We start from the raw sequence: 56,683 nt of genomic DNA, 5'->3' as shown, positions 1-56,683 counted from the left end.
ATCGCGCTCGGCATCGGGGGCCTGCCGCGCGGGCGCGTCATCGAGGTGTACGGCCCGGAGTCCTCCGGAAAGACGACCGTGGCGCTGCACGCCGTGGCCAGCGCCCAGCGCGCCGGCGGCATCGCGGCGTTCATCGACGCCGAGCACGCCCTCGACCCGGAGTACGCCAAGAAGCTCGGCGTCGACACCGACGCCCTGCTCGTCTCCCAGCCGGACACGGGGGAGCAGGCGCTCGAGATCACGGACATGCTGATCCGCTCGGGCGCGCTCGACATCATCGTCATCGACTCCGTCGCGGCCCTCGTGCCCAAGGCGGAGATCGAGGGCGAGATGGGCGACAGCCACGTCGGTCTCCAGGCCCGCCTCATGTCGCAGGCGCTGCGCAAGATCACCGGCGCGCTCAGCGCGTCCGGCACGACCGCGATCTTCATCAACCAGCTCCGCGAGAAGATCGGCGTGTTCTTCGGCTCTCCCGAGACGACGACCGGTGGCAAGGCGCTGAAGTTCTACGCCTCGGTCCGTCTCGACATCCGCCGCATCGAGACCCTCAAGGAGGGCACCGACGCGGTCGGCAACCGGACCCGCGTGAAGGTCGTCAAGAACAAGATGGCGCCGCCGTTCAAGCAGGCCGAGTTCGACATCCTCTACGGGGTCGGCATCTCCCGCGAGGGTGGCCTCATCGACATGGGCGTGGAGCACGGGTTCGTGCGCAAGTCCGGGTCGTGGTTCACCTACGGCGGCGACCAGCTCGGGCAGGGCAAGGAGAACGCGCGCTCGTTCCTGCGCGACAACCCCGACCTCGCGAACGAGCTCGAGAAGAAGATCAAGGAGAAGCTCGGCGTCGGGGCCAAGGTCGACGCACCGGCCGACCCGGCCGCCGGCGTGACCGTCGCGGCCGACGCCGCCGTGGCCGCTCCGGCCAAGGCGACCGCCGCGGCCGGCAAGGGGAAGAAGTCGCCGTTCTGATCGGCGAGCAGGACGGGGTCGAGGGCGCCGAGCCCGTCGACCCGTCCGCGGAGGACGACGGGCGCCGCTCCGGCCGCAAGGCCGGGCGGCGCCCGCGCCCGTCGCTGCACGAGCTCGTGGAGCGCGGCGAGATCAGCGACGCCGACCTCGCCGAGCGTGCCCGCGAGACCGTCCTGCGCATCCTCACCGCGGCCCCGAAGAGCCGCGCGGAGCTCACGCAGTCGCTCGCGCGCAAGGGCTACCCGGAGCACGTCGTGCTGCCCATCCTCGACCGCTTCGAGGAGGTCGGGCTCGTCGACGACGCGCAGTACGCGGAGATGATCGTCCGCACGCGGCACGCCGAGCGGGGGCTGTCCCGCCGCGCGATCTCGACCGAGCTGCGCCGGCGGGGGATCGACGGCGAGGTCGGCGCGGCCGCGCTCGAGCAGGTCGACGACGACTCCGAGGCGGACGCCGCCCTCGCCCTCGCGCGGGCACGTCTCGCCAGGACCCGCGGCCTCGACCGCGACGTGCGCGTGCGACGGACGGTCGGCGCGCTCGCCCGCAAGGGGTACAGCCCCGGGCTGGCCTTCGAGATCGTGCAGCGCGAGCTCGACGCGGAGGAGTGACCGCCCCGCGGACCCGGTCGCGGACCGGCGGGCCGCTCGGCGGCAGCGGCCCGCCGCCCGCCACTGACCGGGCGGGCGACGGGTGCGTCAGCGCGCGGTGGACACGGCCGGCGCCTCGTCCGCGGGACCGCCCGCGACGGCTGTCGGGTTGCCGATCCCCGGGCCGGCAGCCGTGGCGCCCGCGGTGCGCCCGCTGAGGAAGCGTGAGAGCCACTGGGCCAGGGTGGTCAGGGCGTAGTTGATGACGATGAAGATGACCGCGGCCACCGTGAGGGTCTGCAGGGTGTTGCCGAAGGCCGTGCCGAGGATCTGCGCGGCCCGCAGCAGCTCGGGGTACGTGATGATCTGCCCGAGCGCGGTGTCCTTGAGCACGACGACGAGCTGGGACACGAGCGCGGGCAGCATCGCGATGAGCGCCTGCGGGAGCTGGATCGACCGCAGGGTCTGCCCGCGCGTCAGGCCGATCGCCACGCCGGCCTCTCCCTGGCCCTTCGGCAGGTTGCCGACGCCGGACCGGACGAGCTCGGCGATCACCGAGCCGTTGTAGAGCACGAGGGAGATCACGACCGCGAGGAACGGGGCGTCCGGGACCTTCTGCAGCCCCAGCAGGAGCCAGAAGAAGATCATCATGAGGAGCACCGGCACGGCGCGGAAGAACTCGACGACGACACCGCACGCCCAGCGCAGCGCGCGCACGTGCGAGAGCCGGCCGGAGCCGAAGACCAGCCCGAAGATCACGGCACCGACGATCGCGAACCCGGCGGCGCGCAGCGTGTTCTGGAGGCCCGGCAGGAAGAAGTTCTCCCACGCGTTGGCGGTGAAGACGGGACCCCACTGCTCCCACGAGAGCTGGCCCTTGCGTCCGAGCTCCAGCAGCACGAGCACGGCGATCCCGATCACGATCACGGCGCCGATCACGTTGCCGACGGCGATCGCGCGCCGGGCCCGGGGCCCGGGGGCGTCGAAGAGGACGGACTGACGTGGGGCGCTCATCGGCGGACCGCCAATCGGGTCGAGAGCGAGGTGGTGAGCAGGCCGATCGGGATGACGAGGATCACGTAGCCGATCGCGAAGGTGAGGAAGATCGCGTAGATGTAGTTCGAGTTGAACTCGATCATCGTGCGCATGAGGCTCGACGTCTCCGTCGTGACGCTCGCGGCGGCCGCGACCGTGGAGTTCTTCAGCAGCGCGATGAGGGTGTTGCCGAGGGGGGCGATGGCGCCGCGGAACGCCTGCGGGAGGATGACGAGGCGCGCGGCGGGAGCGAAGGACAGGCCGATCGCCCGCGCCGCCTCGGCCTGGCCGATCGGCACCGTGTTGACGCCCGAGCGGATCGCCTCGCACACGAAGGCGGCGTGGTAGACGGTCAGGCCGATGACCGCGAACCGGAAGAAGTTCGTCGGGAAGTCGGGGGACAGGCTGATCTGCAGCTGGGTCCACACCGCGAGGACCATGAACGTCATGATGATCGTCAGCGGCGTGTTGCGCAGGAGGTTCACGTAGGTCGAGCCGGCCCACCGCAGGCTCGAGACGGGGGAGATCCGCATGAGCGCGAGCGCCGTGCCGAGGATCAGGGAGAAGATCGCAGCCCAGAACGTCAGCTGGATGTTCACCCAGAACGCGCCGAGCACGTCGTAGGTGCTGAGGAGCTCGGTGAACTGGGAGAGGTAGTCACCCACGGTTGGTCATCCTCCGGGAGGGCGTGGTCGTGGACCGACCGGACGAGGCCGGGGAGCGGAGCGCGGCACGCCGCGCTCCGCTCCCCGGCAGAGAGGTCAGGCGCAGGGGTCGACCGTCGGCGGGTTCTCGCTCGCGTTCGGCGTGTACCCGGTGCCCTCGGTGTTCTTGCTGACGAACTCCTCCCAGGAACCGTCCTCGATCATCTTCTCGATCGCGGCGTTGACGTCCTCGCAGACGTCGTTGTCCTGGGGCAGGCCGACGCCATAGCGCTCGGTCGAGAACGGCGCCCCGACCACCTTCACCTTGCCCTGGTTCTGCGGCTGCGCCGCGAGGCCCGCGAGGATGATGTCGTCAGTCGTGACGGCGTCGACCTGGCCGGCCGTGAGCGCGGTGACGCACTCGGCGTACCCGGGGCGCTCGAGGAGCTGCACGCCCGCGGCGTACTCGTCCTTGATGCGCTGCGCCGACGTCGAGCCCGTGACGGAGCAGAGGTTCTTGCCCTCGAGCGACTCCGGGCCGGTGATGTCGGTGTTGTCCTCGGCGACGAGCAGGTCCTGCCCGGCGACGAAGTACGGCCCCGCGAACGCGACGGTCTCCTTGCGCGTGTCCGTGATGGAGTACGTCGCGAAGATCATGTCGACCTGCCCGGTCTGCAGCATCGTCTCGCGCTGCGCGGACGGGGCCTCGACCCACTCGATCTGGTCCTCGGAGAAGCCGAGCTCGCCCGCCACGTAGGTGGCGACGTCGACGTCGAACCCCGTGTACGACGACCCGTCCTGGAACCCCAGGCCGGGCTGGTCGAACTTGATGCCGATCTTGACCGTCTCGCCGCCGCCGTCGCCGCTGCCCCCGGCGGACTGCTCGGGGTCCGTGGTCGTGCTGTCGTCGCCGACGTCGCCGCTGCTGCACGCTGCGAGCGTGAGCGCGGTGAGAGCGGCCAGCACGGCAGCACCTGCGTGTCGTGTGCGCATCGTTCCTACCCTTCGTGAGTGGTGGTCGTCCGACGACGGTGTGCCTCGTCGGTCGGCCGGGTGTGGGGGGCCGGGCGGCCCGGTCCGTGGTGGTCGGTGCGTGGTGAGGGCCCGGGACCTCAGTGCGTGAGGATCTTGGAGAGGAAGTCCTTGGCCCGCTCGCTCTTCGGCGCGGTGAAGAACTCCTCGGGGTGCGCCTCCTCGACGATCTGGCCGTCCGCCATGAAGACCACGCGGTTCGCGGCCTTCCGGGCGAAGCCCATCTCGTGGGTGACGACGATCATGGTCATGCCCTCCCTGGCGAGGGAGACCATGACGTCCAGGACCTCGTTGATCATCTCGGGGTCGAGCGCCGACGTGGGCTCGTCGAAGAGCATGACCTTGGGCTTCATCGCGAGGGCCCGGGCGATGGCGACGCGCTGCTGCTGGCCGCCCGAGAGCTGCGCCGGCATCTTCTGCGCCTGGTTCTTCACGCCGACCCGGTCGAGGAGGGCCAGGGCGCGCTCCTTCGCGTCCTTGCTCCGCTCGCGCCGCACCTTGACGGGCCCGAGCGTCACGTTGTCGAGGATCGTCTTGTGCGCGAAGAGGTTGAAGGACTGGAAGACCATGCCGACGTCGGAGCGCAGCCGCGCGAGCGCCTTGCCCTCCTGGGGGAGCGGTTCGCCGTCGACGAGGATCTCGCCCGAGTCGATCGTCTCGAGCCGGTTGATCGCCCGGCACAGGGTCGACTTGCCCGAGCCGGAGGGCCCGATGACGACGAGCACCTCGCCGCGCCGGATCGTGAGGTTGATGTCGCGCAGCACGTGCAGCTCGCCGAAGTGCTTGTTCACGTCGCGCAGCTCGACGAGCGGCTCACCGAGGACCTGCTCGGCGGGGAGGGGCTGAGCGTCCTGAGCGCTGCGCTGCGCGTCGGACGGCGAAGGGGTTTCGTCGGCCATTCCTGGACACTATGTCCCTTCTGTTGCACGGTGCCACCTCACCCGGCAACAACCGGGCAACAGTTCAGTAACACGGCACCCGGAGCCGTACCCTGGACGGTGATGTCCACGATCGCCCCCGCCCCCGTCCCGGCCGCCCCCGCACCGCACGCCACCGCCGCTGCGCCGGCCGACGACGCGCACCCCCGCACCTACGTCGTGCGCACCCTCGGGTGCCAGATGAACGTCCACGACTCCGAGCACATGGCGGGGATGCTCGAGCAGGCGGGCTACACGCGGGCGAGCGCGCAGGACGAGGCCGCGAACCGCGCCGACGTCGTCGTCATCAACACGTGCGCCGTGCGCGAGAACGCCGCGACGCGCCTCTACGGCAACCTCGGCCAGCTCGCCTCGGTGAAGGCCGCGCGACCCGGCATGCAGATCGCGGTCGGCGGCTGCCTCGCGCAGAAGGACCGCGGCACCATCGTCGAGAAGGCCCCCTGGGTCGACGTCGTGTTCGGCACCCACAACCTCGACGCCCTGCCCGTCCTGCTCGAGCGCGCGCGCCACAACGAGGCGGCGCAGGTCGAGATCGCCGAGTCGCTGCAGGTGTTCCCCTCGACGCTGCCGACGAAGCGCGAGTCGGTCTACGCGGGGTGGGTGTCCATCAGCGTCGGCTGCAACAACACGTGCACGTTCTGCATCGTGCCGCACCTGCGCGGCAAGGAGCGCGACCGCCGTCCGGGCGAGGTCCTCGCCGAGGTGGGCGCGCTCGTCGAGGCCGGTGCCATCGAGGTGACGCTGCTCGGCCAGAACGTCAACAGCTACGGCGTCGAGTTCGGCGACCGCGGCGCCTTCGCCAAGCTCCTGCGCGCGTGCGGGACGATCGACGGGCTCGAGCGCGTGCGGTTCACGTCGCCGCACCCGGCCGCGTTCACCGACGACGTCATCGCGGCCATGGCCGAGACGCCGAACGTCATGCCCCAGCTCCACATGCCGCTCCAGTCGGGCTCCGACCGCGTGCTGCGTGCGATGCGCCGCTCCTACCGATCCGAGCGGTTCCTCGGGATCCTCGACCGCGTCCGGGCCGTCATGCCCGACGCCGCGATCACCACCGACATCATCGTGGGCTTCCCGGGCGAGACCGAGGAGGACTTTGCGGAGACGATGCGGGTCGTCGAGGCGTCGCGCTTCTCCTCCGCGTTCATCTTCCAGTACTCCCCGCGCCCCGGGACGCCCGCCGCGACGATGGACGGCCAGCTCCCCAAGGAGGTCGTCCAGGAGCGCTTCGAGCGGCTCCAGGCGCTTCAGGAGCGGATCGCCGGCGAGGAGTCCGCACGCCAGGTGGGCCGGACGATCGACGTCCTCGTCGGCGAGGGCGCAGGGCGCAAGGACGGCGCGACGCACCGCGTCACCGGTCGCGCCCCCGACAACCGCCTCGTCCACCTCGCGCTCCCCGCGGCCGTCGTGGCCGGGGCGCCCGACGACGCCCCGACCGACGGGACCGGTACGCCCGGGTCCGTCGACCCGCGCCTGGCGGACGACCTCGACGTCCGCCTGCCGCGTCCCGGCGACGTCGTCACGGTCGAGGTCACCCGCTCCGCGCCGCACCACCTCATCGCGGACTCGGCGCTCGCGGGCGGCACGTTCGCCGTGCGCCGCACCCGCTCCGGCGACGCGTGGGCGCGGCGCGAGCGCGCCCGCCTGGGCGGGGGCGACGACGACCACGGCCACGGGCACGGCGGGGGCGCGCCGTCCGGCCCCGTCGTCCTGGGGCTCCCCACGCTCCGCGCCTGAACGTCGGGGTCCAGGACCCGACGGCGGGCGCGCACGACGGCGCCAGGACGTCAGTCGTCCAGGGTCCCCGGTGGGAGCTGGGCGCCGATGGCGTGGAAGAGCTGCACGGCCGTACCCAGCCCGCACGAGACGGTCTGGGCGAGCTGGTCGTCGGTCGCGCCGTGCTCGAGGTCGACGGAGACCTCGGCGTAGAGCGCGAGCCGTCCGCCCTCCTCGCGCACGTAGACCTTGGGCCAGATGCGCTCGCGGTTCCAGTCGTTGACGGTCTGGAGCGTGACGAGGCGCGACTCGACGGGGAGCGTCGTCGACCAGCGACCGCGGACCTGGAGGATCTCCGACCGGTCGCCGAGCAGCAGGAACCAGAAGCGGTGCCCGTCCCACGTACCCGTGATGTCGCCGTCGTCGTCCACGCGGAAGTGGTAGCCGCGGCGCGTCAGATGGTCGCCGATGCGCGCCATCGACAGCGCGCGGGGCAGCTCCTCCTCGCGGGGCAGCGAGTCCGGCGCCTTGGGCCGACGGTTGCCGAACAGACGCGTGAACCAGTTGGTGCGGGCCTGCGTCATGGCGCCTGCCTCGCGGGGTCGGGGTAGAACTCGTCGAGCGCGTCGAAGAACATCGACCCCGTGCTCAGACCGCACTGGAGGAGCTGGTCGAGCTGGTCGTCCGTCACGCCGTGCTCGAGGTCGACCGTGACCTCGGTGAAGACCTGGATCATCCCGTTGTCGCGGACGCGCGTGTACGTCTTGGGCCAGATCCGGTCGGCGTTCCACTCGTTGCAGAACTCGAGGATCTCCTCGAGGCGCTCGAGCGCGAGGTCGCGGTTCCACTGGCCGCGCACCTGGAGGATCTCGTCGTCGTTGCCGAAGAGCAGGAAGTAGAACAGGCGGCCGTGCCACAGCCCGCCGACGTCGCCGTCGGAGTCGACGAAGTAGCTGTACCCGCTGTCGGTGATCCACTCGACGACCCGCGAGAGCGTGAGCGGTGTGGGAGGCCGCAGGACGTCGGTCGCGACCTGACCCAGCTCGCGTGCCAGCAGGTCCTCGACCTGCGACTGCAGGTCGTCCGCCGGCCGGGCCGCGCCGGACCGGCCCCCGTCCTGCGCCCCGCCGGGATTCCCGTCCCGCCGGTCGTCGTCGTCCCGCGCCCCGAAGAACCTCACCTCCCTACCGTACTCGCGCGCGCCCGCGGACGCCGCATCGCGGGCCGGTCGGGAGGCCGCGGCGACGGCGGGGGAGCGGGCACCACTACGGTGGGACGGTGACCGTCCGCGCCGTCGTGCTCCCCGGAACCGTCCTGCTCGTCCCGGGAGCGGCCGGTGCCGCCTCGGTCCTCGGACCGGTGCGCGACGCCGCACTGGCGGCGCTCGCCGACCTCGTGGCGGACCGGCTCGGTGTGGCGGCGGCGCCGGCCGTGGTCGTGGTCGCCCCGGGCGTGGAGGGAACGCGCGGCCCTGCCCGGGCCTCGCTCGCCGCGGCGGGCGTCGCCGACCGGTGGATCGATCCCGCGTGGGCGGCCGCCACGCGACCGCTCGACCGACCCGTCGCCGGGACGGCCGCCTCCGTGGCGCTCCTCGCGCTCGCCGGTGCGGGCTGGACGGGTCCCGTCGACGTCGTCGAGCTCGGTGGCGCGGCGACGCGGTCCGCGGCAGGCACGAGCACGGAGACGAGCTTGGAGACCAGTACGGAGACGAGCTCGGAGACGAGCACGGAGGTAGGTGCGGCCACGGAGACCGCCCTCGACGCCGCACGGGAGCTCGGTGCGGAGCTCGCCCGCGAGGGGGCGCGGCTCGTCGTCGTGCACGACCCGCGTGCGCCCCTGCCGCAGGCCGTGCTCGACGGGTTCGTCGCCGCGGCGGGCGCCGAGGCCGCGCCGGTCGCGACGGCCGACGAGCCGGACCCCGCCGTGGCGGTCCGGCGGTACGAGGTCCGCGCCCCCGCAGCCGCCGCCCGCCCGGCGGGGCCCGTCGTCAGCCGCTGAGGCCCGTCCCGACGGCGGCCGCCTCGTCGTCGCGCCCGAGGCGGCGCAGCGCCGCGACCATCTCGTTGCCGACCATCGCGCGCGACTCCGCGTCGTGGACGATCGCGAAGCCCTCCATGGCCGACTCGAGCAGCTCCACCGCGTCCGTGTCCTTCCCCGACGCGCAGCGCGAGCGCCCCGCGAGCCAGAAGGCGTGCGCCGCGTCGCGGACGTCCCCCGCACGGGCGAACTCCTCGGCGACCGACTCCGCGAGCGTCGCCGCCGCGTCGAGGTCGCCCGCGGTCGCGAGGAGGCGGGCACGCGTGTCGTCGAGGTCGCGACGCTCGCGCGCGTCGGCCGCCGCGTCGCGCTCGACGAGCTCGGCGGCCCGCGGCGCGGGTGCGACGTCGCTGCCCTCGCCCGCTGCGGACAGGTCGTCGAGCGTGCGCTCGACCTGGGCCAGGGCGGCGGTCACGTCGCCCCGCCCGGCCTCGAGCCGCGCGTAGGCGCGCACGACCTGCCCGACGAACCGGGGCGCGACACCACCGGCCCGCAGGAGCGCGAGCGCGTGCAGGAACGCGGGCGCGGCGCCCTCGTCGTCGCCCTCGAGCGCGGCGAGCTGCGCCGCCTCGGCGAGCGCGAAGCCGGCGCGGTCGAGGTGGCCGGAGCTCTCCAGGTGCGACGACGCGCGACGCAGGAGGCGTGCCGCCCGGACCGGGTCGTCACCCGCGACGTCGTCGGCGAGCGCGAGCAGGCCGTCGACGTCGGTGGGCTCGTCGGTGCCCTCCGCCGGGGCTCCGCCGGTGACCGCGGACTCCTCCGGTGCGATCCCGGCGGGGAGGTCCGACGGACTGCTCGTCGCGCCCTCGGCCACCGCGACGGGCCGCGGCGACGCCGACTGGGCGTCCAGGGAGAGCACCGCCAGGTCGACGGGGAGCGTGCGCGCGCCCCGCTCCCACGCCGCGCGCAACCGTTCGGACGCCGCCGTCGTGCCGTTGCGCGCGTCGAACGACTGCGCGAGCGCGGACGCCTCGCCACGCACCCACGCGTCGAGCTCCGCGAGCGTCGTCGCGGGAACGTCCCGCAGGGCGAGCGCGGTGTCGCCGTGGTCGGCCCGCAGGACGCCCGTCGCGACGCTCACGCTCGTGAGGAAGCCGAGCCGGTCGCCCGGCGAGTCCGCCTCCGTGAGGAACGCCTGGTGCTCCACGAGCAGGCGCAGCGCGCGCGACGCGTTGCCCGTCCGGGCGAGGAACTCCACGTGACGACCCTTCGGGCCCGTCATCGTCACCCCGGTGTCGAGGTGGCGCAGCCCGCGGCGGTGAGTGCGCGCAGCGGCCTCCGCGTCGCCGACCTCGACGTACGCGAGCTGGAGGTGGGACAGCATGTCGCCGGGCTCGGTGGCGCACGACGGCGATCCCTGGAGCACGCCCTCGAGCAGCCGGATGCCCTCGTCGTGGCGGCCCGTCTCGAAGAGGTACGCCGCGCGGTCGCCCGGCTCGCACGCCTCGCACTGCGAGTAGTCGTCGCGCGGGGTCGCGACCCACGCGCGGTACGCGTCCTCGACGTCCGCGCCGCCACGCTCGCGCGCCCACTCGAAGCGCTCCAGGGCGACCGCGTTGGTGCCGTTGCCCGCGAGCGCGTACCGGTGCGCCATGTCGTCGAGCGTGCGCTCGATCTGCGAGGCGGGGACGTCGGGGAACTCCATGAGGTGCCCGACCATCCACTTGAACGACCAGAACAGCGAGTGCGTGTCCTCGGCGTCGAAGTGCTCGGGGTGCTCGTCCCACCAGCGCAGCATCTTGGTGAACGGCAGGTACGCCTTGGTCACCTCGCCGCCCCACACGTACGACTCGACGAGGACGAACAGCGCGTAGGCGCGCGCCGCGTCGGGGCCCTCGGCCTCGACGCGCTCGAGCTCGGCCGCGGCGGCCGTGGAGCGCGCGAGGCCGTAGGGCATGCGGCGGACGTCGTACAGGGCGGCGTTCACCTGGTCCACGGACCGGGTCATCGGTTCTCCTCGTCGGCAGGGGGATCGGGTTCCGTGGCGGGGTCCTGCCCGGCCGCGAGGGCGCGGGCGAGCAGGAGCGACAGGGAGTCGTTCATGAGGGTCGCCTCGACGGGCTGGAGCGCCTTGCCGGACGCGAGCACCGCCGTGACGTAGAGGGAGCGGGCACCCGCGGCGCGCACCTGCGCGTCGGGGCTCGCGAGCAGGTCGCGCACCGTGGCGTTGGCGTCGTTGAGGACCAGGCGGCGGGGGCGGGCCGGGGCGCTGAGGCCCGCGAGGATCTCGCCCCAGAGGTCGTCCGTCTCCGCGACGCGGGCAGCCTCGCGCGCGTGGTCGCCCTCGCGGTCGTGCAGGAGCATGGCCGGGAGGGCGTCGGGCTCGTACCGGCGCAGCACGACGTCGCAGTCCTGCTCGGCGAGCGCGGCGTCGAGCGACGCGAGCGCGTCGGCGACCTCGAGCTCGCGCAGCGGCTCGACCTCCGTGAGGACGTGCGCGACGTCCGCGGCCGAGACGGGCGACAGCCGCCACTGCGGGAACCGCGCCGCGACGCGCTCGAGCAGGTCGGCGTCGTAGACGTAGCCGCCGTTGACGACCGCGAGCCCCTGCGCCGCCGCGACGGGCGCGATGCGCCGGAACTCCTCGACGCTCGCCGTGTACAGCAGGCGCCCGTCGGGGTGGTCCGTCGCGAGGTCCGCCAGGGTCGTGGACCCGGCCGTGGTCTCGAAGGGCAGCACGCGCGCGGCGACGTCGAGCATCTCGTCGTCGGTGAGCGCGAGCGCGCGCACGGCGAGGTGGTGGGTCTCGAGGAAGCGCCGCGCGAGGACCGAGTCCGTCGCGAGCGTCTCCAGCAGCCACCGGCGCACCTGCGCCCCGAGCGCGTCGCGGGTCGCGAGCAGGACCTCGTCCTCGTACAGCCCCTCGCGCGACGCCGTCGGGCGCAGCACGGACGCGTCGAGGACGCACCGCACGAAGAACGCCCACGGGGGCAGCAGGTCGTCGACCGCGCTGCCCAGGAGCATGCGCTTGAGGTAGACCCGGTGCCGCGACGTCGTGGTCGGCGCGACCGCGGCCGGGAGCACGTACGCGACGCCCGTCAGGCCGGCGAGCGGCAGGTCGAGGTCGATCCGTGCGAGCGGGGTGAAGCCGAGCGTGCGCTCGGCGTAGCCGGCGAGCGCGGCGTCGCGGGCCGCGGGCGTCGGGTGCGCAGCGCGCCACGGCAGGTCCTCCCCGCTGAGTCGGCGCACCGCGACCGGGGCGTCGCCGCCGGCGCCGCCGTCACGGTCCTCGCCGGGGCCGCCGTCGAGACGCGTCTCGACGAGCAGCTCGACCGGCAGGAGCGAGCCGAAGTCCTGGGCGAGCGCGACCACCGACTCCGGGGCGAGCCAGTGCTCGGTGTCCCGCCGCGGGTGCAGCCGGACGACGCTCCCGGGCTCGGCGGGTGCCGCCGGGTCGTCCGGCGCGAGCTCGACGAGCTCGTACCGGCCGTCGGCACGGCCGCGCCAGCGCACGGGGACGGGCGCTCCGCCCGCCGCCGTGCGGCGAGCGGAGCGCGAGACGAGCTCGATCTCGTCGGCGACCATGAACGCGGACAGGAGCCCGATGCCGAACTGGCCGAGGAACTCCTCGCGACCGGTCCCGAGCTCGACGTCGCGCTTGGAGCTGCGCCCGATGGTCGCGAGCAGCTCCTGCGCCTCGTCCCGCGTGAGGCCGACACCCGAGTCGTGCACCTCCAGGCCACCGTCGGGCAGCGGACGGAGCAGGATCCGCGCCGGCGCCTGCGGTCCCTCGAGCCCGGCGCGCGCGGTGATCGCGTCGACGCCGTTCTGCAGCAGCTCGCGCAGGTAGACGCGCGGGCTCGAGTACAGGTGCCGGGCCAAGAGGTCGACGACGCCCCGCAGGTCGACCTGGAAGGCCGTCGTCGCCTCGCCCGGGGTGCCGCCGCCCGGGGCGGTGCGGCCCGCGGTGGTCTCGTGCGTGCCGGTCACCGCGCGTCGACGTCGGCGCCGCCCTCGGCCACGGTCTGCGCGGCCGTGTCGGGGAAGCGGGCGTCGAGCGCGTCGAAGAACTGCAGGCCCGTGAACAGGCCGCACTCGATGAGCTGGCCGAGCTGGTCGTCCGCGACGCCGAACTCCAGGTCCGTCGCCACCTCGGTGTAGACCGCGAGCTGGTCGTCCTCGACGCGCGCGTAGACCTTCGGCCAGATCTTGTCACGGTTGAACTCGTTGGCGACGAGCGCGACCTGCGCCTCGGCCGACGCCGGGAGGGTCCGGTTCCACCGGCCGCGGACCTGCAGGATCTCCTGCTTCTCACCCATGAGGAAGAAGAAGAACACCTTCCCGTCCCAGTTGCCGCCCAGGTCCCCGTCCGAGTCGACGAAGTACCGCCACTCGCGGCTCGTGAGGAACGCCTCGACGCGCTCGCGCGTCAGCGGCGCGTTCTGGCTCGTCGGTGCGGCGTCCGGCTTGGTGAAGAAACCCATGTTCTCGAGTCCTTGTCGTCTGAGAGGTCGTCGTGCTGAGGTCGTACGCGGCGGTACGCGCGAGGGCGGACCGACCACGGACACACTACGCATCCCCGCCCACACCCCTCGGGCCGTCGGCCGCCCGGACGGTACCGTTGCGCGGGTGAAAACCCAGCACGACCCCGCCGGCCCGCCCCGGCCCGGCCCGGGCGTCGTCGTCGCCGTCGTCGGCCCGACGGCCACGGGGAAGTCCGACCTCGCCCTCGACCTCGCCGAGCGCCTGTCCGTCCCCGGGGCGCCCGCGGAGATCGTCAACGCCGACGCCTACCAGCTCTACCGCGGCATGGACGTCGGGACCGCGAAGGTCCCCGTCGCCGAGCGCCGCGGCGTGCGCCACCACCTCCTCGACGTGCTCGACCCCGCCGAGGACGCGTCCGTGGCCCGCTACCAGACCGAGGCCCGCCGCGTGCTCGACGAGATCGCCGCGCGGGGCGCGCGTGCCGTCGTCGTGGGCGGCAGCGGGCTGTACGTCCGCGCCCTCCTCGACGACATGCGGTTCCCGGGCACGGACCCCGCCGTGCGGGCGGCGCTCGAGGCGCGCGCGGAGGAGCAGGGCCCGCGCGCGCTGCACGACGAGCTCCTCCGGCGCGACCCCGCGGCGGCCGCGAGCATCGGCCCGGCCAACACCCGCCGGCTCGTCCGGGCGCTCGAGGTCATGGAGCTCACCGGCGAGCCGTTCACGGCGAACCTCCCGCGCCAGGTCTACGTCCGCCCGACCGTGCAGATCGGCCTCGACTGCGACCGGGCCGTGCTCGACGCGCGGGTCGCCGGCCGCGTCGGGCGGATGTGGGAGCAGGGCCTCGTGGCCGAGGCGCGCCGCGTCGAGGCGCACGGCATGGGCCGCACGGCCCGTCGCGCCGTCGGCTACGCGGAGGTGCTCGCCGCGCTCCACGGCGAGACCACGGAGGACGCCGCGCGCGAGGCCGTCACCGCGAACACGCGGCGCCTCGCGCGCAAGCAGATGGGCTGGTTCGGCCGGGACCCGCGCGTCGGGTGGCTCGACGCGCAGTCGTCGACGCGCGTCGAGGACGCTCTCGCGCTCGTCGCCGCGGCGGACGAGCGCGCTGCCCCGCAGGGCACGGACGGGCACGACCCCGCGACCGTGCCGGGCACCGCCGTCGGGCCGGACGAGGCGGACGGCGGCGCGCCCGTGCGCCGTAGTCTGGGCTCATGACGCGCACCCGCTTCACCAAGGGCCACGGGACCCGCAACGACTTCGTGCTCCTCGCCGACACGAAGGGCGAGCTCGACCTCACGCCCGAGCTCGTGCGCGCGCTCGCCGACCGCCGCGGCGGCGTCGGGGGGGACGGCGTCATCCGCCTCGTGCCGACCGCTCTCGTCCCGGAGTCGCGCGACGTGCTCGCGGAGGACCCGCACGCCATCTGGTTCATGGACTACCGCAACGCCGACGGCTCGGTCGCCGAGATGTGCGGCAACGGGGTCCGCGTCTTCGCGGCCTTCGCCGAGCGCCTCGGGCTCGTGAGCTTCGCGGGGGGCACCGAGGTCCCGATCGGCACGCGCGCGGGCGTCAAGCGCGTGCGCAAGGAGGACGACGGCTGGTTCGCCGTCGACATGGGCCCGTGGTTCCTCCCCGGCGGGCGCCCCGCGCTCCAGGACGGCTACGACGCGACAGTCGTCGTGCGGGGCTGGGAGGTCCCGCGCCCGGCGCTCAGCGTCGACCTCGGCAACCCCCACACCGTCCTCGCCGTCGCGCGCGAGGACGTGCTCGAGCGCGCCGACCTCACCGAGGCGCCCGTCGTCGAGCCGCACCCGTCCCACGGGACGAACGTCGAGCTCGTGGTGCCCCTCGGCGAGACGACCGCGGACGACGGCACCGTCGTCGGGCACGTGCGCATGCGCGTGCACGAGCGCGGCGTCGGGGAGACGCCGTCGTGCGGCACGGGCGCGTGCGCGGCGGCGCTCGCGGTCCGCGTGTGGGGTGGCCCCGACGCGCCGGACACCTACCTCGTCGACGTCCCGGGCGGCACGGTGCGCGTGCGGGCGCTCCCGGGCGGCCGCGTCGAGCTCGCCGGTCCCGCGGTGCTCGTCCACGCGGGGGAGATCGACCTCGCCGCGCTCGTCCCGGGGACGCCGGCCCGGCCGGACGACGACGCGCACCACGGCGCGGACGGGCCTGTGACCGACCAGCCCGCGGAGCCGGTCGCGGCGGCGTCCGAGGGCGGCGACCGCGCGCCGGTCTGACCGCCGGCTCAGCGGGGCGCGACGACCTCGAGGACGCGGAACCCCTTCGCGCTCGCGGCGCGCTCGACGACCGCGCCCGGCAGGAGCGGGGGCAGCGCCTCGGCGAGCCAGCGCTGGAGAGAGTCCGAGCCCAGGTTGCGCTGCACCACGAGGTGCGCGCTCGCTCCGGGCGCGAGCCGGGGCAGCCAGTGCAGGAGCATCCCGTGCAGGACGTCCTTGCCGACCCGGATCGGCGGGTTCGACCACAGCGCGGCGAGCGCGACGTCGTCGGGCACGTCGTCCGGGAGGACGGCCCGGACGTTGTCCAGCCCGAGCCGCTGCGCGTTGCGGCGCACGAGGTCGAGCGCGCGCTCGTTGACGTCGACGGCCCACACGGTCGCCTCCGGCGCCTCCACGGCCATCGTCAGGGCGACCGGGCCCCAGCCGCAGCCGAGGTCGAGGACGTGGGCGGGTCCGTCGTCGGGCCGGGCCGCGAGGACGTCGTCGAGCGGCGGGGTGGTGCGCAGGAGCACCTGCGTGCCGAGGTCCAGCCGGCCGGGGGAGAAGACGCCCGACGCGACCTCGACCTCGACGTCGCGGCCCGCGAGCCGCACGGAGATCGTGCGGCGCTCGGCGGCGGACGCGGGCCGGGCGGTGAAGTAGTGGTCCGCCGCGCCGTCGGGCGCGGCGTCGACGGCGGGGTCCTGGTCCTCGGTCACGTCGGCCGATCCTACGCGGGCGCGCCCAGTCGGGAGGCGGCGCGGCGCGCCCGGGCCGCTCGTCGTGCGCTTAACCGCTGGCCCCGGGACGATTTCGCGTGCCACGCTTGTTGTCACACCGGGACGCACGAGCGCCCACCACCGACGGAAGGCGGCACATGAGCCCAACCCCTGCGAACACTCCGAACCCCACCTCGGCTCAGGACGAGCCGACCGGCGCGACGCGGGACATCGCGAGCGACGTCGTGGCGCGAGTGCTCGCTCGGGCCGGGACGGCACGCGCCGAGGGCGGCACGGTCCACACGGAGCACGACGGCGAGCAGCTCGAGCTCGAGGAGCGCAGCGCGCTGCGCCGCGTCGTCGGCCTGTCGACCGAGCTCGAGGACGTCACCGAGGTCGAGTACCGGCAGCTGCGCCTCGAGAAGGTCGTGCTCGTCGGGCTCTGGAGCCCCGGCTCCGACCCGCGCGAGGACGGCGCGCCCACGTCCGCCGAGGAGGCCGAGATCTCGCTGCGCGAGCTCGCCGCCCTCGCGGAGACCGCGGGCTCGCAGGTGCTCGACGGCGTGATCCAGCGCCGCGCGAAGCCCGACCCGGGCACGTACCTGGGCTCCGGCAAGGCCGCGCAGCTCGCCGACGTCGTCGCCGCCAGCGGCGCGGACACGGTCGTGATCGACGGCGAGCTCGCTCCCTCCCAGCGGCGCGCGCTCGAGGACATCGTCAAGGTCAAGGTGATCGACCGGACCGCCCTGATCCTCGACATCTTCGCCCAGCACGCCAAGTCGCGGGAGGGCAAGGCCCAGGTCGAGCTCGCCCAGCTCGAGTACCTCCTCCCGCGCCTGCGCGGCTGGGGCGAGTCGATGTCCCGCCAGGCGGGCGGTCAGGTCGGCGGCGCCGGCGCGGGCATGGGGTCGCGCGGTCCCGGTGAGACGAAGATCGAGCTGGACCGCCGGCGCATCCGCAACCGCATGGCCAAGCTGCGCCGCGAGATCCAGGCGATGGCCCCGGGGCGCGAGACGAAGCGCGCGTCGCGCAAGCGGCACGCCGTGCCGTCCGTCGCGATCGCGGGCTACACGAACGCGGGCAAGTCGAGCCTGCTCAACGCCATCACCGGCGCCGGCGTGCTCGTCGAGAACGCGCTGTTCGCGACGCTCGACCCCACGGTGCGCCGCACGCGCACCGAGGACGGCCGGGTCTACACGCTCGCCGACACCGTCGGGTTCGTGCGCGCGCTGCCGCACCAGCTCGTCGAGGCGTTCCGCTCGACGCTCGAGGAGGTCGGCGACGCCGACCTGCTGCTGCACGTGGTGGACGCCTCGCACCCGGACCCGGAGGGCCAGATCGCGGCGGTGCGCCACGTGCTGGCCGACATCCCGGGCGTGGAGGACGTGCCCGAGGTGATCGTGCTCAACAAGGCGGACCTCGCCGACCCGGAGACGATCGCGCGCATCCGGCTGCGCGAACGCCGCACGGTCGTCGTGTCGGCGCACACGGGCGAGGGGATCGAGCACCTGCGCGAGCTCATCGCGCACGAGCTCCCGCGTCCGGACGTGGAGATCGACGTCGTCGTGCCGTACCACCGGGGCGACCTCGTGCACCGCGTGCACACCGAGGGCGAGATCGACCACGAGGAGCACACGCCCGAGGGCACGCTCCTGCGCGGCCGCGTCGCCCAGGCGCTCGCGACGGAGCTCGTCGGAGCCTCCGCGGCGAGCTGAGCTCCTCCCGCCGGGACCGCCGGCGGACCGGGCGGCCCGACCTCGCGCGGACCCGCCGTCCGACCTCGTGGACGACCCCGTGCGGCCTGCGCCGCGCGGGGTCGTCCCGTCTTCGCCGCGTCCACAGCTCTCGCCCGCGGCGTGGGCGCCCGACCGTAGACTCGTCGCGTGCCCCCCTCCACCCGAACCGCACCCGTGCCCGACCGTCCGGACACGGAGGCGACGGGCCGGGCCGGGGCGGACGCGGCTGCGTCGGCGTCCGGCGACGTGCCCGCCGTCGAGGAGCTCCTCGACCTCGCGGTCACGCGCCTGGGCGGCGCACGGCGCGACGGCCAGCGGACCATGGCGCGCGCCGTCACGGACGCCATCGAGGGCTCCGAGCACCTCGTGGTCCAGGCCGGGACCGGGACGGGGAAGTCGCTCGGCTACCTCGTGCCGGCCGTGCGTCACGCGGTCGCGACCGACGAGCGCGTCGTCGTCTCGACGGCGACCCTCGCCCTCCAGCGCCAGGTCATCACGCGGGACCTCCCGCTCGTGGCCGACGCCGTCGCGGACCGCCTCCCGCGGGCCGCGTCGATCGCGCTCCTCAAGGGCTGGCACAACTACCTGTGCGTGCACAAGATCGCGGGCGGCTACCCCGCGGACGAGCCCACGCTCTTCGACCTCCCCGGCGAGGCGGCGGGCGCCGCCGACCACCCCGCCGCGCGCGCCGGGACGAGCATGGCGGCCCTCGGCGAGCAGGTCGTGCGCCTGCGGGAGTGGGCCGACGAGACGGCCACGGGCGACCGGGACGACCTCGTCCCCGGCGTGAGCGACAAGGCGTGGCGGCAGGTCTCCGTCACGGCGCTCGAGTGCCTGGGTCAGCGCTGCCCGCTGCTCGCCGAGTGCTTCCCCGAGCGGGCGCGCGCCGCGGCGCGCGAGGCCGACGTCGTCGTGACGAACCACGCGATGCTCGGCATCGCGGCCATGGGGTCGCCCGGGGTGCTGCCCGAGCACGACGTCCTCGTCGTCGACGAGGCGCACGAGCTCGCCGACCGCGTCACGGCCGCCGCGACGGTGGACCTCTCGGTCCCGGCGATCGAGGGCGCGGCGCGCCTCGCCCGCCGCCACGGCGGGGTCACGACGGACGCGCTCGACGCCGCGTCCGCCGCGTTCGGCACGGTCGTCGGGTCGCTGCCCGCCGAGCGCTTCCCGGACGGCCTGCCCGACGCCGCGCGCTCGGCCGTCGCGGCGGTCCGGGACGCCGCGCGCGAGGTGCTCTCCACGCTCAAGCCCGAGACCGGCGTGACCAAGCCGGCCCAGCCGGACACGGGCCTGAAGATGGCGCAGTCGACGATGCTGCAGCTCTTCGAGGTCGCCGAGCGCATGGCGGCCGACCCCACGGGCCACGACGTGCTGTGGTGCTCGCGGCCCGGGGAGGGCGGCTGGTCCGGCGACCGCTTCGGCGACGGCGCGAGCCGCCTGCACGCCGCCCCGCTCGGCGTGGCGGGCCTCATCCGGACCCACCTGCTCGCGGAGCGCACCGGCGTCTTCACGTCCGCGACGCTCGCGCTCGGCGGGAGCTTCGACGCCGTCGCGCGCACCTTCGGGCTCGGCCCCGCGGCGACGGGCGGAGCCGCGGACGCGGGTGACGGCGACGCGCCGCGCTGGCGCGGGCTCGACGTCGGGAGCCCGTTCGACTACCCGCGCCAGGGCATCCTCTACGTCGCGAAGCGCCTGCCGACGCCCGGCCGCGAGGCGTCGACCGAGTACCAGCTCGACGAGATCGCGGCGCTCGTCGAGGCCGCCGGCGGTCGGACCCTCGGCCTGTTCTCCTCGCGGCGCGCCGCGGTGGCCGCGGCGGAGGCGATGCGCGAGCGGCTGGACGTGCCGGTCCTGTGCCAGGGCGACGACCAGCTGCCGACCCTCGTGCGGGAGTTCGCCGAGGACCCGGCGACGTGCTTGTTCGGCACGCTGTCGCTGTGGCAGGGCGTGGACGTGCCTGGGCCGTCGTGCCAGCTCGTGCTCATCGACCGCATCCCGTTCCCGCGACCGGACGACCCGGTGAGGTCGGCGCGGGCTCGCGCCGTCGAGGCCGCGGGTGGCAACGGGTTCATGCAGGTCTCCGCGACGCACGCGGCCCTCCTGCTCGCCCAGGGTGCCGGGCGGCTCGTGCGGTCCACGGCCGACCGCGGGGTCGTCGCGGTCCTGGACCCGCGGCTCGTGACGGCGCGCTACGGGTCGTTCCTCACGCGGTCCATGCCAGGGTTCTGGCAGACGACCGACCGCGACGTGGCCACCGCTGCGCTCCGCCGCCTCGCCGCCCTAGGCTGAGCCCTTTCCAGCGACTTCACGGAGGCGACATGACGAGCACGTCACCGCAGGGCACCGGCGACGCGACCACGGGCGGTCCGGGAGGGGGAGCGCGGACCACGAAGCTCGCGATCGTCGGCGCCGGTGCCGTCGGCTCGACGCTGGCCTACGCCGCGCTCATGCGCGGCGCGGCGCGCACGGTGGCGCTCCTCGACGTCAACCGCGCGAAGGTCGAGGCCGAGGTCCTCGACCTCCAGCACGGCATCCAGTTCATGCCCATGGCGCGCGTCGAGGGGTCCGACGACGTCGCGGTGTGCGCGGGCGCCGACGTCGTCGTGGTCACGGCCGGCGCCAAGCAGAAGCCGGGCCAGACGCGTCTCGACCTCGCCGAGGGCACGATCGGGCTCATGCGGACGATCCTCCCGGGCCTCGTGGAGGTCGCCCCGGATGCCGTCTACGTCATGGTGACCAACCCGGTCGACATCGTCACGTACGCGGCGCTCAAGTTCTCGGGGCTGCCCCCGACCCAGCTCTTCGGCAGCGGCACCGTGCTCGACTCCTCGCGGCTGCGGTTCCTCGTGGCGCAGCACTGCGGCGTCGCGGTGCAGAACGTGCACGCGTACATCGCGGGGGAGCACGGCGACAGCGAGATCCCGCTCTGGAGCTCCGCGACGATCGGCGGTGCGCCGCTGCTCGAGTGGCAGGGCATCGGCGGTCGGGGACCGCTCACGGGCGACGTGCGCGACGAGATCGCGCGGGAGGTCGTGCAGTCGGCCTACCGGATCATCGAGGGCAAGGGCGCGACCAACTACGCGGTCGGGCTCGCGGGCACCCGGATCATCGAGGCGGTGCTCGCCGACGAGCACCGGGTGCTGCCCGTGTCGACGCTCCTCGACGGCATCTACGGGCTCGAGGACGTCTGCCTGTCGCTCCCGACGCTCGTCGACCGCCGGGGCGCGACGGAGCGCGTCGAGGTCCCGCTGGCGGACGACGAGCTCGCGGGCCTGCGCTCGTCCGCGGAGTCGCTGCGCGCGGTCGCGCGACGCTTCGGGCTCTGAGCCCACTGGCTCGTCGGGCCTGGCACGACGAGAGCCGGGCGGTCGAGGGACCGCCCGGCTCTCGTGCTGTCCGGAGCCTGCCCGCAGGGGCGCCCGGAGCCGCTCGGGGACCGTTCAGAGGCTGCGCAGGACGGAGACGACGCGCCCCAGCACCTGGGCGTCGTCGCCGGGGATCGGGTCGTACGCGGCGTTGTGCGGCATGAGCCAGACATGGCCGTCGGCGCGCCGCAGGCTCTTCACGGTGGCCTCGCCGTCGATCATCGCGGCCACGATCTCGCCGTTCTCCGCGACCGGCTGGCGCCGCACGACGACCCAGTCGCCGTCGCAGATCGCGGCGTCGATCATCGAGTCGCCCTGCACGCGCAGGAGGAAGAGCTCTCCCTCGCCGACGAGCTGGCGCGGCAGCGGGAAGACGTCCTCCACGACCTGCTCCGCGAGGATCGGGCCACCGGCGGCGATACGGCCGACGACGGGGACGTACGACGGCGCGGGGTGGGCCTCGTCGTACGCCGGCTCGGGGGCCGTGCCAGCTGGCGCGAGCGGGGCCGCGCGGCGGGCGTCGTCGGGCTGGACCACCTCGATGGCGCGCGGACGGTTCGGGTCGCGCCGCAGGAACCCCTTGCGCTCGAGCGTGGTGAGCTGGTGCTTGACGGAGGACGGGCTCGTGAGCCCGACGGCCTCGCCGATCTCGCGCATGCTCGGCGGGTAGCCGCGCTGCTCGACGCACGCGCGGATGGTCTCGAGCACGAGCCGCTGGCGCGGGGTGAGCCCGTCACCCCCTGCCGACCCGTCCGGCAGCTCGCGCACCTCGGCGAGCCCCCGTGCCCTGTCCGTGCCTCGTCCCGCCATGGTCGCTCCGCCCTCGTCCGTCGCGTGCCGCCGGCGCCAGCCGGGCCTGCGGCCTCCCCTCCCCGGAGCGTGCGCCCCGGGAGCTCGGTCGCCCCTCCGGGTCCGAGCGGACATGTCCGGCGAACCGACCTGAGCCCAGGCTAGGGGAGGATGCGACACGAATCAAACACCTGTTCGAGCATGTCTCGACTCTGTCGGTCGTTCGTGATAGACCTTCGTACAGATGTTCTACGTACAGGTGTTCGACCGCAGCGGGTCGGCGTGGAGATGAGACGGGCACGCGGGTCCGATCGACCGGGGAAGGCGATCGGGCTCGCGGGCCGGGACGGAGGGGACATGGGCACGGTGGCGATGGCGACGGCAGCGCCGCCCGCGCTCGGGCGGGGCGTTGCGGCGGAGCGAGGCGTGCGCCCGCAGGCACCGCTGCGGCTCACGCGACGCGGCCGTGCGGTCCTCGTGCTCCTCGTGGCCGTCGTGCTCGTCCTCGCGGCGCGCGTCGGCCTGGCCGTCGCGGGCGGGCCCGGGGAGCCGGTCGAGGTCCGGGTCCACGTCGTGAGCACGGGGGAGACCCTGTGGGAGCTTGCCCAGGGAGTCGCGGCCCCGGGCGAGGATCTCCGTGAGGTGGTCAGCGGGCTCGTCGAGCTGAACGGCCTGTCGTCGTCGGGCGTGCAGGCCGGCCAGACGATCCTGCTCCCGGTCGCCGAGCGGTGACGCGGCGCTCGGCCGTGGCCCAGGACCTGTGACGCAGCACACGGTGCCGACGCGCGACAGGTTGCGGCCGAGGGTTGCGCCGCTCCGTTAGGTCCGCCTAAGTTAGTGGCACCTCACACGCCGGCTGGGGGGCTGGGCGGACGAGGCGAGGAGTGCGCGGACAACCGCGACTCCTGTGCACGTCGCCGCGCGCGAGGCGAGTCGCGCGCGAGATGGGGACGGGGGCGTCCCGACGGGGGCGGTCGACTTCGACCGCCCCCGTTCTGCCGTCCACGGTCGGGTGCGCCGTCGGCGTGTTGCACCGCGCGCCCGCGACGACATACGTTCGTCGCGCCGACCTGTCGGCGCGACCCGCGGAGGAGCCCCGCCATGCACTGCCCGTTCTGCCGTCACGCGGACTCCCGCGTCGTCGACTCCCGCACGTCCGACGACGGTGCCTCCATCCGCCGGCGACGCCAGTGCCCGGAGTGCAACCGCCGCTTCACCACGATCGAGACCGCCAGCCTGTCCGTGGTCAAGCGGTCCGGGGTGACCGAGCCCTTCTCGCGCGAGAAGATCGTCAACGGCGTCCGCAAGGCTTGCCAGGGGCGCCCGGTGAACGAGGACGACCTCGCCGTCCTCGCGCAGCGCGTCGAGGAGACCATCCGCGCGAGCGGGAGCGCCGAGCTCGACGCCTACGAGATCGGCCTCGCGATCCTCGGGCCGCTGCGCGAGCTCGACGAGGTCGCCTACCTGCGCTTCGCGAGCGTCTACCAGGCGTTCGACTCGCTCGAGGACTTCGAGAGCGCCATCACGTCGCTGCGCGTCGACCGGGAGGAGCGCGAGGCGGCGGCGGGCCGTGCGGCGCCCGAGGCCGCCGACGACGCCGCGACCGACCGCGAGGCGGCACCCCAGGCCTGACGCTCACGAGATTCCGCGCCTCGTGACTCCGGTCCCAGGATGCGGGGCCCCGCAGCCGGAGGCGGCTACAGGTCGCTGGACCGCGACGCCCAGATGTTGATGCCCGTGTCCACGGGGAGGTCGTCGACGGCCGCGATCTCCTCGGGGGAGAGGTCGGGGGCGTCGAGGGCCGCGAGGTTGTCGTCGAGCTGGCGCGTCGAGCTCGCGCCGAGCAGGACCGACGTGACGCGCTCGTCGCGCAGCGCCCAGCGGATCGCCGTGGACGCGAGCGTCCGCCCGTGGGCGCGCGCGAGCTCGTCGAGGTGGCGCACGCGGTCGAGGTTCTTCTCCGAGAGGAACGCCGGACGCAGCGGCCCGCCGCGCGCCGCGCGCGACCCGTCCGGGACCCCGTGGAGGTAGCGGTCCGTGAGCATGCCCTGGGCGAGCGGGGAGAACGCGACGACGCCGAGCCCTTCGTCGCCCGCGACGTCGAGCACGGTGGCCCCCGCCTCGTCGTGCGGGTCGGGCGCCTCGATCCACCGGTTGAGCATGGAGTAGGAGACCTGCGTGACGACGAGCTCGACCCCGACGTCGGCCGCGACCCGCAGGGCCTCACGCGTGCGCCGGGCGGAGTACGACGAGATGCCGGCGTAGCGGGCGCGCCCCGACCGGACCGCCGTCGCCAGCGCACCGATGGTCTCCTCGAGCGGGGTGGACGGGTCGTAGCGGTGCGAGTAGAAGATGTCGACGTGGTCGAGCCCGAGCCGGCGCAGCGACGCGTCGAGGGACGAGAGCAGGTACTTCCGGGACCCGCCCTCGCCGTAGGGGCCGGGTCCCATGCGGTAGCCCGCCTTGGTGGTCACGACCAGCTCGTCACGCACGGGTCGGAGCTCGCGCGCGAGCAGCCGGCCCAGCGACTCCTCCGCAGCACCCCCGGGCGGTCCGTAGTTGTTCGCGAGGTCGAGGTGCGTCACGCCACGGTCGACGGCGTGCAGCACGATCTCGCGCTGCGTCGAGAAGGAGTCGGCGACGCCGAAGTTCTGCCAGAGCCCGAGCGCGACCTCCGGCAGGCTCAGGCCGCTCCGGCCGAGCGTGCGGTGCGGGAGCTCGGCGCGCGCCGGCGCGGGAGCGCCTGTGGCGTGGGGAGGAGCGGGGGAGGCCTGCGGCGTGGGATCGGGCGACACGTCCCGACGCTACCCGACGGCGTTCGCCGCGCGGTCGAGGGCGCTCGCAGCGCGTTCGCCTGCGCCACCGCCCGCAGGGCCGGGACGGCCGGGCCGAGCGGACAAATCAGGTGGCGTCGGACCGCCCGGTGGGGGACGCTGGCGGGGTGCCCGCAGCGTCGGGCCGACCGCAGTACCCCACCGAGTTCCCCGTCGACGAGGAGACCGCCATGGCGTCCGACCCGCAGCGACCCGCTGCAGAGACCGCACCGACCGAGGAGGCCAAGGCGAAGTTCCGGGAGGCGCTCGACCGGAAGAACGCCGCGCGCCACCGCACGGCGGACGGCGAGTCGAACACGGGCTCCGTGCACGGCTCGGAGACCGTCGGACCGGTCCAGCGCACGTTCCGCCGCAAGTCCGGCTGAGCGCCACCTCCGACGTCCGGTCGTCCCCTGCGGGGCGGCCGGACGTCGTGCGTCGGGGGGTCTACGGCTCCGCGCGCGCGAAGCGTCGCCCGGTGAGCTCGTGGGCCTCGACCACGACCCACTCCTCGGTCGGGACGTCGACGGTCGGGACGAGCGGGTCCGCACCCTCCCGGACGGGATCCACCTCGTGCTCGGTGCGCAGGCGGTGGGCGGTGCCGCGCGCGACGACGCTCCACGCCCCGTCGTCGTCGACGTGGTCCCACTCCAGGGCGACCCGTTCGTTGATCGCGAGCGTCGCGAGCTTCGTGCCCGGGACCGTGCGGAACGCGAGCGTGCGCTCGTGCGCCCGCACGGTGACGGGGTAGATGTCCGGCTCGCCCCGCACGCTCACGGCGAGGCGTGCGACGTGGGTCCCCTCCACGAGGTCCCACGACGCGTCGGCGTCGAGGATCTGCGGCGCGTCGTGCAAGTATCCGGTCATGCTTCATCGTGGCACCGGCGCGCGAGCGGCGCTCAGCGGCGAAGGTCACGGCCGCCGAGGACCTTCGCCGCGTGCGGACGGGCCGCGCGCGGCGAAGGGTCCCGGGGTGCGGGGCTGCGTCAGTCGAGGATGCGCAGGGCGATCGTCTGCTCCATCGCGGCCAGCGCCTCGATGACGGCGGGCTCCACGCGCGAGCCGACGTCGGTGACGACGTAGCCGATCTCGCCGCGCGTGGCGAGGAGCTGGCCCTCGATGTTCGTCCCGTGCTCGGCGAGGGTCGCGTTGACGGCGGCGAGGACGCCGGGGGTGTTGCGGTGCAGGTGCGTGATGCGCGTGATGCCCGTCGTCTGCTCGAGCGCGAGGTTCGGCACGTTGACGCTGAGCGTCGTGGAGCCGGTGGTGAGGTAGTCGCGCAGCTTGGCGGACACGAACTGCCCGATCGCCTCCTGCGCCTCCTCCGTCGAGCCGCCGATGTGCGGCGTGAGGATGACGTTCGGCAGGCCGCGCAGCTCGGAGTCGAACGCGTCGCCCTTGCGCTTGGGCTCGTGCGGGAAGACGTCGACCGCGGCACCGGCCACACGGCCCTCGACGATCGCCTCGCGCAGCGCGCCGTAGTCCACCACGAAGCCGCGCGACAGGTTGAGGAAGATCGAGCCCGGGCGCATGCGGGCGAACTGCTTGGCGCCGAACAGCCCGGCGTTGCCCTGGCGCCCGTCGACGTGGAGCGTGACGACGTCGGCCTGCTCGAGCAGCTCGTCGAGCGTGTCCATGCGGCGCGCGTTGCCGAGCGCGAGCTTCTCCGCCGTGTCGTAGAACACGACCGACATGCCGAGGTTCTCGGCGACCACCGAGAGCTGCGTGCCGATGTTGCCGTAGCCGACGATGCCGAGCGTGCGGCCACGGACCTCGTGGGCGCCCTCGGCCGACTTGTCCCAGCGACCCTCGTGCAGCGCGCGGTCGCGCTCGGTGAGGCGGCGCGTGAGCGCGATGATCTCGGCGAGCGCGAGCTCCACGACGGAGCGCGTGTTCTGGAACGGCGCGTTGAACACGGCGACGCCCTGCGTCGCGGCCGAGCGCAGGTCGATCTGGTTCGTGCCGATGCAGAACGCGCCGAGCGCCACCAGGTCGGGAGCGTTCTCGAGCACGTTCGCCGTGACGTTCGTCTTGGACCGGATGCCGAGCAGGTGGACGCCGTCGAGCGCCTCGATCAGCTCGGACTCGTCGAGGGCCCCGGTGCGGACGGTGACGTCGATGCCCGCGGCCTCGAGGTTCGAGGCGGCGAGGGGGTGCAGGTTTTCGAGGAGGAGGGCGCGTAGCACGTCCCCATGGTGCGCCCGTCCCGCGGTCCGGACCAAACGGGTCTTGACCCTCGGGACGAGGTGACCCCGCGCCCGGACCCGACCGCTCTCAGGCTCCGGCGCCCCTTGCGTCGTCCGACGGCGCGGGGGCGACCCCGGCGGGCAGCGCGCGCGTGTGCACGACGACGAGCCGCTGGGTCGGCCGCGTCATGGCGACGTACAGGTCGGACGGGCCCGACGGCCCGGTCGCGACGTCGGCGGGCTCGACCAGCACGACGGCGTCGAACTCCAGCCCCTTGACCTGCACCGGGTCGAGCACGACGACCGGGTCCTCGCCGCCCGCGTCGGCGAGCCCGAGCGCGGCCCGCAGCGCGGGGACCGCGGGCGCGGCCGCGACGACGGCGACGCGGCCGGACTCCGCGGCGACGAACTCGGCGCGCGCGGCCTCGGCCTCCGCCCGGACACGTGCCTCCAGCGCGCCCGGTGCCAGCTCGACCACGCGCAGGGCGTCCTCGACGTCGCGCGCGGACGTGAGCGGCGAGACCGGGAGGCCGGCCGCGACGGCCGCGCGTCGGGCCGCGTCCGCGACGGAGGCCGGGGTGCGGTAGTTGACCGTGAGCTCGGCGAGCCGCCACGCGTCGCGGAAGACCGGGTCGAGCATGCCCTTCCACGACCGGGCGCCCGCGAGCGAGGACGTCTGGGCGACGTCGCCGACCACCGTGAACGACCGCGTCGGGCACCGGCGCACGAGCATGCGCCACGCCATGGCGGACAGCTCCTGCGCCTCGTCGACCACGACGTGGCCGTAGGTCCACGTGCGGTCCTGCGCGGCGCGCTCGGCGGTGGTCAGGCGCGGGCCGCTCGCGGCGAACCGCTCGGCGAGCACGTCGGCGCCGACGATCCCGCCGCCCGCACCGGACGACTCGAGCACCTGCCGCGCGTACTCGAGGTCCTGCGCGCGCTGCGCCGCGCGCGCGGCGGCCTCGGCCCGCTCCGCCTGGTCGTCCTCGCCGAGGAGCTCCGCCGCCTCGTCGAGGAGCGGCACGTCCGCGGGGGTCCACGGCGCGCCCTTCGCCCGCTCGAGGAGCCGTCGGTCCTCGGGGGAGAGCTCGGGCGCGGCCTCGGCGAGCCGGTGCGGCTTGGTCCACAGGTCCTCGACGAGGCGCTCGGGCGTGAGCGGCAGCCACGCCAGGTTGAGCGCGACCCGCACGTCGCGGTGGGAGCGCAGGTCCTCCAGCGCGAGCGCGCGGTCCTCGCCGACGAGGGGCTCGCCGAGCTGGCGCCCGTACTGCTCGACGAGGCGCGAGAGCATCTCGCGGACGAACGTGACGCGCGCGAGGTTGTGCGGCTTGTGGGTGCGTCGCGCCTTCGCGATGGCGTCGCGCACGTCGCGGCGGCGGATGACGAGGTCGTGGCCGTCGAGCCGGACCGGCACGTCGGCCGCGGGCACGCGCTCGCGGGCGCGCACGGCCCGGCGCACCGCACGGGCCATGACCGCCCGGCCCTTGACCCGCGCGACGCGCGGGTCCTCCTCGCCGTCGGCGACGACGCCGGGCAGGAGGTCGGCGATGGTCGTGCTCACGACGCCGGTCTCGCCGAGCGACGGCAGCACCTGGTCGATGTAGCGCAGGAAGGAGAGGCTGGGGCCGACGAGCAGCACGCCCGAGCGCTCGAGCAGCCGCCGGTGCGCGTACAGCAGGTAGGCCGCGCGGTGCAGCGCGACCGCCGTCTTGCCCGTGCCGGGCCCGCCCTGGACGACGAGCGCCCCCGCGAGCTCGGAGCGGATGATCGCGTCCTGCTCCGACTGGATCGTGGCGACGATGTCGCCCATGCGCCCTGTGCGGCCCGCAGCCATCGCGGCGAGCAGCGCGCCCTCGCCCGAGAGCGTCGTGCCGGTCACGGCCTCGGGGGCGTCGAGGTCGAGGAGCTCGTCCTCGAGCCCCGTCACGGCACGACCGCGCGTCACGAGGTGCCGACGGCGCACGACGCCGTCCGGGTGGGCCGCCGTCGCGCGGTAGAACGCCTGGGCGGCGGGCGCGCGCCAGTCCGTGAGGAGGCTCGAGTGCTCTTCGTCGGTGAGGCCGATGCGCCCGACGTAGCGCAGGGTGCCGTCGTCGAGGTCGAGGCGGCCGAACGCGAGGCGGTCCTCGACCGCGTCGAGCTGCGCGACACGGTCCTCGTACAGCGTCGCGAACGCGTCGCGCTCGCTGCGGTTCTGCGGCGAGCCCGACGGGCCGGACCGTCGGACCTCGTCGAGGCGTGCCCGGGCGGCCGCCCGCAGCTCGTCGAGGCGCGCGTAGAGGGTGTCCACGACCTCCTGCTCGAGCCGGAGCTCGTCGTTGCGTCCCACGCTGTCCCTTCCTCGACCGGCGCCGCGCCGCCCGCGCGGCCGTCCATTATGGCGTACGACGACCGTCCCGGTGACCGACGACCGGCGCGTCCCGGCGCCGTGACCGGGCCGGACGCGCGCCTGCGGCTAGGATCGTGGCCCATGGCGACCAGAGGGGAACGGGCGTCGTGACCGGGAGCGAGCAGCGGGCCCCGGGCCGACCCTCCACGCGCGGCGACGACGCCGCCGGACCGGACCAGGCGCACCCGGGGCGCGCCGTGCTGGCCCCGACGGACGAGCTCCGGATCCTGCTCGTGGAGGACGACGACGGGGACGCGATCCTCGTCGAGGAGCTGCTGGCCGACGGCAACCTCAAGGTCGAGCTGCACCGCGCGACGACCCTGGACGGCGCCCTCGAGATGGTCGTCTCCCACGACGTCGACTGCGTGCTGCTGGACCTGGGCCTGCCCGACTCCGTGGGCCTGTCCGCCGTCGAGCGCGTGCGCGCGGGGTCGCGGCCGCCGGCGCTCGTCGTCCTGACCGGCCACTCGGGCATCGACCTCGGCGTGCAGGCGGTCGCCGCGGGCGCCGACGACTACCTCGTCAAGGGGGAGGTCGACGGCGACCTCCTGGGGCGGTCCGTGCGCTACGCGGTCCAGCGCCGCATGTCCGTCGAGCAGCAGCGCGCGCTGTACCGCAGCGAGGTCCGTGCGGCCGAGACGGCGCGCCTCGAGCGCGCGCTCCTGCCGACCCCGCTCGTGCAGGACGACCGCCTCGACGTCATGGTCGGCTACGTGCCGGGCGGCAACGGCCTGCTGGGCGGCGACTTCTTCGACGCGGTCGAGCGCCCGGACGGGACGGTCCTGTGCGTCATCGGGGACGTCGCGGGGCACGGCCCGGACGAGGCCGCGCTCGGCGCGACGCTGCGCACGGCCTGGCGCACCATCGTCCTCAGCGAGACCCAGCCGGAGGCCATCCTGCCGCTGCTCGAGCGCGTGCTCGTGCCCGAGCGCGCGCGCCCGGAGGTGTTCGTCACGCTCTGCCAGGTCGTCGTCTCCGCGGACCGCCGCAGCGCCGAGGTCTACCTCGCGGGCCACCTCGCGCCGCTGCTGCTGCGCGACACGGCGTCGGAGATCACGCCGACGTCGCGCGGCCGCGCCCTGGGCATCCCGGTCGCGGGCGGCTGGACGTCGCAGCCGGTCGAGCTCGGCGAGCGCTGGGCCCTCATGCTCTACACCGACGGCCTCGTCGAGGCGACCGTCGCGGGAGCCGGGGCGGGCGACGCGCGGACCCGCCCCGAGCGCGTCGGGGTCGACGGCCTGCGCCGCGCCGTCGACAGCGCCCTGGAGCAGGGCGTCGAGGGCGTCGTCGAGCGCGTCTTCCGTCGCGTGCGCGACCTCCACGGCGGCCCCCTCGCGGACGACGCGGCCCTCCTCGTGCTCGGGTGGGACGGCAAGGGCACCTCCCCGGGCGAGCGGTCGGCCACCCTCGCCGACTCGGACGAGTGGGCCCGTTGAGCGCCGCCGGCGACCGCAGGCGCGCGGGCGAGCGTCGTGCCCCGACGCTGCGTCGGCGGCTCGGCTGGGCGCTCGTCGTCGCCGGGGTGATCCTCCTCGGCGTGCTCGCGACGTCCGCGATCGCGCTGTCGCGCGTCCTCACCCTCCAGACCGACGTGACCGGGCCGTTCTTCGACGCGGTGAGCGAGGCGGACGGCGCGTACGTCGGCCTGCTCGACGCCGAGGTCGCGGTGCGCGCCTACGTCGCCACGGGCGACGCGACGGCGCTCGAGGCCTACACGCGCGCGGTGGGCGTCGACGCCGAGGGCGTCGTCCCCGACGCCGCGCTCGTCGACCGCCTCGGCCTCGACGACGAGCTCGCCGGGACGCTCACCCAGGCCGAGTCCTCGGTGCGCGCCTGGGTCTCCGACGCGGCCGAGCCCGCCATCGCGACCACCGAGGCCCAGGGCCCCGGGCGCGTGCGCGCCGTCGACCAGGCGCGCGGCGCCGAGCTCTTCGCGGCGGCGCGCGCCGACACCGCGCAGTACGTCGACCAGCTGCGCGACGAGCGCGTCGAACGCCTCGACGCGCTCGACCGGTGGAGCCGCGCCCTGTTCGGGAGCGTCCTCGTCCTCGTCGGCTCGGCGCTCGCAGTCGGCATCATCCTGTGGGTCTGCCTCAAGCGCTGGGTCACCGAACCCATGGCCGAGCTCGCGCACCGCGTGCGGCGCGTGAGCTCCGGGAGCCTCGACGAGCCGGTCGTCACGTCCGGGCCCGCCGAGATCGCGGACCTCGCGCAGGACGTCGAGCACATGCGCGTCGAGCTCGTCAGCCAGGTCGCGGAGATCAAGGCGTCGCACGAGGACGCGGCGCGCTCGCACGAGCTGCTCGCCGAGCAGGCGCGCGAGCTGGAACGCTCGAACCGCGACCTGGAGCAGTTCGCGTACGTCGCCTCGCACGACCTCCAGGAGCCGCTGCGCAAGGTCGCGAGCTTCACGCAGCTCCTCAAGAAGCGCTACGGGGGCGAGCTCGACGACCGCGCCGACCAGTACATCGACTTCGCGGTCGACGGCGCGAAGCGGATGCAGCGCCTCATCCAGGACCTGCTCGGGTTCTCCCGCGTCGGCCGGACGGGCACCGAGCGCGTCGACGTCGACCTCGAGGACGAGCTCCGGGGCGTGCTCGAGGACTTCTCCGAGAAGATCGCGGAGTCCGGGGCGCGCGTCACGCACGACCCGCTCCCCGTCGTCGTGGGAGAGCAGGCGCTCCTGCACCAGCTCCTCGCGAACCTCGTCGGCAACGCGCTGAAGTTCCGCCACCCCGACCGGGCGCCCGCCGTGCACGTGGGCGTGCTCGCGCGCGACACCCACTGGGAGCTGTCGGTCGAGGACAACGGGATCGGCATCGACGCGCAGTACGCCGACCGCGTGTTCGTCATCTTCCAGCGCCTGCACGCCAAGGACGTGTACGAGGGCACGGGCATCGGCCTCGCGCTGTGCAAGCGCATCGTCGAGTACCACGGCGGGCGCATCTGGATCGAGCCGCGCGAGGGCGGCACGACCATCCGCTTCACGCTCGCCCACGCCTACGTCCAGGCGCAGGTCGGCTACGCTCGCTCCGACCCCGGCGGCGCCGGTCCGGACGCTCCGGCCCCCGCGCGCCCCGACGACGAGGAGAGCCCCGCATGAGCCACGGCAGCAAGCCGATCGACGTCCTCCTGGTGGAGGACGACCCGGGCGACGTGCTCATGACCCGTGAGGCGTTCGAGGACCACAAGGTCACCAACCGCCTCTCGGTGGTGTCCGACGGCGTGAGCGCGCTGCAGTTCCTGCGCAAGGAGGGCGAGCACGCGGGCGCCCCGACGCCCGACCTCATCCTCCTCGACCTCAACCTGCCCCGGATGGACGGGCGCGAGGTCCTGGCCGAGCTCAAGGCCGACGACGCGCTGCGCAAGATCCCCGTCGTCGTGCTCACGACGTCGGAGGCCGAGGAGGACGTGGTGCGCAGCTACTCGCTGCACGCCAACGCCTACGTGACCAAGCCCGTCGACTTCGACCGCTTCATCGACGTCGTCCGGCAGATCGACGACTTCTTCGTCTCCGTGGTGCGGCTCCCCGGTCGCTGACCGCCGCCACCGCCCGGCCGGGAATGATCCCCGGCCCGGGTCGCGTTACCTCGTCAGGCCCGCAGCGCGCCACCGGCGGCGCACGGGCGAAGGACGTGACGAGGAGGATGCATGCTGGACCCTCGCGGGATCTACGAGCTCGACGAGCAGGCCGTGGCGCGCCTGTGGCCCACGCCGCCCGAGGCGGGCTCCGGGCCGGTGCTGCTGCACGCGGTCGCGGGGTTCGTCGACGCGGGCAGCGCGGGAGAGGTGGCCGTCGACCACCTGCTGGAGATCGGTGAGGTCACCCGCCTGGTGACGTTCGACGCCGACCAGCTCATCGACTACCGCTCGAAGCGGGCCACGATGACCTTCAGCACGGACCGCTGGTCCGACTACGACGAGCCGTACCTTGTCGTCGACCACGTGCGCGACGCCGAGGGCACCGGCTTCCTGCTGCTGCACGGCGCCGAGCCGGACGTCCAGTGGGAGCGCGTGGTCGCCGCGGTGCGCGACGTCGTCGAGCGCCTGGGCGTCTCGCTCGTCGTGGGCTTCCACGGCATCCCGATGGGCATCCCGCACACGCGGCCGCTCTCGGTGACGGCGCACGCCACGCGCCCCGAGCTGCTCGGCGAGCACACGTCGTGGTTCGGGACGGTCAAGGTCCCGGCGAGCCTCGCCGCGCTGCTCGAGCTGCGGCTCGGGCGCGCGGGCCACGACGCCGTCGGCTACACCGTGCACGTGCCGCACTACCTCGCCCAGTCGTCGTACCCGCCCGCGGCGGTCGTCGCGCTCGAGCACGTCCAGCGCGTGACGGGTCTCGACCTCGCCACGGGCGGCCTCGCGGAGGCGGTCCAGGACGCGAAGACCGAGGTCGAGCGCCAGGTGCGCGACTCCGAGGAGGTCGCGGCGGTGGTCCGGGCGCTCGAGGAGCAGTACGACGCCTTCGCCCGCTCGGTCGGGCGCACGAGCCTGCTCGCCGAGTCGGCGCCGATCCCCACGGCCGACGAGCTCGGCGCGGAGTTCGAGCGCTTCCTCGCGCAGCAGTCGGGGGAGTGACCGCGCCCGCTGCAGAGCCGGGGACTATGTGCCGAAAAATCGGCACGAGAGGGCCCGTTCTCCATGGCGGACCTGACGTGGTCCATGCCACACTGTGACCCGTTGCAGTGACGTACTTGCGCACGACCCGGTACAGGGCCGGAACGTGGGTCCGCCCGGCGGGGCGGCCCGACGTCGGGTCTCGCCGGCCGCACACGGTCGGGATGCCGGCGAAGGACGTGGGACATGGCATTGCGGCGCACGGGGTGGACGAAGGGTCCGCCTGCTGATGTCCCCGGATGGACAGAAGGTCAGAGGAACAGCATGGCGCAGGGTTCTGTGAAGTGGTTCAACGCCGAGAAGGGCTACGGCTTCATCGCGCAGGACGGCGGCGGTGCCGACGTCTTCGTGCACTACTCGGCGATCGAGTCGAACGGGTACCGCACGCTCGACGAGGCGCAGCGGGTCGAGTTCGAGATCACCCAGGGGCCGAAGGGCCCGCAGGCGGAGAAGGTCCGCCCGCTCTGACGTCCACGACGTCCTGCGGTCGGGTCGCCCGGTCGTAGCAGCAGCGCAGGAGCCGCGTCCCCTCCCGGGGGCGCGGCTCCTGGCGTGTCAGCTCTCGCGCGGCGCCCGCGCGCGCTCGTCGGTCGCCGGCCGCGCGGTCGTGGCGTCCCCGAGAGCGGGTCCCCCGAACGTGGGGTCGGCGGACCCGGGGTCCGCGGGCGTGGGGTCCGCGGGCGTGGGGTCCAGGAGGGGCGCCGCCGGGCTGACGAAGGTCCGCAGCTCGCCCCCCACGAGGACGCGCGCCGGCACGGCCAGCGAGCGCACGGCGCGCGCGAGGCCCGGGCCGGCCAGGCCGGGGCCGGCGCCTCCCGGCGCGACCGCGGCGAGCACCACGTTCCCGTACCGGCGGCCCTTGAGCTGTGCGGGCTCGGCGATCGCCGCGACGCGCCCCTCCTCCAGGGCGCCGGCGCCCGCGCCCTCCCCGAACGCGGCCGCGAGCGTCGCCAGCTCGCGCCGCACCGACGCGAGGGGCGGCCGGTCCGCGCAGTTGACCAGGTAGACGCCCCCCGGTCGCAGGACGCGCCGCACCTCCTCGGCCATGCCGAGGGTCACGAGGTGGTCGGGCGTGCGGTCGCCGTGGAAGACGTCCCGGACCACGACGTCGAACGACGCGTCGGCGAACCCCTCCACCGCGTGCCGGGCGTCGTCGGGCCGCAGCCGCAGCCGCGGGGAGCGCGGCAGGTCGAACCAGGCGCGCACGAGCTCCAGGAGGCGCGCGTCGAGGTCGACCCCGAGCTGCGTCGAGCCGGGGCGGGTGTGTTCCACCCAGCGCGGCAGGCTGCACCCGGCGGCCCCGAGGTGCAGCGCACGCACGGGCCCGGGGTGGAGCTCGTCGACCACCGCGGCCATCTGCTGCATGTACTCGAACGCGAGCATCCCGGGGTCGTCCAGGTCGAGGTACGAGCTCGGCACCCCGTTGACGTAGAGGGTGACCGCCGACGGGCGGTCGGGGTCGCGCTCGACGCGCGCGGTGCCCGTCGTGGTCGCGACGGGCTCGTCCGGGAGGTCGGACGCCGCAGGCCCACCACGCGCGGGGCCCCGACGCCGGGGTGGTGTGGGTGGTGCGGAGGACCCTGGAGGGCGTCGGGAGGTACGGCGAGCCATGTGCCCACGGTACGGGCTGTCGGCGTCCGGCACGTTGACAGGATCGAACAGGTGTTCGATAGTGGAGCAGGAGGTGCGCGATGTCGAACGAAGCAGGCGCGAGGGCGCAGGTCGTGGTACCCGCCGAGGTCCGGCGGCTGCTCGCCCGCGCGGACGCGGAGCTCGTCGCGGCGGCGCTCGCGCAGGACGCGGGGGAGCGGTTCGTCCACGCCCACCTCGGCGCGCTGCGGGCAGCCGCCGCGGTCGTCGCGCTCCGTGCGCGCCCCGTGCGCCGTGGGCGCGCCCGCTCGGTGTGGGAGCAGCTCGCGGACGCCGAGCCCGCGCTCGCCGCGTGGTCCGTGTACTTCGCGAGCGGCGCGCGCGTCCGCGCCGCCGTGGACGCCGGGCGGTTCGACGAGGTCGACCCGCGTCGCGCCGACGAGCTCGTCGCGTGCGCCGAGGACTTCCGCGACGAGGTCGCGATGCTGGTCGACCCGGACGCCGGCTTCGTCCGGCTCCCCGGGCTGCGCACGGTGGCGTCGTGACGACCCGGCCGGTCGGCCCGCGGGCACGGTGAGCACCCGATGAGCCGGGGTCCTCGTGCCGTCGTCCGCCGGGACTGGGGCGACGATGAGAGCGGCTGCTCGATCCTGCACGTCGACATGGACGCGTTCTTCGCCTCGGTCGAGCTCGCGCGGCGTCCCCAGCTCGTCGGGCGGCCGGTCATCGTCGGCGCTGCCGAGCGGGGAGTCGTCCTGGCTGCCACCTACGAGGCGCGCGCGTTCGGCGTCCATTCGGCGATGCCCATGACGACCGCACGCCGGCTGTGCCCGCAGGCGGTCGTCGTGCCGCCGGACCACACGCGGTACCACGAGGTCTCGCGCTCGGTCATGGCCGCGCTCGGCGAGATCACCGCGCTCGTGGAGCAGGTGAGCGTCGACGAGGCGTTCCTCGACGTCAGCGGCGCGCGGCGCCGCCTCGGGCCGCCCACGCGGATCGCGGCCGCGCTGCGGCGTCGGGTCCAGGCGGACCACGGGATCACGTGCTCGGTCGGGATCGCGACCACGAAGTTCGTCGCGAAGCTCGCGTCCACGCACGCCAAGCCCGACGGCATGCTGCTCGTGCCCGCCGCGGCGACGGTGCCGTTCCTGCGCACCCTGCCGGTCGGGGCGCTGTGGGGCGTGGGCGAGCGCACGGAGGCCGTCCTCGCGCAGTGGGGCATCCGGACGGTGGCCGAGCTCGCCGACACCGACGTCGCGTCCCTGCAGACGGCGGTCGGCAAGGTGTCCGGGGCGCACCTGCACGACCTCGCGTGGGGTCGTGACCCGCGCCCCGTCCAGCCGGAGCGCTCGGAGCGGAGCGTCGGCGCGGAGACGACGTTCGAGCACGACCTGCGTGACCTCGCCGCCGTGCAGGCGCGCGTGCTCGAGCTCGCCGACCGGTGCGCCGGGCGGCTCCGGCACCAGGGCCTCGTCGCCCGCACGGTGAGCGTGAAGGTCCGCACGAGCGACTTCCGGACGGTCACGCGCGCCCGCACGCTCGGCGCCCCGACGGACGTCGCGCGCGAGATCTACCTCGTCGCGCGCGAGCTCGTCGCGGGGGTGGACCTGCGAGGGCTCGCGGTCCGGCTCGTGGGGGTGCGTGCGGAAGGTCTCGAGCCGCGCGCGGAGGCCGTCGTCCAGCCCACGCTCGAGGAGGCCGTGGTGGGGACGAACGCCGTCCGACGGCGCGCGGAGGAGGCCGTCGACGCCGTCCGCGGCCGTTTCGGGGTGAGATCCATCGCGATGGGGCCCGCCCGGGCCCGCTCGACTACCACCCCCGCGGATGTCGATCTATCCTGAGGGTGTCACACGACCACCGTGGAGAATCGGGGTGCTCATGCCTCTGTCTGAGTACGAGCAGCGGGTCTTGGAGCAGATGGAGCGCGCGCTCACCTCGGACGATCCGCGGTTGGCGAACACGCTCCAGGCCCCTCGACGTCGCTCTGCGCTGCGCTACGTCCTGGCCGGTGTCGGCGTCGTGGGAGGGCTGCTCCTGCTGGTGCTGGGCGCCGCGCTCTCGCAGACCTGGCTCGGCGTCATCGGCTTCGTCCTCATGTTCGCCGGCGTCGTGCTGGTCTTCCAGGCACCGCGCGCCTCCCGCAAGGGACCGGTCGGCACCGTCGAGGCCGACGGCACCGTCCGGCCGGCCGCAGCGAGCAGGACCTCGCGCAAGCCGTTCCTCAGCCGACTCGAAGAGCGCTGGGACCGTCGGCGCGAGCAGGACGGTCGCTGAGCGACCTCTCGATCCCCTCGACGGCGGCGTCGACGAGCGCCTGGAGACGCTCCGGGGTGACCGTCTCGCGCGGACGCGGGGCGTAGCGCTCCGCCTCGAGCGCCGCCGCGAGGGCCGTGAGCGCCTCGGCCAGGTCCTCGTCCCCGGCATCGGTCCCGCGTCGCGCCTGCAGGGTCGCGACGACGACGGCGGGCACGCGGCGCGGCGTCGTGGACGACGGCCACCGCACGTCCAGCGCACCGAGCCGTGCCACGAGCTCGGCCCAGGCGTCCTCGGCGTCCCGCAGGCTCTCCGCCTCGGTGCGTCGGCGCAGCACGAACCACAGCCCTGCGGCGAGCACCGCCGCGACGAGCAGCGCCACGCCCACGACGAGCGGCCACGAGGTGGAGTCCTCCTGCGTGCCGCCCGTCGTGCCGGCCCCCGGGGCGGTGGGTGCCGGCGTCGCCGGCGCTGACGGCGCGGCCGTGGTGGCGCCCGGCGTCGGGACGTTCCCCGGGTCTGCCGGGCCGCCGGGCGTGACGGCGACCGGGGTGGCCCACGTCGGCGTCGGACCGGTCTGCTGGGCGGGCGTCGGCTCGAAACGCACCCAGCCCTGGCCCGGGAAGTACAGCTCGGGCCATGCGTGGGAGTCGCGACCCGTGACCTGGTAGCTCGACTCGTCGACCCGCTCGCCCGGCAGGAACCCGACGCCCAGCCGCGCGGGGATGCCGAGCGTGCGGGCCATCATCGTCATCGACGTCGCGAACTGGACGCAGTAGCCCGTCCGGTCCTGGAGGAAGTCCCAGACTGCGTCGCCCGAGGTGCCCGGCGGCACCTCGGTGGAGTACGTGAACTGCGAGATGTCGCGGAAGTAGGTCTGCAGCGCGAGCGCCTGGTCGTAGCGCGTCGTCGCGCCGTCGACGACGGACGTCGCGAGGTCGCGGATGTCCTGCTCGTGCTCCGTCGCGGGCACGTCGAGGTAGTTGGGGTCGTCGGGGTCCGCGCCGCTGGCGCCGCGCAACGCGTCGGCGTCGAGCGGCCGCGGGAAGACCGTGACCTCGTAGGACGTGCCCGCGCCCGTCGGCTGCTCGCCGAGCACCTCGTCGCGCACGTCGTCGTACGCCCAGTCGCCGTCGATGCCGACGGCGCGCGGCTCGGTCGGCAGCGGCAGCTTGGTGTCGCGCAGCGACTCGAGCGTGACGCGCAGCGACGTCGGGTCCCCGGTGGCGCCCGGGTCGTCGGGCCACAGGACCTGCTCGCCGCCGTCGATGGGGGTGCCGTCGCGGTCCGCGCCACGGCGCCAGTTGGTGCCGTCGAAGCCGGTGAGCGTGAAGACCCGCAGGGGACCGACGCCCTCGCCGTCGGTCCGGTAGCGCAGGACCACCTCGCCCGAGCGCTCGGCGAGGTCGCGCCGCATGTCCAGGTCGTCGGAGAGCCGGACCGTCTGGCCGGTCGAGGAGAACAGGCGCGACCACGACGCCGACGCCACCTCGGGGAGCGAGGCGCTCGCCGACCCGAGGCCGAGCGCGGTGACCGCCACGGCGACCGCCACGACGAGCGCGCCCGCGGCACGCAGGCCTCCGGCGGCGCGGTCCTCCCGGCGTCGCGCGGACGCCCCGCGGCGGACGGCGCGGTGCGGGTTGTCCACCGCGAGGAGGAGCACGAGGGCGGTGACCGTCACGACGAACGCGAGCGGCGGGATCTCGCCGACGATGACGAGCCCGGGCACCCACAGGGCGAGGAGCGGCAGCGCGACCCCCGCGCCGAGCCGCAGCCCGCCGGCCATGAGGTCGGCGACGATGAACACCACGACCGCGCCGCCGACCGCCAGGAGAGCGATGGGCAGGCTGGGGTCGATCGGGGCGACCTCCGCGAGCGTGAGGTCGCGCGCGGTGCCCAGGCGGGACACGACGCGGTCCACGTTGGACAGGCCGATGAGGAGCGAGAACCGGTCCGTCGGCCCGCCGTACAGCCCGAGCAGGGCCCACAGCCCGACGACGAGCCCCGCGAGCGACGGCAGGAGCGCCGCCGGCGGGGCGAGCACCTCGCCGCGCGCCGCGTGGCTCCGTTCGAGCGCCCAGCGGCTGAGACCGGTGACGAGCGCGAGGACGACGACGACGCGCACGACCGTGCCCGTCCAGCCGCCCGGCCCGACGACGCTCCCCAGCGCGTACGCCGACGCGACGACCGCGGTGGCGACGAGCGCGCTCGTCGCGAGCACGCGCAGGCCCGCGGAGTCCGAGGTTCCCGGCCGGGGTGCGGTCATCGTGAGCCCTCCACGAGCAGGGTCCAGGCGTGCTCGAGCGACACGGACGGGTCGACGAGCGCGGCATGCCACCCCGTCGAGCGGAGCGCGGCGACGGTCTCGACGGCGTCGGCGTGCTCGGGGGCCCACGGCCGGGTGCTCACCACGAGCGCGCGGTGGACGCCGTCCCCGGCCATCGCGGCGACGGTGTGCCGGGCCACGGAGCCGAGCGGGCCGAGCACGGCGACGGTGATCTCGCCCGGGCGTCGGTCGCGTCGCAGCGCCTCGGAGGTCGTCACGACGGAGCGGTCGGCGTCTGCCACGACCTGGTGCCCGTGCAGGTCGACCGTGGCGTCGAGCAGGTCGGCCGGGCCCTCGCCGGACCGGTTGACGCGGAAGCCGGTGCCGGAGACCACCGCGGCGAGCGACGTGGGGACGAGGCGGACGGGGTGCCCCGCCTGGAGCAGCGACACCCCGATCGACGCCGCGCACTCGACGGCCCACTCGCCGTCGGCCAGCGCACGCGGGCTCGACGCGGCGAGCTCCGGGTGGGGCAGGAGGCCGCGGTCGAGGAGCACGGTCACGGGTGGCAGGCCCGCGCTCTCGTCGGAGCGCACCATGAGCTGGCCGCGGCGCGCGGCGCTGACCCAGTGCACGCGGCGGGGGTCGTCACCGGCGACGTAGTCGCGCAGGACCGAGTCGTCGCTCGACGCGAGCCGGGCGCCGGAGGCCGAGCGCTCGTGCTCGCCGAACGCGCGGCTCCCGCGCACGGGCAGCTCGACGGTGCGCGGCCAGACGGCCACGGCCGTCGGGTCGCCGAGCTCCTGCGTCGCGCTGACGAGGCCGAACAGGTCGGTCCGCGTCGTGAGGAGCGGGCCGAGCGGCCACCGGCCGCGGCGCAGCGGCCGCAGGCGGTACCGCACGGCGATGTGGTCGCCGACCGTCGCGACCTGCGCGCGCAGCGAGCCCTGGTCGGACAGCTCGTGCGCGGCCTGCTCGCTGATGCGCAGGCGTGCGAGCGTGGAGGCCGTCGACGACGTCGTGCGCGCCGCCGCGACGGTCAGGCGCGCGGTCGTGAGCTGGCCGCGCACGGCGGGGTTGGGCTGGACCCGGCGCGTCACGTGCAGCGCGCCGCGCCCCCGGTCGATGCGCCGGGCCGCCATCCAGCACCACGCGGCCCCCACGGCGAGGAGCCCCGCCGCGCCGAGCCCGACGAGGTCCGGCAGGCCGAGCGTGACGCCGAGCACCACGAGCGCGGCGCCCGCACCGAGGACCACGACGCCGCGGCGGGTCGGGCGCGCGCTGGCGAGGCTCCTGGTCCTGCGCCGGAGCCGCGCGAGGAACGACGGTCCGCGCACGTCAGCGTCGCTCGGTCGCGTCCAGGGCGGGGATCGGCGTCTGCGCCACGAGGGACGCGACGACGGCCTCGGCGTCCTGGCCCGAGAGCCGTGCCTCGGTGGTGACGACGAGCCGGTGCGCGAGCACGGGCACCGCGAGGTACTGCACGTCGTCGGGGAGGACGTGGTCGCGCCCCGCCATCGCGGCCAGGGCCTTCGCCGCGCGCAGGAGCTGGAGCGTCGTGCGGGGGGAGGCGCCGAGGCGCAGGCCCGGGTGCTCGCGCGTCCCGGTGACCAGCGCGAGGACGTAGCGCTTGACGGCCGTGGACGCGTGGACCGAGCGCGCGACCTCGGCGAACCGCAGCACGTCCGCCCCGGTGGTCACGGGCCGCAGGTGCGCGAGCGGGTTGTCCGACTCCTGGCGGTCGAGCATCCGGAGCTCGGCGTCGACGTCGGGGTACCCCACGGTGAGCCGTGCCATGAAGCGGTCGCGCTGGGCCTCGGGGAGCGGGTAGGTGCCCTCCATCTCGACCGGGTTCTGGGTCGCGACGACGAGGAACGGGCTCGGGAGCATGTGGGTCGTGCCGTCGACCGTCGTCTGGCCCTCCTCCATGCACTCCAGGAGCGCCGACTGCGTCTTGGGGGAGGCGCGGTTGATCTCGTCGCCGATGACGATGTTGGAGAAGACGGGGCCGGGCCGGAACTCGAACTCGTGGTTCGCGGCGCGGTAGATGTTCACGCCGGTGAGGTCGCTCGGCAGGAGGTCGGGCGTGAACTGGATGCGGCCGACCTTGCAGTCGATCGTGCGTGCCAGCGCCTTGGCGAGCGTCGTCTTGCCGACGCCGGGGACGTCCTCGACGAGGAGGTGACCCTGCGCCAGGAGGACGGCGACGGTGACGGTCACGAGGTCCGGTCGCCCGGTGACCACGGACTCGATTCCGGAGCGGATCCGTCCGGTGGTCTCGACCAGCTCGTCGAGACCGGCGAGGCGTCCTGACCCGGGCTCGTCGGAGGGCGCGACAGGGGCGATGTCGGGGAGCACGGGGACCTCCGTCGTCGGTGGCGCAGGGGCCGCGGACCGGCGAGACCGCGGGTGGGAAGAGCCTAGTAGACGGTGGGAGGTCCGCCGACCCCGGCCAGGGGGCGCGCGGACCGGGGTCGGTGGACCCGTGCCCTCCCTCTCCCTCCACGGGCACCGGGCGCCGCCGCCCAGGACCCGCCGGACGGCTCCCGGAAGCGGTCGCCCCCCGACGGCGGTCCCGCCGGACGCGGCCGCGACGCGCCCTGGGGAGTCCTCCCCTCCACCGCGATCCAGCCCGTCTGACCTGCGGAGATCCTGCGAAGACGGGTGAAACCTGGGACTTTCGCCGAGAGCGGTGGAGGGAAGTGGAGTACCGTGGAGCAGAAGGGAGCAGGAGGGGAGGTGCCAGGTGCATGTCCGGCTTCGTGGACGACGTGCTCGGCGGTTCCTCCGGCCTGCTCCTGGGCACCTTCACGCCGCGTCTGGACGACAAGGGGAGGCTCATCCTTCCCGCGAAGTTCCGGTCGCGGCTGGCACCGGGTCTCGTCATGACGCGGGGGCAGGAGCGCTGTCTGTTCCTGCTGCCGATGGACGAGTTCCGGCGCATGTACGACCAGATCCGGCAGGCGCCGGTGACGAGCAAGCAGGCCCGGGACTACCTGCGCGTCTTCCTCTCGGGGGCGAGCGACGAGATCCCGGACAAGCAGGGACGTGTCTCGATCCCCGCGCCCCTGCGGGCGTACGCGGGGCTCGACCGCGACGTCGCCGTGATCGGCGCCGGCACGCGCGTCGAGATCTGGGACGCGCAGGCGTGGGAGACGTACCTCGCGGAGCAGGAGTCGGCGTACTCCGACACCGCGGAGGAGGTGTTCCCGGACCTGCGCTTCTAGGGCCGAGCACCACCGGCTCCGCACGGTGAGGCCTCCTCCCGCCCGGTCTGGCGCACTTCCCCGGCGCCAGAAAGGACGCGGAGGGAGACCTGACCGTACGGGGCCCGCAGCACAGCACGACCAGCAGCAGCACCGGAGCACGACGACCAGCACGGAGAGGAGGAGGACGTGACGAGCACCCCCGACGACGCCGCCGAGCGGCACGTCCCGGTCCTCCTCCAGCGCTGCGTCGACCTGCTCGCGCCCGCGCTCGGCGAGCCGGGCTCCGTGCTCGTCGACTGCACGCTCGGCATGGGCGGCCACACGGAGGCCGTCCTGGAGCAGGTGCCGACGGCGCGCGTGGTCGGCATCGACCGCGACCCCGAGGCGATCGACCGCGCGTCGCGCCGGCTCGCCCGGTTCGGCGACCGCTTCCGCGCCGTGCACGCCGTGTACGACGAGATCGAGGACGTCGTCGCGGACGTGGTCGGCGCACCGGTCCAGGGCGTGCTCATGGACCTCGGCGTCTCCTCGCTCCAGATCGACGAGACGGAGCGGGGGTTCTCCTACGCGCACGACGCACCGCTCGACATGCGCATGGACCCGACCGTGGGCCTCACGGCCGCGGACGTGCTCAACACGTACGACGAGCGCGCGCTCACCCGGATCCTGCGCGACTACGGCGAGGAGCGGTTCGCGCAGCGGATCGCGCGGGCCGTGGTGCGCCGGCGCGAGCAGCAGCCGTGGGAGCGCAGCGCGGACCTCGTCGACCTCGTCCGCGCGTCGATCCCGGCGGCCACCCGCACGACGGGCGGCAACCCCGCCAAGCGCACGTTCCAGGCGCTGCGCATCGAGGTGAACGGCGAGCTCGAGGTCCTCGAGCGCGCGGTCCCCGCCGCGGTGGACGTGCTCGCCGTGGGCGGGCGCATCGTCGTCGAGTCGTACCACTCGCTCGAGGACCGCATCGTCAAGCGCGTGCTCGCCGCCGGCGCGACGATCAGCGCGCCCGCCGGCCTGCCGGTCGTGCCCGAGCAGGACGAGCCGTACCTGCGCCTGCTGACCCGGGGGGCCGAGGAGGCGCCGACCGGGGAGCGCGAGACGAACCCGCGGTCCGCGTCCGTGCGCCTGCGAGCCGCCGAGCGCACCCGCCCGACACCGCCGCACCGCCGCCCGTCCGCCGTTCGCCGCTCGCCGGCGCCCGGCCACCGACCGACCGATCGACCGCACGACCCGGGGGAGACGACACGATGAGCGCACAGAGGTCGACCGCCGCCCGCCCGCTCCCGCGCCCGGCCCGGCCGGCGCCCGCACCGCGCCCGTCGCTGACCGCCCTGCCGGGCGGTGCGTCCGAGCGGGCGCTGCGCTCGCGTCTCGAGCTCGTCCGGGCGCCGCTGCAGGCGCGGTCCAAGGTCCCGTTCCTCGTCGTCTGCATGTCGATCCTCGGCGCCGCGCTCCTTTGTGCTCTCCTGGTGAACACGACGATGGCGCGCAACTCCTACGAGATGTCGGAGCTGCGCCGGGAGGTGAGTCGCGTGGCCCAGGACACGCAGAGCCTGCAGCTGCAGGTCGCCGAGCAGAGGACGGCGCTGCCGGAGACCGCGCGCGGGCTCGGCATGGTCGAGGCGCAGGACCCGGCGATGGTCCGCCTGTCCGACGGCACGGTGCTCGGCGTGGCGCAGGAGGGGGCGGGGGAGTGACGCAGGGCACGGGTGCCGGGCGCACCGGCCGGTCACGACCGGCGGCGGGCGCCCCGCGCCCCCGTCCCGCCACCGCGGCCTCCCGGGCCTCCTCGGGAGGCCGTCCTGCGTCCACCGGTCGGGCCGCGGGTGCTCGCTCCGGAGGTCCCGTGCCCGCGCGCACCGCCTCGACGGGCACCGCCTCGACGGGCACCGCCTCGGCGCGCGCCGCGTCCGGTCGCGCCTCGACGGCGCGCACCACGTCCGGTCGCGTGTCGACCACGCGCAGCACGTCGGGGCGTGCCCCGGTGTCGCGGGCGCCGCGCGGGGCCGGCCGCCCGCCGGCCCGTCCGGCCCGAGGGACCCGCGAGCCCGGCCGGCCCGAGCGTCGGCAGCGCTGGCTCATCGTCGTCGCGGGCGTGATCACCGCGGTGTTCATCGCGCAGCTCGTCAACGTCCAGGTCCTCCGCGGGCCCGCGCTCGCGGCCGAGGCCCAGAACGACCGCACGCGCAGCTCGACGACGATCGCGCACCGCGGCGACATCACGGACGCCGACGGCGTGGTGCTCGCGACCTCCGTGGACCGGTACACCGTCGCGGCCGACCTCCAGGCGATCGCGCGCTTCGAGCCCCGTGCCGGCGACCTGGTCAACGGCGAGCCGCTCGAGGAGGGCGGGGCGGTGGGCGTCGCGAAGCTGCTCGCCCCGATCCTCGACCGGTCCGCGGTCGAGCTCGCGGCCGACCTCGTCGGCACGTCGCGGTACCTCGTCCTCGAGAAGGACGTCACGCCCGAGGTGCAGCGCCAGATCGCCGACCTGCGGCTGTCCGCGTTCGTCAGCACGACGATGACGAGCGAGCGCACCTACCCGGCGGGCACGGTCGCCGGCAACCTCGTGGGCTTCGTCAACGACGAGCAGACGGGCGGGGGCGGCATCGAGGCGTCGTACGACGACGTCCTGGCCGGGACGCCGGGCTCGCGCCGGTGCGAGGCAGGGCTCGGCGGACAGCTCATCCCGACGGGTCGGTGCGACGTCGTCGAGGCGGTGCCCGGCCTGAACGTGCGCCTCACGACCGTGCGCGACGTGCAGTGGAAGGCGCAGGACGCGATCGACCGGGCGGTGAGCGAGACGGGGGCGGAGTACGCGATCGCCGTCGTGCAGGACGTCCGCACGGGCGAGGTGCTCGCGCTCGCGGACTCGGGCACCGTGAACCCGAACGACCGCTCGACGGACGCCGTCGCCCGCCCGAGCCGCGCCGTCGCGAACGTGTTCGACCCCGGGTCGACGGGCAAGGTCGTCACGATGGCCGCGGCCATCGAGGGCGGCCACGCGGACGCCGGGTCGCGGTTCGAGGTGCCTGACCGGTACACGACCCCGAACGGTCAGACGTTCAAGGACTCGCACGACCACCCCGTCGAGCGCCTGACGCTCGCGGGCATCCTCGCGGAGTCGTCGAACACGGGCACGGTCCAGGTCGGCGAGAAGATCCCCAAGCAGGTCCGCTACGACTACCTGCGGAAGTTCGGCTTCGGCCAGAAGTCCGGCCTCGGGCTGCCCGGCGAGTCGGCGGGCATCCTGCACCCCGCGGACTCGTGGGACGGCCGCACCGAGTACGCGGTCCTCTTCGGCCAGAGCGTGTCGGTCAACGCGATCCAGGCGACGAGCGTCTTCTCGACGATCGCGAACGGCGGGGTCCGCGCGACGCCGAGCATCGTCGCCGGGACGACGGACGAGCGCGGCGAGCTCGTGCCCGCGGAGCGTCCGGCGCCGGAGCGCGTCGTGTCCCAGGAGACGGCGGACACGGTGCTGCACATGATGGAGTCCGTCGTGGAGGAGGGCACCGGCTCGAGCGCCTCGGTGCCCGGCTACCGCGTCGCGGGCAAGACCGGCACCGCGGAGGCGGCGGGCGACGACGGGCGGCTGTCCGGGATCATGGCGTCGTTCATCGGCGTCGCGCCCGCGGACGACCCGCGGTTCACCGTGTCGGTGTTCCTCAAGAACCCGCACTCGTCGATCTTCGGTGGCGTCGTCGCGGCCCCGGTCTTCAGCGAGATCATGGGCTTCACCCTCGAGCACGAGGGCGTCCAGCCGAGCACCGAGCCCTACGTGCCGCTCCCGACGACGTGGTGAACCTCACCGCCCCTCTCCCGGTCCCCGGTGAAGGTCCCGTGAAGCGCGCCCCTGCCCGGGTGCAGCGCCCCGCGGGCTTGCGGGGCGGCCCGTCCCGGCACGGTAGGTTCTACACGTGACATCCCCGATCGACCGTCTTCGCCCTGCCACGACCACCCGTCGGTCGGTGGCGGACCTGGCAGCACGGTTCGGGCTCGACGTCCGCGCGGGTAGCGCCGCCGCACCGGGCTCCGTCGAGGTGTGGTCGGTGGCGTCGGACGACCGCACCGCCGACGAGGGCGACCTCTTCGTGGCGCTGCCCGGCGCCCGGGCGCACGGGGCACGGTTCGCGCCCGCCGCCGTGGGCCGCGGCGCCCGTGCTGTCCTCACGGACACCGAGGGCGCCGACCTGCTCGCGGACGCCGGCCTCGACGTGCCGGTGCTCGTCGCCCCCGACCCCCGCGCGCTCCTCGGCCCCGTCGCGGCCTGGGTGTACGGCGCCCCCGCGCAGGACCTCACGACGTTCGGCGTGACGGGCACGAACGGCAAGACGACCACGACGTACCTCGTCGACCACGCGCTGCGCGCGCTCGGCTGGACGGGCGGCCTCATCGGCACCGTGGAGATGCGCTCCGGCGACCGGGTGCTGCCGAGCCGCCTGACGACCCCGGAGGCGGCCGACCTCCAGGCGCTGCTCGCGGCGATGCGCGAGGACGGGGTGCGCACGCTCGCGATGGAGGTCTCGTCCCACGCGCTCGCGCTCCACCGCGTCGACGGGCTCGTCTACGACGTCGTGGGCTTCACGAACCTCAGCCAGGACCACCTCGACTTCCACGGCGACCTCCAGGAGTACTTCGAGGCCAAGGCGCTGCTGTTCACGCCCGAGCACGCACGCCGCGGCGTCGTCGTGGTCGACGACGCGTGGGGCGAGCGCATGGTCTCGGCCGCGCGCGTCCCCGTCGCGACGCTGCGCGTGAGCCCGACCGCGGCGGGCGACGAGCAGCCCGCGGCGGACTGGACCGTGCACGACGTCGAGCCGTCGGAGGCTGGTGGCTCGGCGTTCACGCTGCGGCACCGTGACGGCCGCAGCGTGCGCACGACGACGTCGCTGCCCGGGCACTTCAACGTCGCCAACGCCGCCCTCGCCCTGGCCCTCGTGCTCGAGGCGGGCACGGACGCGCGCGACCTCGAGCCGGCCCTCGCGGCGGCCGGCGGGCTCGACCCGGCGGTCCCGGGCCGCATGGAGGTCGTCTCGGAGCCGCCCCACCGCCCGCGCGTCGTCGTCGACTTCGCCCACAACCCGGACGCTCTCGCCCTCGCGCTCGACGCGCTGCGGCCCACCACGACGGGCCGGCTCGTGGTCGTGTTCGGCGCGACCGGCGATCGGGACCGCGGCAAGCGGCCCACGATGGGCGGCGTCGCGGTCGAGGGCGCCGACGTCGTGGTCGTGACCGACGACGACCCGCACGGCGAGGACCCGGCCGCGATCCGCGCGGAGGTGCTGCCCGGCGCCCACGCGGCGCGCGAGGCCGCGGCCGCCGCACCCGAGCCGCGCGACGTCGTCGTGCTCGAGGTCGCGCCCCGCGCCCGGGCGATCCGCGAGGCGATCCTCGCCGCGGGCCCGGACGACACGGTGCTCGTCGCGGGCCGCGGCCACGAGGTGTGGCAGGAGATCGCCGGCGTCGACCACCCCCTGGACGACCGCGTCGAGGCGCGGGCCGCGCTCGAGGAGCGCCCCGCGACGACGCCGCCCCACGACACCCCCGACCTGAAGGAGCACCACGCATGATCGAGCTCACTGCGGCGCAGGTGGCCGCAGCGACCGGCGGACGCCTGTCCGCCGACCCGGAGGTCCGGGTCGGGGGGCCCGTCGTCGTCGACTCGCGCCGGGTCGCGCCGGGGTCGCTCTTCGTGGCGCTGCCGGGCGAGCACGTCGACGGTCACGACTACGCCGCCGGTGCCGTCGAGGCGGGCGCGACGCTCGTCCTCGCCGCGCGCGAGCTCGACGTGCCATGCGTCGTCGTGGACGACGTCCAGGCCGCGCTCGGCGAGCTGGCCCGCCACGTGCTCGCGACGCTGCGCGAGCGCGGAGACCTGCGCGTGGTCGGCGTCACGGGCTCCGTGGGCAAGACCACGACGAAGGACCTGCTCGGCCAGCTCCTGCGCCCCGAGGGGCCCACCGTGGTGCCGCGCGGGTCGTTCAACAACGAGATCGGCCTGCCGCTCACGGTGCTGGAGGCCGACGAGTCCACGCGCTTCCTCGTGCTGGAGATGGGCGCGAGCGGCGTGGGTCACCTCACCTACCTCACGCGCATCGCGCCCCCGGACGTCTCGGTCGTGCTCGTCGTGGGCAGCGCTCACCTGGGCGAGTTCGGCGGGATCGAGGCCGTGGCGCGCGCCAAGTCCGAGATCGTCACGGGCCTCGCGCCCGGCGGCGTGGCCGTGCTCAACGCGGACGACCTGCGGGTCGCGGCGATGGCCGACGTCGCGCCGGGGGAGGTCGTCACGTTCGGGACGATCCCTGCGGCGGACGTGCGCGCGGAGGACCTGGGCATCGACCGCACGGGCCGGGCGTCCTTCACGCTGCGCGTGCGCCCCGGCGCGTCGGGCGACGCGACGCGCGGCGAGGGCACGAGCGCGCGCGTGACCCTCGGCCTCGTCGGCGAGCACCACGTGACGAACGCGCTCGCGGCCGCGACGGCCGCGCTGCGCCTCGGCGTCGCGCTGCCCGACGTCGTGGCCCGGCTGTCCGACGCGCGCGCCCTGAGCCCGCACCGGATGCAGGTCACCGAGCGTCCCGACGGCATCACGGTGATCGACGACTCCTACAACGCCAACCCGGACTCGATGCGCGCCGCGCTCAAGGCGCTCGCCGTCGTGGCGGGGCGCGACCGGCGGTCCGTCGCCGTGCTCGGCGAGATGCTGGAGCTCGGCGAGGACTCGCGCGTCGCGCACGACGACATCGGCCGGCTCGTGGTCCGATTGAACGTCAAGCTGCTCGTCGTGGTCGGCGAGGGTGCCGGCGGGATCCACGACGGCGCGACCCAGGAGGGGTCGTGGGGCGACGAGACGCGCTTCGTCCCCGACGTCGAGGCGGCGTCCGCGCTGCTGCGCGACGAGCTGCAGGAGGGGGACGTCGTGCTCGTGAAGGCCTCGAACGGGTCCGGGCTGTGGCGGCTCGGCGACGAGCTGGCGGCCGCAGGCGCCGGTGCGGCAGGAGGTGAACGCGCGTGATCGCGATCATCGTCGCGGCGGGCGTCTCCCTGCTCGTCGCGCTCTTCGGGACGCCGCTGTTCATCCGGTTCCTCGTGCACCGCAACTACGGGCAGTTCGTCCGCCAGGACGGCCCGACGGCGCACTTCACCAAGCGCGGGACGCCCACGATGGGCGGGGTCGTCATCATCGGCGCGACGCTGCTCGGCTGGGCGATGTCGTACGTCGTCTCGGGGCGGTTCCCGAGCGTGTCCGCCCTGCTCGTCCTGTTCCTCATGACGGGGCTCGGGATCGTCGGCTTCCTCGACGACTTCACGAAGATCCGCAAGCAGCGCAGCCTCGGGCTCACGGCCCGCGCGAAGATCATCGGCCAGGGCGCGGTCGGGATCGCGTTCGCGGTGCTCGCGCTGCAGTTCCCCAACGAGCACGGCCGCACGCCGGCGTCGACGCGCATCTCCTTCCTGCGCGACACGAACCTCGACCTCGCGTTCGCGGGCGTCACGGTGGGGCTGATCCTGTTCGTGCTCTGGGCCAACTTCCTCATCACCGCGTGGTCGAACGCGGTCAACCTCACCGACGGTCTCGACGGGCTCGCGACGGGCGTCTCGCTCATCGTGTTCGGCTCGTACGTGCTCGTGGGCATCTGGCAGCTCAACCAGACCTGCCAGCGCCTCGCGTCGGCCGGGCCGAGCTGCTACGAGACGCGCGACCCGCAGGACCTCGCGATCGTGGCCGCCGCGATCGTCGGCGCGTGCTTCGGGTTCCTGTGGTGGAACGCGAGCCCCGCGAAGATCTTCATGGGCGACACGGGATCGCTCGCGCTCGGCGGCGCGCTCGCCGGCCTGTCGATCCTCACGCGCACCGAGTTCCTCGCGCTCATCATCGGCGGGCTCTTCGTCATCATCGTGCTCTCCGACGTCATCCAGATCGGCTTCTTCAAGATGACCGGGCGCCGCGTGTTCAAGATGGCGCCGCTCCACCACCACTTCGAGCTGTCCGGGTGGGGCGAGGTCACGATCGTCATCCGCTTCTGGCTCATCGCCGGGCTGTTCGCGGCGCTGGGCATCGGGATCTTCTACGCCGAGTGGGTGGTCGGCTAGTGGCACGCGACCCCCACGACCTCGCCGTCCCGCTCGAGCGTGCGCGCGTCGTCGTCGCCGGTCTCGGGGTGTCCGGGCGCGCCGCCGCGGCGGCGCTCCGCCCGCGCGCGGCGTCGGTCGTCACGCTCGACGACGGCGCCGCCGACGCCGACCTGCACGACGCGGCGGACGTGGACCTCGCGGCGACGGACCTCGTCGTCGTCTCGCCGGGCTGGCGCCCGAGCCACCCGCTGCTCGTGGCCGCCGCGGAGCGCGGCGTGCCGGTGTGGAGCGAGGTCGAGCTCGCGTGGCGCCTGCGCGTCGCCGGCCCGTCGGGGCGGCCCGCGCCCTGGCTCGCCGTCACCGGGACGAACGGCAAGACGACGACCGTCGAGATGCTCGAGACGATCCTGCGGACCGCGGGCCTGCGGACGGCGGCGGTCGGCAACGTCGGGACGCCCGTGGTCGAGGCCGCGCTCGACCCGACGCTCGAGGTGCTCGCGGTCGAGCTGTCGAGCTTCCAGCTCCACTTCACGCACACGACGTCGCCCGAGGCGGGCGCCGTCCTCAACGTCGCCCCCGACCACCTCGACTGGCACGGCGGCATCGACGCCTACGCGGCCGACAAGGGCCGGGTCTTCGAGGACGCCCGGGTCGCGTGCGTCTACAACGTCGCGGACCCTCGCACCGAGGCGCTCGTGCGCGAGGCGGACGTCGTCGAGGGGGCCCGCGCCGTCGGCTTCACGCTCGGCGCCCCGGCGCGCGGCCAGCTCGGCGTCATCGAGGACGTGCTCGTCGACCGCGCGTTCCACGCGCCCGCGGACGCGCCGGACCGGCACACGCACGCCGCCGAGCTCGCGACGCTCGGCGACCTGTCGCACCTCGCGGGCGCCGACGGCGTCGTGCCCGCGCACGTCGTGGCGAACGCGCTCGCCGCGGCCGCCCTCGCACGGGCGCACGGCGTCCCGGCCGTCGCCGTCCGCGACGGGCTGCGCGCGTTCCGCACGGGGTCGCACCGCATCGAGCAGGTCGCCTCGGTCGACGGCGTCGCCTACGTCGACGACTCCAAGGCGACCAACGCGCACGCCGCGTCCGCGTCCCTCGCGGCGTTCGCGCCCGGCACCGTCGTGTGGGTCGCGGGCGGCCTCGCGAAGGGGGCGTCGTTCGACGAGCTCGTCGCGGCGCGCGCCGACCGGCTGCGTGCGGTGGTGCTGATCGGCGTCGACGCCGAGCCGTTCGCCGGTGCGCTCGCCCGACACGCGCCCGATATCCCCGTCGTGCGCGTGGATCCTGGCGACACTGGGACCGTGATGCCCCGCGCCGTCGACTCCGCCCGCCGCCTCGCGCAGGCCGGCGACACGGTGCTGCTCGCGCCCGCCGGCGCGTCGATGGACCAGTTCCGCTCGTACGCCGCGCGCGGCGAGGCGTTCGCCGAGGCGGCGCGCGCCCTGCGCCCCGACCACGGGTAGGCCGGGCAGCCGATGACCCAGACCGCGAACGGGCGAGGCGCGCCCTCGACGCGCACCGTCCCCCGGGCCGGCACGAGCCGGACGGTGCCGCGGGGCCGGGCGACGACCCGCGAGCCGCGACGCCCGCGGCCCGAGCCCGCCGAGCGACCGTGGCTCGGGCAGTGGAACAGCACGGTGACGAGCTACTACCTGCTCGTCGGCGCGACCACGCTGCTCGCGATCATCGGCCTCGTCATGGTGTTCTCCAGCTCGGCGGTCACGCAGATCGCCGCGGGCAAGTCGCCGTTCGGGGCGTTCCTCGACCAGGCGAAGTTCGCCCTCATGGGCCTGCCCGTCCTGCTCGTCGCCACGCGCGTGCCGGTCGACTGGTACAAGCGGCTCGCGTGGCCCGCGCTCTTCGTGGCTCTCGGGCTGCAGATGCTCGTGTTCACGCCGCTCGCGAAGAACGTCAACGGCAACACGGGCTGGATCGACCTCGGGCTCTTCACGTTCCAGCCGGCCGAGGTCGCGAAGCTCGCGCTCGCGCTGTGGCTCGGTGTCGTGCTCGGACGCAAGCAGCGGATGCTCGGGCAGTGGCGGCACGTGCTGATCCCGGCGGTCCCCGTCGCGGTCGCGGTCGTGGGCCTCGTGCTCGCGGGTCACGACCTCGGCACGGCGCTCGTCGTCATGGCGATCATCGCGGGGGCGTTCTTCGTCTCGGGGGCCGACGGGCGTCTGCTCGCCCTCGGGGCGGGCGGTGCCGCGTTCGTCGTCGGGTACGTGTTCATCCTCAACCAGTCGGGCGGCGACCGGCTCTCGCGCATCATGGCGACGTACCGCGAGTGCACCGACACCCTCGGCGAGTGCTACCAGTCGATGCACGGTCTGTACGCGCTCGGCACGGGCGGGCTCACGGGCGTCGGCCTCGGGGCGAGCCGCGAGAAGTGGTCGTACCTGCCGGAGGCGCACAACGACTTCATCTTCGCCGTGATCGGCGAGGAGCTCGGGCTGCTCGGCACGCTCCTGGTGCTGGGGCTGTTCGTCATCGTCGGCGTCGCCACGAGCCGGATCGTGCGCCGCCACCCCGACCCCTTCGTGAAGATCACGACGGCCGGGATCGCGTGCTGGATCGTCGGCCAGGCGTTCATCAACATCGGCGTCGTCATCGGGCTCCTGCCCGTGATCGGCGTCCCGCTGCCGCTCGTCTCGGCGGGCGGCTCCGCGCTCATCATGACGATGGCCGCGCTCGGCGTGCTCATCTCGTTCGCGCGCTCGGAACCGGGCGCGGCCGAGGCGCTCGCCGCGCGAGGGAGCGTCGTGCGGCGCTCGCTCGCCGTCGTCGGCCGGGCGGCGCGCCCCCGGCGCCGGACCGCGCGATGACCTCCCCGGCCGTCGCGGCCGCTCCGGCCGCGACGCCGGACCCGTGGGGCGCCCCGCGCCCCGCACGACAGACCTCCGCACGACGGACAGGACGCGGCACCTGCCGCAGGGAAGGACGACGAGGTACGTGACGACGATCGGTTCGGTGGTGCTCGCAGGCGGCGGGACGGCGGGGCACGTGAACCCGCTCCTCGCGGTGGCGGACGAGCTCCGGGCGCGTGAGCCCGGCGTGGTGGTGACCGCGCTCGGGGTCGCGGGCGGCCTGGAGGACGACCTGGTCCCCGCCCGGGGCTACCCGCTGCGGCACGTGCCGCGCGTCCCGCTCCCGCGCCGCCCGAGCGCGGAGTGGGTCAACCTCCCGGGCCGTCTCAAGTCCGCCGTGGACGCGGCGGGCGCCGTCATCGACGAGACCGGCGCGCGCGTCGTCGTCGGCTTCGGGGGCTACGTCTCCACGCCCGCGTACCTCGCCGCGCGCCGTCGCGACGTCCCGGTCGTGATCCACGAGCAGAACGCGCGCCCCGGCCTGGCGAACCGCCTCGGTGCCCGGTGGGCCGCGCGCGTCGGCGTGACGTTCGAGGGCACGCCGCTCAAGGGCGGCGTCGTCACCGGGCTGCCGCTGCGCCGCGAGATCCAGGACCTCGTGGCCGCGCGGGCGGCGGACGCCGCCGGGGTGCGCGCGGACGCCGCGGCGCGCCTCGGCCTCGACCCCCGCGCGCGCACGCTCGTCGTCACCGGCGGCTCGCTGGGGGCGCAGAGCCTCAACGAGGCGGTCTCCGGTGCCGCCGGCGCGCTCCTCGGGGCGGGCACGCAGATCCTCCACCTGACGGGCAAGGGCAAGGACGGCGCGGTGCGCGAGGCGGCGGCCGGTGCCGTCGCGGGCCACCCCGGCGCGCGCTACGACGTGCGCGAGTACCTCGCCGAGATGCAGCTCGCGCTCGCGGTCGCGGACCTCGTCGTGTGCCGCGCGGGCGCGGGCACGGTGGGCGAGCTCGCGGCGCTGGGCATCCCGGCCGTCTACGTGCCGCTGCCCATCGGCAACGGGGAGCAGCGGCTCAACGCCGGCCCCGTCGTCGCCGCGGGTGGCGGCCTGCTCGTCGACGACGCGCAGCTCGACGCGGCGTGGGTCGCGCGCGAGGTCCCCGCGCTGCTCGGTGACCCGGGCCGGCTCGACGCGATGGCCGCGGCCGCCGCGGGAGCGGGTGTGCGCGACGGCGCCGCGCGGGTCGCGGACCTCGTCGCCGAGGCCGTCGCCGGTGCGCCGGGGGCACGACCGTGACGGCGGCGTCGGGCGAGGGCCCGCTCGCGCTCGAGGCGCTCGGCACGGTCCACCTCGTCGGCGTCGGCGGGGCGGGCATGTCCGTCGTCGCCCGTCTCCTCGCCGCGCACGGCGTGCCCGTCCAGGGCTCGGACGCGCGCGAGGGCGACGCGCTCGCCGCGCTGCGCTCCGACGGCGTCCGGGTGTGGGTCGGCCACGACGCCGCGCACGTCGCTGGCGCGGACACCGTCGTGGTGTCGAGCGCCGTGCGCGAGACGAACCCCGAGCTCGCGGCGGCACGCACGGCCGGCCTGCGCGTGCTGCACCGCTCGCAGGCGCTGGCCTCGCTCATGGCGCGCGGCCGGTCCGTCGCCGTGGCGGGCGCGCACGGCAAGACCACGACGTCCGCGATGATCGCGACCGTCCTGCGCGGCGCGGGCCTCGACCCGTCGTTCGCGATCGGCGGCACGGTGCTCACCGAGGACGGCCCCGTCGCGGGCGGCCACCTCGGGTCGGACGTCCTCGTGGCCGAGGCCGACGAGTCGGACGGGTCGTTCCTCAACTACGCCCCGGACGTCGCCGTCGTCACCAACGTGGAGCCGGACCACCTCGACCACTACGGGTCGCGCGACGCGTTCGAGCAGGCGTTCGTCGACTTCGCGGCGCGGATCGTCCCGGGCGGGACGCTCGTCGCGTGCGCCGACGACGCGGGGGCGCGCGCTCTCGCGTCGTCCCACGCCCGGGCCGGGGGAGCGGTGGTCACGTACGGCACGGCCGCAGACGCCGACGTGCGCCTCGCGGACGTGGCCCCCACCGACGAGGCGGGCCGACCCAGGGTGCGGGCGTCGCTCACGGGCACGGTCGGTGCGGCGCGCCTCGACGGGCTCGCGCTGCTGCTGCGCGTGCCGGGGCACCACAACGCGCTCAACGCGACCGCGGCCGTCGTGACGGCGGTCGTGCTCGGCGTCGACCCGGCGGCGGCGGTCGCGG

At 74.9% G+C, this 56,683-nt stretch carries 50 protein-coding genes (2 of these 50 only partly in view); 31 read left to right on the top strand and 19 right to left on the bottom strand.

What is annotated here, in order from left to right; genetic code table 11:
- Together recA and GWJ10_RS15960 are read left to right on the top strand one after the other, a co-directional pair.
- Window positions 1-966: the 3' portion of a recombinase RecA gene (recA, locus tag GWJ10_RS15965; protein WP_034655657.1), read on the top strand. Its footprint begins 147 nt before the window's first position; 966 of the gene's 1,113 nt are visible here — the last part of the coding sequence; its start codon lies beyond the left edge, outside the window; it ends in the stop codon at window positions 964-966.
- A gap of 116 nt (window positions 967-1,082) precedes the next feature.
- The gene (locus GWJ10_RS15960) at window positions 1,083-1,574 is read left to right on the top strand and encodes a regulatory protein RecX (RefSeq protein ID WP_228485303.1); all 492 of its coding nucleotides are present in this window, start codon (window positions 1,083-1,085) and stop codon (window positions 1,572-1,574) included.
- A gap of 87 nt (window positions 1,575-1,661) precedes the next feature.
- Here GWJ10_RS15960 and GWJ10_RS15955 read toward each other — a convergent pair whose 3' ends face one another.
- The 4 genes from GWJ10_RS15955 to GWJ10_RS15940 form a co-directional block, all read right to left on the bottom strand.
- Complete coding sequence (locus tag GWJ10_RS15955; RefSeq protein WP_163188471.1) at window positions 1,662-2,567, bottom strand: amino acid ABC transporter permease; 906 nt, start codon at window positions 2,565-2,567, stop codon at window positions 1,662-1,664.
- Entirely contained in the window at window positions 2,564-3,253 is a 690-nt protein-coding gene (locus GWJ10_RS15950; protein ID WP_021482422.1) for an amino acid ABC transporter permease, read from the bottom strand. The genes GWJ10_RS15955 and GWJ10_RS15950 overlap by 4 nt, the downstream gene beginning before the upstream one ends.
- Window positions 3,254-3,349: 96 nt before the next feature.
- The gene (locus GWJ10_RS15945) at window positions 3,350-4,225 is read right to left on the bottom strand and encodes a glutamate ABC transporter substrate-binding protein (RefSeq protein WP_021482423.1); all 876 of its coding nucleotides are present in this window, start codon (window positions 4,223-4,225) and stop codon (window positions 3,350-3,352) included.
- Between the two features lie 119 nt (window positions 4,226-4,344).
- The gene (locus GWJ10_RS15940) at window positions 4,345-5,163 is read right to left on the bottom strand and encodes an amino acid ABC transporter ATP-binding protein (RefSeq protein WP_163188470.1); all 819 of its coding nucleotides are present in this window, start codon (window positions 5,161-5,163) and stop codon (window positions 4,345-4,347) included.
- A gap of 102 nt (window positions 5,164-5,265) precedes the next feature.
- Between GWJ10_RS15940 and miaB the strand changes: the two genes are divergently transcribed.
- Window positions 5,266-6,939 carry a tRNA (N6-isopentenyl adenosine(37)-C2)-methylthiotransferase MiaB gene (miaB, locus tag GWJ10_RS15935; protein WP_061267567.1) on the top strand — a complete coding sequence of 558 codons (1,674 nt, stop codon included), beginning with the start codon at window positions 5,266-5,268 and terminating at the stop codon, window positions 6,937-6,939.
- Between the two features lie 50 nt (window positions 6,940-6,989).
- Here the strand turns inward: miaB and GWJ10_RS15930 are convergent, their stop codons facing one another.
- Together GWJ10_RS15930 and GWJ10_RS15925 are read right to left on the bottom strand one after the other, a co-directional pair.
- Window positions 6,990-7,502 (bottom strand): YbjN domain-containing protein, encoded by a 513-nt coding sequence (locus GWJ10_RS15930; RefSeq protein ID WP_021483660.1) that lies wholly within the window; start codon window positions 7,500-7,502, stop codon window positions 6,990-6,992.
- On the bottom strand, window positions 7,499-7,975 hold the full coding sequence (locus GWJ10_RS15925) for a YbjN domain-containing protein (protein ID WP_044144788.1): 477 nt from the start codon (window positions 7,973-7,975) through the stop codon (window positions 7,499-7,501). The genes GWJ10_RS15930 and GWJ10_RS15925 overlap by 4 nt, the downstream gene beginning before the upstream one ends.
- Before the next feature lie 221 nt (window positions 7,976-8,196).
- Between GWJ10_RS15925 and GWJ10_RS15920 the strand changes: the two genes are divergently transcribed.
- Entirely contained in the window at window positions 8,197-8,916 is a 720-nt protein-coding gene (locus GWJ10_RS15920) for a hypothetical protein (protein ID WP_061267568.1), read from the top strand.
- Here GWJ10_RS15920 and GWJ10_RS15915 read toward each other — a convergent pair.
- From GWJ10_RS15915 to GWJ10_RS15905, 3 genes are read right to left on the bottom strand one after another with little or no spacing between them, the layout of a single operon-like run.
- Window positions 8,906-10,903 (bottom strand): hypothetical protein, encoded by a 1,998-nt coding sequence (locus tag GWJ10_RS15915; RefSeq protein ID WP_163188469.1) that lies wholly within the window; start codon window positions 10,901-10,903, stop codon window positions 8,906-8,908. The genes GWJ10_RS15920 and GWJ10_RS15915 overlap by 11 nt on opposite strands.
- Complete coding sequence (locus tag GWJ10_RS15910) at window positions 10,900-12,885, bottom strand: HSP90 family protein (protein ID WP_163188468.1); 1,986 nt, start codon at window positions 12,883-12,885, stop codon at window positions 10,900-10,902. Before GWJ10_RS15910 ends, GWJ10_RS15915 begins: the two co-directional genes overlap by 4 nt.
- Window positions 12,882-13,379: a YbjN domain-containing protein gene (locus GWJ10_RS15905; protein ID WP_021483506.1), complete on the bottom strand. Its 498-nt coding sequence runs from the start codon at window positions 13,377-13,379 to the stop codon at window positions 12,882-12,884. The genes GWJ10_RS15910 and GWJ10_RS15905 overlap by 4 nt, the downstream gene beginning before the upstream one ends.
- Before the next feature lie 145 nt (window positions 13,380-13,524).
- On the opposite strand from GWJ10_RS15905, the gene miaA reads away from it, so the two are divergent.
- Window positions 13,525-14,595, top strand: a complete 1,071-nt coding sequence (gene miaA / locus GWJ10_RS15900) for a tRNA (adenosine(37)-N6)-dimethylallyltransferase MiaA (protein WP_241005857.1) — start codon at window positions 13,525-13,527, stop codon at window positions 14,593-14,595.
- Entirely contained in the window at window positions 14,592-15,623 is a 1,032-nt protein-coding gene (gene dapF, locus GWJ10_RS15895) for a diaminopimelate epimerase (RefSeq protein ID WP_163188466.1), read from the top strand. Before miaA ends, dapF begins: the two co-directional genes overlap by 4 nt.
- An 8-nt stretch (window positions 15,624-15,631) precedes the next feature.
- Here dapF and GWJ10_RS15890 read toward each other — a convergent pair whose 3' ends face one another.
- Window positions 15,632-16,321 (bottom strand): methyltransferase, encoded by a 690-nt coding sequence (locus tag GWJ10_RS15890; RefSeq protein ID WP_163188465.1) that lies wholly within the window; start codon window positions 16,319-16,321, stop codon window positions 15,632-15,634.
- A gap of 158 nt (window positions 16,322-16,479) precedes the next feature.
- Here GWJ10_RS15890 and hflX point away from each other — a divergent pair, with 158 nt between their 5' ends.
- The 3 genes from hflX to GWJ10_RS15875 all read left to right on the top strand — a co-directional run bounded on the left by hflX (window position 16,480) and on the right by GWJ10_RS15875 (window position 21,386).
- Window positions 16,480-18,036, top strand: coding sequence for a GTPase HflX (gene hflX, locus GWJ10_RS15885; protein ID WP_061267572.1), 1,557 nt, complete (start codon window positions 16,480-16,482; stop codon window positions 18,034-18,036).
- A gap of 267 nt (window positions 18,037-18,303) precedes the next feature.
- Window positions 18,304-20,349: an ATP-dependent DNA helicase gene (locus tag GWJ10_RS15880; RefSeq protein WP_241005869.1), complete on the top strand. Its 2,046-nt coding sequence runs from the start codon at window positions 18,304-18,306 to the stop codon at window positions 20,347-20,349.
- Window positions 20,350-20,378: 29 nt separating this feature from the next.
- A complete protein-coding gene (locus GWJ10_RS15875; RefSeq protein WP_021479748.1) occupies window positions 20,379-21,386 on the top strand; it encodes an L-lactate dehydrogenase in 1,008 nt (335 codons plus the stop codon).
- Window positions 21,387-21,500: 114 nt separating this feature from the next.
- Here GWJ10_RS15875 and lexA read toward each other — a convergent pair whose 3' ends face one another.
- Window positions 21,501-22,235 (bottom strand): transcriptional repressor LexA, encoded by a 735-nt coding sequence (gene lexA / locus GWJ10_RS15870; RefSeq protein ID WP_163188463.1) that lies wholly within the window; start codon window positions 22,233-22,235, stop codon window positions 21,501-21,503.
- Between the two features lie 405 nt (window positions 22,236-22,640).
- On the opposite strand from lexA, the gene GWJ10_RS15865 reads away from it, so the two are divergent.
- Together GWJ10_RS15865 and nrdR are read left to right on the top strand one after the other, a co-directional pair.
- A complete protein-coding gene (locus GWJ10_RS15865) occupies window positions 22,641-22,946 on the top strand; it encodes a LysM peptidoglycan-binding domain-containing protein (RefSeq protein WP_163188461.1) in 306 nt (101 codons plus the stop codon).
- A gap of 369 nt (window positions 22,947-23,315) precedes the next feature.
- Window positions 23,316-23,846, top strand: a complete 531-nt coding sequence (gene nrdR, locus GWJ10_RS15860; protein WP_076406527.1) for a transcriptional regulator NrdR — start codon at window positions 23,316-23,318, stop codon at window positions 23,844-23,846.
- 65 nt (window positions 23,847-23,911) lie between these two features.
- Here the strand turns inward: nrdR and GWJ10_RS15855 are convergent, their stop codons facing one another.
- Window positions 23,912-24,901, bottom strand: a complete 990-nt coding sequence (locus tag GWJ10_RS15855; protein WP_241005868.1) for an aldo/keto reductase — start codon at window positions 24,899-24,901, stop codon at window positions 23,912-23,914.
- A 254-nt stretch (window positions 24,902-25,155) separates the two neighbouring features.
- Here GWJ10_RS15855 and GWJ10_RS15850 point away from each other — a divergent pair, with 254 nt between their 5' ends.
- Window positions 25,156-25,413: a DUF5302 domain-containing protein gene (locus GWJ10_RS15850; RefSeq protein ID WP_308200584.1), complete on the top strand. Its 258-nt coding sequence runs from the start codon at window positions 25,156-25,158 to the stop codon at window positions 25,411-25,413.
- Between the two features lie 61 nt (window positions 25,414-25,474).
- Here the strand turns inward: GWJ10_RS15850 and GWJ10_RS15845 are convergent, their stop codons facing one another.
- From GWJ10_RS15845 to GWJ10_RS15835, 3 genes are all read right to left on the bottom strand, one after another.
- The gene (locus GWJ10_RS15845) at window positions 25,475-25,894 is read right to left on the bottom strand and encodes a pyridoxamine 5'-phosphate oxidase family protein (protein WP_021482810.1); all 420 of its coding nucleotides are present in this window, start codon (window positions 25,892-25,894) and stop codon (window positions 25,475-25,477) included.
- 119 nt (window positions 25,895-26,013) lie between these two features.
- Window positions 26,014-27,213, bottom strand: coding sequence for a phosphoglycerate dehydrogenase (serA, locus tag GWJ10_RS15840; RefSeq protein WP_021482809.1), 1,200 nt, complete (start codon window positions 27,211-27,213; stop codon window positions 26,014-26,016).
- An 88-nt stretch (window positions 27,214-27,301) separates the two neighbouring features.
- Window positions 27,302-29,542: an AAA family ATPase gene (locus GWJ10_RS15835; RefSeq protein WP_163188457.1), complete on the bottom strand. Its 2,241-nt coding sequence runs from the start codon at window positions 29,540-29,542 to the stop codon at window positions 27,302-27,304.
- Window positions 29,543-29,709: 167 nt separating this feature from the next.
- On the opposite strand from GWJ10_RS15835, the gene GWJ10_RS15830 reads away from it, so the two are divergent.
- The 5 genes from GWJ10_RS15830 to GWJ10_RS15810 all read left to right on the top strand — a co-directional run bounded on the left by GWJ10_RS15830 (window position 29,710) and on the right by GWJ10_RS15810 (window position 34,687).
- On the top strand, window positions 29,710-31,038 hold the full coding sequence (locus GWJ10_RS15830) for a fused response regulator/phosphatase (RefSeq protein ID WP_346773839.1): 1,329 nt from the start codon (window positions 29,710-29,712) through the stop codon (window positions 31,036-31,038).
- A complete protein-coding gene (locus GWJ10_RS15825) occupies window positions 31,035-32,705 on the top strand; it encodes an ATP-binding protein (protein WP_137280328.1) in 1,671 nt (556 codons plus the stop codon). Before GWJ10_RS15830 ends, GWJ10_RS15825 begins: the two co-directional genes overlap by 4 nt.
- Window positions 32,702-33,142: a response regulator gene (locus tag GWJ10_RS15820; protein ID WP_021482350.1), complete on the top strand. Its 441-nt coding sequence runs from the start codon at window positions 32,702-32,704 to the stop codon at window positions 33,140-33,142. The genes GWJ10_RS15825 and GWJ10_RS15820 overlap by 4 nt, the downstream gene beginning before the upstream one ends.
- Before the next feature lie 111 nt (window positions 33,143-33,253).
- Window positions 33,254-34,180, top strand: a complete 927-nt coding sequence (locus GWJ10_RS15815; RefSeq protein ID WP_034655073.1) for a PAC2 family protein — start codon at window positions 33,254-33,256, stop codon at window positions 34,178-34,180.
- A gap of 303 nt (window positions 34,181-34,483) precedes the next feature.
- Window positions 34,484-34,687, top strand: a complete 204-nt coding sequence (locus GWJ10_RS15810; protein ID WP_034655075.1) for a cold-shock protein — start codon at window positions 34,484-34,486, stop codon at window positions 34,685-34,687.
- An 87-nt stretch (window positions 34,688-34,774) separates the two neighbouring features.
- Here the strand turns inward: GWJ10_RS15810 and GWJ10_RS15805 are convergent, their stop codons facing one another.
- Window positions 34,775-35,830: a fused MFS/spermidine synthase gene (locus GWJ10_RS15805; protein WP_163188455.1), complete on the bottom strand. Its 1,056-nt coding sequence runs from the start codon at window positions 35,828-35,830 to the stop codon at window positions 34,775-34,777.
- 80 nt (window positions 35,831-35,910) lie between these two features.
- Between GWJ10_RS15805 and GWJ10_RS15800 the strand changes: the two genes are divergently transcribed.
- Genes GWJ10_RS15800 through GWJ10_RS15790 form a run of 3 tightly spaced genes read left to right on the top strand, consistent with a single transcriptional unit; the run spans window position 35,911 to window position 38,083 of the window.
- Window positions 35,911-36,354: an SAV_6107 family HEPN domain-containing protein gene (locus tag GWJ10_RS15800; RefSeq protein WP_034655077.1), complete on the top strand. Its 444-nt coding sequence runs from the start codon at window positions 35,911-35,913 to the stop codon at window positions 36,352-36,354.
- A gap of 39 nt (window positions 36,355-36,393) precedes the next feature.
- On the top strand, window positions 36,394-37,650 hold the full coding sequence (dinB, locus tag GWJ10_RS15795) for a DNA polymerase IV (RefSeq protein WP_061267578.1): 1,257 nt from the start codon (window positions 36,394-36,396) through the stop codon (window positions 37,648-37,650).
- A gap of 37 nt (window positions 37,651-37,687) precedes the next feature.
- Window positions 37,688-38,083, top strand: a complete 396-nt coding sequence (locus tag GWJ10_RS15790) for a DUF3040 domain-containing protein (protein ID WP_031316425.1) — start codon at window positions 37,688-37,690, stop codon at window positions 38,081-38,083.
- On the opposite strand, the gene GWJ10_RS15785 is transcribed toward GWJ10_RS15790, so the two are convergent.
- The 3 genes from GWJ10_RS15785 to GWJ10_RS15775 are packed head-to-tail and all read right to left on the bottom strand — an operon-like array spanning window position 38,031 to window position 42,614.
- On the bottom strand, window positions 38,031-40,328 hold the full coding sequence (locus tag GWJ10_RS15785; protein WP_163188453.1) for a DUF3488 and transglutaminase-like domain-containing protein: 2,298 nt from the start codon (window positions 40,326-40,328) through the stop codon (window positions 38,031-38,033). The two genes, GWJ10_RS15790 and GWJ10_RS15785, sit on opposite strands and share 53 nt — an antisense overlap.
- Complete coding sequence (locus GWJ10_RS15780) at window positions 40,325-41,665, bottom strand: DUF58 domain-containing protein (RefSeq protein ID WP_163188451.1); 1,341 nt, start codon at window positions 41,663-41,665, stop codon at window positions 40,325-40,327. Before GWJ10_RS15780 ends, GWJ10_RS15785 begins: the two co-directional genes overlap by 4 nt.
- Before the next feature lies 1 nt (window position 41,666).
- Window positions 41,667-42,614, bottom strand: a complete 948-nt coding sequence (locus GWJ10_RS15775) for a MoxR family ATPase (RefSeq protein WP_232322796.1) — start codon at window positions 42,612-42,614, stop codon at window positions 41,667-41,669.
- Between the two features lie 506 nt (window positions 42,615-43,120).
- On the opposite strand from GWJ10_RS15775, the gene mraZ reads away from it, so the two are divergent.
- The 11 genes from mraZ to murC all read left to right on the top strand — a co-directional run.
- A complete protein-coding gene (mraZ, locus tag GWJ10_RS15770; RefSeq protein WP_031316739.1) occupies window positions 43,121-43,555 on the top strand; it encodes a division/cell wall cluster transcriptional repressor MraZ in 435 nt (144 codons plus the stop codon).
- Window positions 43,556-43,723: 168 nt separating this feature from the next.
- On the top strand, window positions 43,724-44,785 hold the full coding sequence (gene rsmH / locus GWJ10_RS15765; protein WP_163188449.1) for a 16S rRNA (cytosine(1402)-N(4))-methyltransferase RsmH: 1,062 nt from the start codon (window positions 43,724-43,726) through the stop codon (window positions 44,783-44,785).
- Complete coding sequence (locus tag GWJ10_RS15760) at window positions 44,782-45,231, top strand: hypothetical protein (RefSeq protein WP_061267582.1); 450 nt, start codon at window positions 44,782-44,784, stop codon at window positions 45,229-45,231. The genes rsmH and GWJ10_RS15760 overlap by 4 nt, the downstream gene beginning before the upstream one ends.
- Before the next feature lie 149 nt (window positions 45,232-45,380).
- Window positions 45,381-47,339 (top strand): penicillin-binding protein 2, encoded by a 1,959-nt coding sequence (locus GWJ10_RS15755; protein ID WP_241005856.1) that lies wholly within the window; start codon window positions 45,381-45,383, stop codon window positions 47,337-47,339.
- A gap of 166 nt (window positions 47,340-47,505) precedes the next feature.
- Window positions 47,506-49,107, top strand: coding sequence for a UDP-N-acetylmuramoyl-L-alanyl-D-glutamate--2,6-diaminopimelate ligase (locus tag GWJ10_RS15750; protein ID WP_241005855.1), 1,602 nt, complete (start codon window positions 47,506-47,508; stop codon window positions 49,105-49,107).
- Window positions 49,104-50,552 (top strand): UDP-N-acetylmuramoyl-tripeptide--D-alanyl-D-alanine ligase, encoded by a 1,449-nt coding sequence (gene murF, locus GWJ10_RS15745; protein WP_163188442.1) that lies wholly within the window; start codon window positions 49,104-49,106, stop codon window positions 50,550-50,552. The genes GWJ10_RS15750 and murF overlap by 4 nt, the downstream gene beginning before the upstream one ends.
- Complete coding sequence (gene mraY / locus GWJ10_RS15740; RefSeq protein WP_021483305.1) at window positions 50,549-51,631, top strand: phospho-N-acetylmuramoyl-pentapeptide-transferase; 1,083 nt, start codon at window positions 50,549-50,551, stop codon at window positions 51,629-51,631. Before murF ends, mraY begins: the two co-directional genes overlap by 4 nt.
- The gene (murD, locus tag GWJ10_RS15735) at window positions 51,631-53,079 is read left to right on the top strand and encodes a UDP-N-acetylmuramoyl-L-alanine--D-glutamate ligase (RefSeq protein ID WP_061267586.1); all 1,449 of its coding nucleotides are present in this window, start codon (window positions 51,631-51,633) and stop codon (window positions 53,077-53,079) included. The genes mraY and murD overlap by 1 nt, the downstream gene beginning before the upstream one ends.
- A 12-nt stretch (window positions 53,080-53,091) precedes the next feature.
- Complete coding sequence (gene ftsW / locus GWJ10_RS15730) at window positions 53,092-54,438, top strand: putative lipid II flippase FtsW (RefSeq protein WP_082774411.1); 1,347 nt, start codon at window positions 53,092-53,094, stop codon at window positions 54,436-54,438.
- A gap of 127 nt (window positions 54,439-54,565) precedes the next feature.
- Window positions 54,566-55,714, top strand: coding sequence for an undecaprenyldiphospho-muramoylpentapeptide beta-N-acetylglucosaminyltransferase (murG, locus tag GWJ10_RS15725; protein WP_128957523.1), 1,149 nt, complete (start codon window positions 54,566-54,568; stop codon window positions 55,712-55,714).
- Window positions 55,711-56,683: the 5' portion of a UDP-N-acetylmuramate--L-alanine ligase gene (gene murC, locus GWJ10_RS15720; RefSeq protein ID WP_346773838.1), read on the top strand. The gene runs 506 nt beyond the window's last position; the window shows 973 of its 1,479 coding nt (coding positions 1-973); its start codon is at window positions 55,711-55,713; its stop codon lies off the right edge, out of view. The genes murG and murC overlap by 4 nt, the downstream gene beginning before the upstream one ends.

Origin of the sequence: Cellulosimicrobium sp. SL-1 (assembly GCF_011033075.1) — a bacterium.
GTDB classification, from domain to species: domain Bacteria; phylum Actinomycetota; class Actinomycetes; order Actinomycetales; family Cellulomonadaceae; genus Cellulosimicrobium; species Cellulosimicrobium funkei.
This window is presented reverse-complemented; position numbering and strand designations above follow the sequence as displayed.

Coding starts and splice junctions, on each gene's coding strand:
- GWJ10_RS15930 (WP_021483660.1), bottom strand. CDS start 7,502: ATGACGCAGGCCCGCACCAACTGGTTCACGCGTCTGTTCGGCAACCGT.
- GWJ10_RS15915 (WP_163188469.1), bottom strand. CDS start 10,903: ATGACCCGGTCCGTGGACCAGGTGAACGCCGCCCTGTACGACGTCCGC.
- hflX (WP_061267572.1), top strand. CDS start 16,480: ATGAGCCCAACCCCTGCGAACACTCCGAACCCCACCTCGGCTCAGGAC.
- GWJ10_RS15800 (WP_034655077.1), top strand. CDS start 35,911: ATGTCGAACGAAGCAGGCGCGAGGGCGCAGGTCGTGGTACCCGCCGAG.
- ftsW (WP_082774411.1), top strand. CDS start 53,092: ATGACCCAGACCGCGAACGGGCGAGGCGCGCCCTCGACGCGCACCGTC.
- miaB (WP_061267567.1), top strand. CDS start 5,266: ATGTCCACGATCGCCCCCGCCCCCGTCCCGGCCGCCCCCGCACCGCAC.
- dinB (WP_061267578.1), top strand. CDS start 36,394: ATGAGCCGGGGTCCTCGTGCCGTCGTCCGCCGGGACTGGGGCGACGAT.
- GWJ10_RS15785 (WP_163188453.1), bottom strand. CDS start 40,328: ATGACCGCACCCCGGCCGGGAACCTCGGACTCCGCGGGCCTGCGCGTG.
- dapF (WP_163188466.1), top strand. CDS start 14,592: ATGACGCGCACCCGCTTCACCAAGGGCCACGGGACCCGCAACGACTTC.
- GWJ10_RS15945 (WP_021482423.1), bottom strand. CDS start 4,225: ATGCGCACACGACACGCAGGTGCTGCCGTGCTGGCCGCTCTCACCGCG.
- GWJ10_RS15905 (WP_021483506.1), bottom strand. CDS start 13,379: ATGGGTTTCTTCACCAAGCCGGACGCCGCACCGACGAGCCAGAACGCG.
- GWJ10_RS15875 (WP_021479748.1), top strand. CDS start 20,379: ATGACGAGCACGTCACCGCAGGGCACCGGCGACGCGACCACGGGCGGT.
- GWJ10_RS15815 (WP_034655073.1), top strand. CDS start 33,254: ATGCTGGACCCTCGCGGGATCTACGAGCTCGACGAGCAGGCCGTGGCG.
- lexA (WP_163188463.1), bottom strand. CDS start 22,235: ATGGCGGGACGAGGCACGGACAGGGCACGGGGGCTCGCCGAGGTGCGC.
- GWJ10_RS15940 (WP_163188470.1), bottom strand. CDS start 5,163: ATGGCCGACGAAACCCCTTCGCCGTCCGACGCGCAGCGCAGCGCTCAG.
- GWJ10_RS15790 (WP_031316425.1), top strand. CDS start 37,688: ATGCCTCTGTCTGAGTACGAGCAGCGGGTCTTGGAGCAGATGGAGCGC.
- nrdR (WP_076406527.1), top strand. CDS start 23,316: ATGCACTGCCCGTTCTGCCGTCACGCGGACTCCCGCGTCGTCGACTCC.
- GWJ10_RS15845 (WP_021482810.1), bottom strand. CDS start 25,894: ATGACCGGATACTTGCACGACGCGCCGCAGATCCTCGACGCCGACGCG.
- GWJ10_RS15760 (WP_061267582.1), top strand. CDS start 44,782: ATGAGCGCACAGAGGTCGACCGCCGCCCGCCCGCTCCCGCGCCCGGCC.
- murF (WP_163188442.1), top strand. CDS start 49,104: ATGATCGAGCTCACTGCGGCGCAGGTGGCCGCAGCGACCGGCGGACGC.
- GWJ10_RS15810 (WP_034655075.1), top strand. CDS start 34,484: ATGGCGCAGGGTTCTGTGAAGTGGTTCAACGCCGAGAAGGGCTACGGC.
- GWJ10_RS15820 (WP_021482350.1), top strand. CDS start 32,702: ATGAGCCACGGCAGCAAGCCGATCGACGTCCTCCTGGTGGAGGACGAC.
- GWJ10_RS15805 (WP_163188455.1), bottom strand. CDS start 35,830: ATGGCTCGCCGTACCTCCCGACGCCCTCCAGGGTCCTCCGCACCACCC.
- GWJ10_RS15955 (WP_163188471.1), bottom strand. CDS start 2,567: ATGAGCGCCCCACGTCAGTCCGTCCTCTTCGACGCCCCCGGGCCCCGG.